Source organism: Sorangium sp. So ce117, from assembly GCF_051524395.1.
In the GTDB taxonomy this organism is placed as follows: domain Bacteria; phylum Myxococcota_A; class Polyangia; order Polyangiales; family Polyangiaceae; genus Sorangium; species Sorangium cellulosum_B.
Map to the genome: position 1 here is coordinate 7,302,094 of NZ_CP150309.1, position 57,671 is coordinate 7,359,764.

Annotated in this window: 37 protein-coding genes (2 of these 37 only partly in view); 15 read left to right on the top strand and 22 right to left on the bottom strand. The window is 73.4% G+C overall.

Going from position 1 to position 57,671, the window contains the following annotated elements:
- Positions 1-710, top strand: partial view of a phosphatase domain-containing protein gene (locus WMF46_RS27330; protein ID WP_437979878.1) — the 3' portion only. Its footprint begins 331 nt before the window's first position; only the last 710 of its 1,041 coding nucleotides appear in the window; its start codon lies off the left edge, out of view; it ends in the stop codon at positions 708-710.
- A 66-nt stretch (positions 711-776) separates the two neighbouring features.
- On the opposite strand, the gene WMF46_RS27335 is transcribed toward WMF46_RS27330, so the two are convergent.
- From WMF46_RS27335 to WMF46_RS27370, 8 genes are all read right to left on the bottom strand, one after another.
- The gene (locus WMF46_RS27335) at positions 777-1,619 is read right to left on the bottom strand and encodes a glutathione S-transferase family protein (RefSeq protein ID WP_437979879.1); all 843 of its coding nucleotides are present in this window, start codon (positions 1,617-1,619) and stop codon (positions 777-779) included.
- A gap of 42 nt (positions 1,620-1,661) precedes the next feature.
- On the bottom strand, positions 1,662-3,131 hold the full coding sequence (locus tag WMF46_RS27340) for an alpha-amylase family glycosyl hydrolase (RefSeq protein WP_437541611.1): 1,470 nt from the start codon (positions 3,129-3,131) through the stop codon (positions 1,662-1,664).
- Positions 3,132-3,329: 198 nt separating this feature from the next.
- Positions 3,330-4,250 carry an MYXO-CTERM sorting domain-containing protein gene (locus WMF46_RS27345; protein WP_437979880.1) on the bottom strand — a complete coding sequence of 307 codons (921 nt, stop codon included), beginning with the start codon at positions 4,248-4,250 and terminating at the stop codon, positions 3,330-3,332.
- 136 nt (positions 4,251-4,386) lie between these two features.
- Positions 4,387-4,989 carry a hypothetical protein gene (locus WMF46_RS27350; RefSeq protein WP_437979881.1) on the bottom strand — a complete coding sequence of 201 codons (603 nt, stop codon included), beginning with the start codon at positions 4,987-4,989 and terminating at the stop codon, positions 4,387-4,389.
- 70 nt (positions 4,990-5,059) lie between these two features.
- The gene (locus WMF46_RS27355) at positions 5,060-8,401 is read right to left on the bottom strand and encodes a hypothetical protein (RefSeq protein ID WP_437979882.1); all 3,342 of its coding nucleotides are present in this window, start codon (positions 8,399-8,401) and stop codon (positions 5,060-5,062) included.
- A 155-nt stretch (positions 8,402-8,556) separates the two neighbouring features.
- The gene (locus tag WMF46_RS27360; RefSeq protein WP_437979883.1) at positions 8,557-11,748 is read right to left on the bottom strand and encodes a hypothetical protein; all 3,192 of its coding nucleotides are present in this window, start codon (positions 11,746-11,748) and stop codon (positions 8,557-8,559) included.
- Positions 11,749-11,876: 128 nt separating this feature from the next.
- Complete coding sequence (locus WMF46_RS27365) at positions 11,877-13,319, bottom strand: sigma 54-interacting transcriptional regulator (protein ID WP_437979884.1); 1,443 nt, start codon at positions 13,317-13,319, stop codon at positions 11,877-11,879.
- 162 nt (positions 13,320-13,481) lie between these two features.
- The gene (locus tag WMF46_RS27370; RefSeq protein WP_437979885.1) at positions 13,482-16,673 is read right to left on the bottom strand and encodes a hypothetical protein; all 3,192 of its coding nucleotides are present in this window, start codon (positions 16,671-16,673) and stop codon (positions 13,482-13,484) included.
- A 248-nt stretch (positions 16,674-16,921) separates the two neighbouring features.
- Here WMF46_RS27370 and mug point away from each other — a divergent pair, with 248 nt between their 5' ends.
- Complete coding sequence (gene mug, locus WMF46_RS27375) at positions 16,922-17,434, top strand: G/U mismatch-specific DNA glycosylase (protein WP_437987943.1); 513 nt, start codon at positions 16,922-16,924, stop codon at positions 17,432-17,434.
- 199 nt (positions 17,435-17,633) lie between these two features.
- Here mug and WMF46_RS27380 read toward each other — a convergent pair whose 3' ends face one another.
- On the bottom strand, positions 17,634-18,140 hold the full coding sequence (locus tag WMF46_RS27380; RefSeq protein ID WP_437979886.1) for a hypothetical protein: 507 nt from the start codon (positions 18,138-18,140) through the stop codon (positions 17,634-17,636).
- Positions 18,141-18,420: 280 nt separating this feature from the next.
- Here WMF46_RS27380 and WMF46_RS27385 point away from each other — a divergent pair, with 280 nt between their 5' ends.
- From WMF46_RS27385 to WMF46_RS27400, 4 genes are all read left to right on the top strand, one after another.
- The gene (locus WMF46_RS27385; protein WP_437979887.1) at positions 18,421-20,964 is read left to right on the top strand and encodes a PAS domain S-box protein; all 2,544 of its coding nucleotides are present in this window, start codon (positions 18,421-18,423) and stop codon (positions 20,962-20,964) included.
- A gap of 129 nt (positions 20,965-21,093) precedes the next feature.
- Positions 21,094-21,666 (top strand): OmpA family protein, encoded by a 573-nt coding sequence (locus WMF46_RS27390; protein ID WP_437979888.1) that lies wholly within the window; start codon positions 21,094-21,096, stop codon positions 21,664-21,666.
- 358 nt (positions 21,667-22,024) lie between these two features.
- Positions 22,025-22,519: a YtxH domain-containing protein gene (locus WMF46_RS27395; protein WP_437979889.1), complete on the top strand. Its 495-nt coding sequence runs from the start codon at positions 22,025-22,027 to the stop codon at positions 22,517-22,519.
- A 10-nt stretch (positions 22,520-22,529) separates the two neighbouring features.
- Positions 22,530-23,078 (top strand): hypothetical protein, encoded by a 549-nt coding sequence (locus WMF46_RS27400; RefSeq protein ID WP_437979890.1) that lies wholly within the window; start codon positions 22,530-22,532, stop codon positions 23,076-23,078.
- 318 nt (positions 23,079-23,396) lie between these two features.
- Here the strand turns inward: WMF46_RS27400 and WMF46_RS27405 are convergent, their stop codons facing one another.
- Complete coding sequence (locus WMF46_RS27405) at positions 23,397-24,521, bottom strand: CBS domain-containing protein (RefSeq protein ID WP_437979891.1); 1,125 nt, start codon at positions 24,519-24,521, stop codon at positions 23,397-23,399.
- A 428-nt stretch (positions 24,522-24,949) separates the two neighbouring features.
- Positions 24,950-26,131: a mechanosensitive ion channel family protein gene (locus WMF46_RS27410; RefSeq protein WP_437979892.1), complete on the bottom strand. Its 1,182-nt coding sequence runs from the start codon at positions 26,129-26,131 to the stop codon at positions 24,950-24,952.
- Positions 26,132-26,558: 427 nt separating this feature from the next.
- On the opposite strand from WMF46_RS27410, the gene WMF46_RS27415 reads away from it, so the two are divergent.
- The 4 genes from WMF46_RS27415 to WMF46_RS27430 all read left to right on the top strand — a co-directional run bounded on the left by WMF46_RS27415 (position 26,559) and on the right by WMF46_RS27430 (position 35,602).
- Positions 26,559-27,155: a hypothetical protein gene (locus WMF46_RS27415; protein ID WP_437979893.1), complete on the top strand. Its 597-nt coding sequence runs from the start codon at positions 26,559-26,561 to the stop codon at positions 27,153-27,155.
- A 532-nt stretch (positions 27,156-27,687) separates the two neighbouring features.
- On the top strand, positions 27,688-32,718 hold the full coding sequence (locus WMF46_RS27420) for a HAMP domain-containing protein (RefSeq protein WP_437979894.1): 5,031 nt from the start codon (positions 27,688-27,690) through the stop codon (positions 32,716-32,718).
- A gap of 384 nt (positions 32,719-33,102) precedes the next feature.
- On the top strand, positions 33,103-33,510 hold the full coding sequence (locus WMF46_RS27425) for a hypothetical protein (protein ID WP_437979895.1): 408 nt from the start codon (positions 33,103-33,105) through the stop codon (positions 33,508-33,510).
- A gap of 184 nt (positions 33,511-33,694) precedes the next feature.
- Positions 33,695-35,602, top strand: a complete 1,908-nt coding sequence (locus WMF46_RS27430) for a protein kinase domain-containing protein (RefSeq protein ID WP_437979896.1) — start codon at positions 33,695-33,697, stop codon at positions 35,600-35,602.
- Positions 35,603-35,893: 291 nt separating this feature from the next.
- On the opposite strand, the gene WMF46_RS27435 is transcribed toward WMF46_RS27430, so the two are convergent.
- Positions 35,894-37,114 carry a phospholipase D-like domain-containing protein gene (locus WMF46_RS27435; protein WP_437979897.1) on the bottom strand — a complete coding sequence of 407 codons (1,221 nt, stop codon included), beginning with the start codon at positions 37,112-37,114 and terminating at the stop codon, positions 35,894-35,896.
- A 374-nt stretch (positions 37,115-37,488) separates the two neighbouring features.
- On the opposite strand from WMF46_RS27435, the gene WMF46_RS27440 reads away from it, so the two are divergent.
- On the top strand, positions 37,489-37,968 hold the full coding sequence (locus WMF46_RS27440; RefSeq protein ID WP_437979898.1) for a hypothetical protein: 480 nt from the start codon (positions 37,489-37,491) through the stop codon (positions 37,966-37,968).
- A 7-nt stretch (positions 37,969-37,975) separates the two neighbouring features.
- Entirely contained in the window at positions 37,976-38,461 is a 486-nt protein-coding gene (locus WMF46_RS27445) for a DUF421 domain-containing protein (RefSeq protein ID WP_437979899.1), read from the top strand.
- Between the two features lie 7 nt (positions 38,462-38,468).
- Here the strand turns inward: WMF46_RS27445 and WMF46_RS27450 are convergent, their stop codons facing one another.
- The 5 genes from WMF46_RS27450 to WMF46_RS27470 form a co-directional block, all read right to left on the bottom strand.
- The gene (locus WMF46_RS27450) at positions 38,469-39,959 is read right to left on the bottom strand and encodes a DUF2330 domain-containing protein (RefSeq protein WP_437979900.1); all 1,491 of its coding nucleotides are present in this window, start codon (positions 39,957-39,959) and stop codon (positions 38,469-38,471) included.
- A 157-nt stretch (positions 39,960-40,116) separates the two neighbouring features.
- Positions 40,117-41,550 carry a methylenetetrahydrofolate--tRNA-(uracil(54)-C(5))-methyltransferase (FADH(2)-oxidizing) TrmFO gene (gene trmFO / locus WMF46_RS27455; RefSeq protein ID WP_437979901.1) on the bottom strand — a complete coding sequence of 478 codons (1,434 nt, stop codon included), beginning with the start codon at positions 41,548-41,550 and terminating at the stop codon, positions 40,117-40,119.
- A gap of 34 nt (positions 41,551-41,584) precedes the next feature.
- On the bottom strand, positions 41,585-44,179 hold the full coding sequence (gene topA / locus WMF46_RS27460) for a type I DNA topoisomerase (RefSeq protein WP_437979902.1): 2,595 nt from the start codon (positions 44,177-44,179) through the stop codon (positions 41,585-41,587).
- Positions 44,180-44,307: 128 nt separating this feature from the next.
- Positions 44,308-45,279 carry a DNA-processing protein DprA gene (locus WMF46_RS27465; protein WP_437979903.1) on the bottom strand — a complete coding sequence of 324 codons (972 nt, stop codon included), beginning with the start codon at positions 45,277-45,279 and terminating at the stop codon, positions 44,308-44,310.
- Between the two features lie 96 nt (positions 45,280-45,375).
- Positions 45,376-46,140 carry a hypothetical protein gene (locus tag WMF46_RS27470; protein ID WP_437979904.1) on the bottom strand — a complete coding sequence of 255 codons (765 nt, stop codon included), beginning with the start codon at positions 46,138-46,140 and terminating at the stop codon, positions 45,376-45,378.
- Between the two features lie 79 nt (positions 46,141-46,219).
- Here WMF46_RS27470 and WMF46_RS27475 point away from each other — a divergent pair, with 79 nt between their 5' ends.
- Together WMF46_RS27475 and WMF46_RS27480 are read left to right on the top strand one after the other, a co-directional pair.
- Positions 46,220-47,224 carry a hypothetical protein gene (locus tag WMF46_RS27475; RefSeq protein WP_437979905.1) on the top strand — a complete coding sequence of 335 codons (1,005 nt, stop codon included), beginning with the start codon at positions 46,220-46,222 and terminating at the stop codon, positions 47,222-47,224.
- A complete protein-coding gene (locus WMF46_RS27480) occupies positions 47,221-48,015 on the top strand; it encodes a glycerophosphodiester phosphodiesterase (RefSeq protein WP_437979906.1) in 795 nt (264 codons plus the stop codon). The genes WMF46_RS27475 and WMF46_RS27480 overlap by 4 nt, the downstream gene beginning before the upstream one ends.
- Positions 48,016-48,045: 30 nt before the next feature.
- Here the strand turns inward: WMF46_RS27480 and WMF46_RS27485 are convergent, their stop codons facing one another.
- The 3 genes from WMF46_RS27485 to WMF46_RS27495 form a co-directional block, all read right to left on the bottom strand.
- The gene (locus WMF46_RS27485; protein ID WP_437979907.1) at positions 48,046-49,530 is read right to left on the bottom strand and encodes a serine/threonine-protein kinase; all 1,485 of its coding nucleotides are present in this window, start codon (positions 49,528-49,530) and stop codon (positions 48,046-48,048) included.
- 161 nt (positions 49,531-49,691) lie between these two features.
- The gene (locus WMF46_RS27490; RefSeq protein WP_437979908.1) at positions 49,692-50,579 is read right to left on the bottom strand and encodes a LolA family protein; all 888 of its coding nucleotides are present in this window, start codon (positions 50,577-50,579) and stop codon (positions 49,692-49,694) included.
- A gap of 197 nt (positions 50,580-50,776) precedes the next feature.
- Positions 50,777-52,678 carry an HTH domain-containing protein gene (locus tag WMF46_RS27495; RefSeq protein ID WP_437979909.1) on the bottom strand — a complete coding sequence of 634 codons (1,902 nt, stop codon included), beginning with the start codon at positions 52,676-52,678 and terminating at the stop codon, positions 50,777-50,779.
- Between the two features lie 850 nt (positions 52,679-53,528).
- On the opposite strand from WMF46_RS27495, the gene WMF46_RS27500 reads away from it, so the two are divergent.
- Positions 53,529-53,921 (top strand): hypothetical protein, encoded by a 393-nt coding sequence (locus WMF46_RS27500; protein WP_012237754.1) that lies wholly within the window; start codon positions 53,529-53,531, stop codon positions 53,919-53,921.
- Positions 53,922-53,954: 33 nt separating this feature from the next.
- On the opposite strand, the gene alaS is transcribed toward WMF46_RS27500, so the two are convergent.
- Together alaS and WMF46_RS27510 are read right to left on the bottom strand one after the other, a co-directional pair.
- Positions 53,955-56,708 (bottom strand): alanine--tRNA ligase, encoded by a 2,754-nt coding sequence (alaS, locus tag WMF46_RS27505; protein WP_437979910.1) that lies wholly within the window; start codon positions 56,706-56,708, stop codon positions 53,955-53,957.
- A gap of 178 nt (positions 56,709-56,886) precedes the next feature.
- Positions 56,887-57,671: the 3' portion of a HEAT repeat domain-containing protein gene (locus WMF46_RS27510; protein WP_437979911.1), read on the bottom strand. Its footprint extends 55 nt past the window's final position; 785 of the gene's 840 nt are visible here — the last part of the coding sequence; its start codon lies off the right edge, out of view; it ends in the stop codon at positions 56,887-56,889.

The window sequence follows — 57,671 nt, forward strand, 5'->3', positions numbered from 1 at the left end:
CGGCGGCCGAGGCCATCGCCGAGGTGCGGCGCGTGCGGCCAGGCTCCATCGACGACCCCGAGCTCGAGGCGTCGGTCGCGGAGTTCGAGCTGTTCTACCGGAGCGCGCACGAGCAGGCGACGCCGGCCCCCTTCAACTTCGCGCCCGCGTCGCCGCTCGACCGGATCGTCCACGGCGCGGAGCGGCCCGGCTTCGGGATGGCGAACTGGTCGGCTTCCGGGATCCGCTCGTCCGTTGTCGCCCCGCCGAGCTCGGCAGCGCACCCGGATCCGAGCGACGCGCCCGTCGAGGCGTGGCTCGCCTTCATGGCGCGGCACGGGATCCGCGAGGTGCTCTGCCTGCTCGACGAGGGAGAGCTGGCGCTCCACCGGATCCCGCTCCTCGGCCGCTACCAGCGCGAGTTCCTCCGGGTGACGCACGTGCCGCTCGACGGAGGCGCGCTCCCCTCGCCCGACGCGCTGGAGCGCGCGCTCGACGCGCTCAGGCGCGCCGAGTCCAGCGGCGCGCCCGCCGTCGTGCACTGCGCGTCCGGCGCGGGCCGCGCGGGCGTCGTGCTCGCAGCGTGGCTGCGCGCCCGGCACGGCCTCGCCCCCGAGGCGGCGATCGGCGCGGTCCGGGATCACGCGCGGCACTTCGGCGCGCACCGCGACCCGCTGAAGGCAGGGCCTGCGGCGCGGGATCTCATCGCGGGCGTGCCGGCGCTCGCGTGAGCGCGCCGCTCGCGTGAGCGCGCCGGCCGACGCCGGCGCCGGCCCGCGGCCGGGCAGCGTCGAGCGTCACCCGCCGGCGCTTCGCCCGGGCCTCGCGCGCCGCTGCTCGCGGTACATGCGCAAGGCGAACGCGCCGGCCGGCTCGGCGCGGAGCCCTTCGACGAGCGCGCGGAGCTCGGACGGCAGCTCGGAGGGCGGCGGGAGCGGCGACGGGTGGTGCTCGGGCACGAGCAGCGGCGCGGCGAGCGCGGCGAACGTGAGATCGGCGGCCGAAAAGCGGTCGCCGACGAGGAACGGGCGCCCATCGCGCAGGCGTTCGTTCACCGCGTCGAAGACCGCGCGGATCTTGCCTCGCGAGCGCTCGGCGGCGGCGGGGTCGATGCGCATGACGCGCTTCATGACCGCTCGCGCGACCGGGTAGTAAGCGCGGAAGATGCCACGCCCGAACCACCAGGGCGGCGCCGCGCCGGGGCCTTCGAGCCCGCGGAACGACCCGCCCATCAAGGCGAACGCGCCCTCCTCGTCGGGCAGGAGGTGAAAGTACGCGACGCGGCGGGTCGCGGGGCCGAGGTCGGCGTCGAAGCGCTCCTCGAGCGCCTCGACCTCGGCGCGGCCCGCGTCGGGCTCGCGGGAACCTTGGAAGAAGAGCGCGCGCTCCGGCGGCACGAGCGTGTCGGCGTAGCGCAGGATGTCGGTCGAGTCGGCGAGCACGCCCGCCGGCGAGACGAGCACCGGGACGGAGCGGCGCCCGCCGGCCCTCAGTGAAGGGAGCGCGTGGGCGAGCGGGAGGTAAGCGTCCTCCCGGTACCGCGCGCCGGCGCGATCGAGCGCCCACCGCGCCTTCTCGCAGAAGTGGCTCCAGGGAATGGTGATGAGGCGGAGGGGCGCGTCCGCGCCAGGATCAGACATCAGCATCTCCAAGGGCCCTGGACGACCAGGGCGCGACGCGTATCAGCGCCGGATCTCGAAGAGGTGGATGCCGTACGCGGGGAGCTCGACGCCGAGGCCGCGCGACAGATCGACGAGCTCGTCGCCGTCGCGCGGGTGCTCGTTGCCGGTCATGAGGTCGGCGAGCAGGACCTTGCGGCCGGCGATGCCGGCGATGTCGAGCGGGATGCGGCACCCGCTGCGCGACGGGGCGAAGTTGATCACCGCCACGAGGGGCGCCGCGCTCCGGGGCGCGCCGCAGGCCGGGAGCGGCTCCCACCGGTAGGCGACGAACGCGTCGGCGCCCGGCCCGCGCGCGGTGAGCGTGGCGAAGCTCCCGGTGCGCAGGATGGGGCGGCGCACGGCCGCGAGCAGCCGCTCGTGGAAGGCGAGGCAGGCCTGATCGACCGGCTCCTCGGGGGCGCGGGCGAGGTGCAATGAGGCGCGCACCGTCCGCCCCTCGAGCTGGCCGTGGTGGATGAACCGCATCCCGGGCACCGTCGCCGCGATGAACTCGGCGGCCCGGCGCCGATCCGGGGGGAGCACGGCGGCGATGCGCGGCTCGTCGTGGTGCTCGATGAAGCGGACGCTCCGCCGCTGGTAATCGGGCGTCGCCGCGAGGTGGCCGCGGACCGACGACGCGGAGGCGTGGCTCAGCCGATCGTAAAGACTCTTGTCGAAGGTGTAGTCGAACCCGAGCATCTGCAGGCGCCACTCGAGGTCCCAGAAGGCCTCGGCGATGAAGACGAAGCTCGGGTGGTCACGGCGGACAGCGTCGATGGCCTCGGCCCAGAACTCGCCGGTGGCCTCGGCCTTTCGCTCGGCCGGCGGGCGCTTGGACCACGTGCGCCGGAAGACGTCGTCGAGCACCAGCATCGCCATGTCGCAGCGGACACCGTCGCACCGCGACGCGACGCTGCGGAGCGCCTCGACGGACGCGGCGCGCGTCGCCGCGAGGCGGTAATCGAGCTGGGCCGTGTCGGGCCACGGCGGGATGTAGGGGTCGCGCCCGCTGAGCGGGGCGCCGTCGTCGCCGGCGATGAAGAGCTCGGGCTTCTCCTTCACCCAGTGGTGATCGCGCGCGACGTGGTTGGGCACGAAGTCGAGGATGACCCCGATGCCCCGCGCCGCGAGGCGCCGGCGCAGATCCGCGAGGCCGGCGTCGCCGCCGAACGCGGGGTTCACCTCGTAGCGCGCGACCGCGAACGGGGAGCCAGCCACGTCGGCCTCGGTCCAGTCCGGCAGCACGCGGTCGTACTCGGCGCGCAGGTCGGGATCCGTGAGCGAGCGGCGCGGGCCCTCCTCGCCGAGCGTCCAGACGCCCATCAGGTGCACGTAGTCGACCCCGAGCGCGGCGAGCCGGTCGAGCGCCGCGTCGGGCACGCTGGCGAGCGTCACCCTGGCCTTGGCGGCCCGCGAGAGCTCGTGGAGCCAGACACGCACGAAGATCGCGTACAGCAGGGGGTGCTGGTGGGCAGGGACTAGGGAGCTCATCGATTGGATTGGGGACGGCGGGCCCGCGAGGGAGTCGCGGACAGCGGACGTCGGCCCGGGATTGTCTGCGGGCTCGGGTGGTCCCTGCAAGCGCGATCACGATGTGCTGCTGCAGGCGCGGCCGGTCGAGACCGCGCGCGCAACGTCCAGCACAGAGGCCGCCTCGCTCGATCCCGGGCGCTCGCGGCGCGGGCGCTGTCAGGCGCGGCGCGCGCGGCGCTCGCCGCGCCTTCGCGCGAGCGCGGCGGCCGCGCCGAGGGCGACGAGCGGCAGGGCGAAGGGCGTCGCGGCCTCGTCGGGCGAGAGCCGGCAGCCGCAGCCGCCCTGCTTGGGCTCCACCGGCGGCGGCGCCTCGGCCGGCGGCGCGTCGTCGACGGGCGCCTCCGCCTCGGCGGCGTCCTCCGCGGGCTCGCCCTCGGGCGCCTCTCCCTTGGCGGGCTCGTCGCTCTTCTCGGCCTCGGCCTTGTCCGTCTTGCCGTCCTTCTTTTTCTTCTCGCCGCTGAAGACGATCGCGCGGCGATCCATGATGGGGTTGTCGCCCTGCAGGGTGATCTTCTGCTTCTGCCCCATCTGCACGCCGTCGCTCGCGCGCTTGATCACGAGCTCGTACTCGCCGGCCTCGAAGAGCCGATCGCGCCGGAGGATGAAGTCGAACTTCGTGATCGCGAAGATCTTGCCGCTGCCGTCGGAGAAGCCGACGTCCATGCTCTCGTTGATCGACTGCTGGTTCTGGAGCGGGATGCGGACAAGGACCGGGGTATCGGGCGACTTGTCGGTGAGCGCTCGCTCGTAGTGCACCGTCGGCGTGAACGAGAACAGCATCGGGATGTGCCCGAGGTGCGGGGTCCCTCCGTAGTTGATCGTCATCTTGAGCTTCCATCGGCCGTTGTCCTCCTTGGGCGAGCGGTCGACGATGGTGACAGTGCCCGCCGCGTGAGCGGCGCTCGCGGGCAGCCACGCCCCGATCAGCGCGAGCGCGATGGCGACGACGCGCGCGAGGAAAAGGCGGCGCGCTGCTCCGGGCTGGGTCGCGCCGGGGAGGGCGTGAGGACGCTCGGCGCGCTGACGCCGCGCGCCGAGCTGAGACAGGGGACCGGTTCGAGATCGGGCGGTTCGCATACGCGGCACGCTACCAGGGATCTCGCGGCAACGAGGCGCGGAGGAGGGGGCCGCGGCGCGGACGAAGAGGACCGGCGGCGTGGACGAGAAGATCACCGCCAGCGTGGACGAGGCGACGACCGCCAGCGCGCGGGGCTCAGTCGGGGAACCAGAGCAGCGCGTCGGAGGTGGGCTTGTAACAGGCCTGGCGGCCCGCCTCCTCGTTGTCGGTGCAGCTCGCGTTCTCGAGGCAGTCGATGATCTCGTAGCGGCCGGCGGCGTTGTAGATGGTGGTGAACATCGCGCGCTGGGCCGCCTCGAGCTTGCTGAACGCGCTCTTGCACGCGGGGACGGGCACCCTCTCGCAGCGGGCCATGCGCGCGCAGCGGGACTCGATGACCGGCGCCGCCGTGGGCTCGTCCGGGTTGAGCTTGACGGCCACCTCGTCGTTGCACTCCAGGATGATCTGGCTCCGGTCCGGCGAGCTCTCGGCGGCGGCCTCCATGCGGCGCGAGAAGCAGCTCGTCATCGCGCGGAGGTACGTGGGCGACGAGGTCGGGTAGGCGGCCTTGCACGCGTTGAGGTGCTCCCAGGAGGCGCCGGCGCGCTGGAGCTTGGCGAGCGCGGCGCACCACTCGGCCTGAGCGGCGATGACACCGTCGCGATCGGGGAAGTTGGTGGGCCGCTCAGAGCATGCGTTCAGCGCGAGCATCGACGCGGCCGCCGCGATCGGCAGGGCCAAGGATCGAAGGGCGGGCATTGGCGGACCCTAGCACGATAGGTCCGCCGACGCGGAATCTCCGGATGCTCGTCGCCCGTCATGGCGGGTTTCACATCAGCTCGCAGCGGAGTCTCACGCCGCCGCCGCCCCCGCCGTCGCGGAGCGCGGCGGCGCCGTCGGGGCCGAAGACCACGCCGAGGTCCAGCCCGCCCCGGGCCGCGGCGCGGATCTCGATCGCCTCGACGCACAGGGCGCCGCGGCCGCCGGAGAGCAGCGCGGACGCGGGGGCGTCCCCCTCGAACAGCGGCGCCCCGTTCCTCGAAGCCACCCGCAGCGTGGCGGGCAGCTCGGCGATGAACCGGTGCGACGGTCGCGCGCCGCCGCAGCCGCCGGCGCCCATCGCCGCGAGCGACGCGAGGGTCCCGAGCGGCTCGATCGGACCGACCTGGCCACGGGCGACGTCGATCGGCCCCGCGACCACCTCCCCGGAAGCGACGGAGTAGCCGATGAGGGCCACGCCAGGGGCGTCGAGCCGGCGGCCCAGGGTGAGGCGGGCGCCCGCGAGCTCGGGGACACGCGCGAGCCCGAAGGCCGGGAAGGTGCCCTGCCGCACGGCGACGACGAAGCTGCGCCTCCCGGCGTCGAGGGCGAGCAGCTCGCCGCCCGGCAGCTCGACCGCGGCGGCGATCGTGCCGGCGTTGTCGAACGGCAGGAGCGCCGGGGGCTCGGCGCCCGCGCGCACGCGGAGGCCGCGCCGCCCGTGCGGGCCGCTCGCGTCGAACAGGAGCAGCAGATCCGCGGGCGCCCTGGCGCCGGGCGCGAGCAGCACGGGGACGATGTCGCCGGACGCCGCGCCGAGCGAGCCGTCGCGGAGCGACAGGCGGCGCGGCGCTCCGGCGCGCGCGAACGGCAGGAGCACGCTCGCGGTGAAGGTGCCGTCGCGGAGCGAGCCCAGGGGCGAGGACGGGGCGGTCGACAGCGAGACGACAGGGGGCGCGCCGCCGGTCGGGCGGGCCGTCGCGGGCCCCCCTGCCGCGGGCGTGCCCCGGGGAGCGCGGCGAGCGGGGAGGCGATCCGAGGAGGGCGGCGCCGGGGCGGCCGACGGCGGCGGGAAGGACGAGGGGTCGTCGTCGAGGCGACAGGAGACGAGCGGCGGAGGAGCGGCGCGGAGCGCTGGGTTCACCGCAGGAGCGAAGGGCGGCGGCGCGCTGCGCGGCGAGGGCGGAGGACCGCCCCAGCCGAGGCGGACGAGGCCGTGCTCACCCATCGCGCAGCCGATCGGGGAGCAGGCGAAGGGGGCGCCCTCGTCGAAGGGAGGCTCGATCTGGCGTGCGGGCGGGCCCTCGACCGGGCGCCACGAGCGGCCGCCGTCGGTCGACTCGAAGAAGGCCGGCGGGGCGTCGCCGGTGGCGGCGAGCGCGAACCGCCCGCCGACGACGACGTTCTGGACGCCGGCCGGGAGGGGAAAGACGGTGACGCCGCCGCGCGCGTCGATGCGCAGGCCGGCGATGCGGCCGCCGCGGCGGCCCGAGAGCAGCCGCTCCGCTCGACGGGCGCGCGCGGGAGAGCCCGCCTCCGGCAGCGCCTCGTGGGCGGGCGAGACGCCGCCGGCCTCCTCGGGCAGGTGCAGCCAGCCGCGCACGAGGCCGTCCTCGTCCTCCCAGAAATCGGTGTCGATGAGGCGCGGCGGCGATACGGCGTCGGCGGACCCCGGGAAGATGCCGCCCACGAGCGCCGGGAAGGCGCCGCCCGTGAGCGCCGGGTCGCGATCGCGTACGCGGATCACGCGGACGCCCTCGGGCGGGCCCGCAGGACGACGTTCGCGCCCGCGCACGGGGGGGCCGGGAGGCGATCTCCGCGGCGCGCCGTCCTCCTTCTCGCCCTCGGAGGTCCCGCGCACTTCCTCGTCAGATTCCTCGTCCTCCTCGGAGGGCCGCGGCCCCTCCGGCGCCTCCAGCACGAGGGCGGTGACGTTCCCGCGCTCGCCGACGATCCAGCGGTAGAGGCGGTCGGCGTCCTCGCCCTCGATCCGGCGCTCGACCCAGCGGCCGCCGCCGACGCGCACGCACACGCGCGCAACGCCCTCCTCTACAGGATCGCGGCTCGCGGCGTCCCCTTGCGGCTCGTCGGGCGCCAGCCGCGCGAAGCGCCGGGGCCATGGCGCCTCGTCGTCCGTAGGGCCGGCGTCTCCCGGGCTCTCCGGAAAGTCGTGGAGCCCAGGGGGGACGCTGCCGCACCGGCCGAGGAAGGCGAGGCGACCGCGATCGTCGCCGACGAACGCGCCCTGCGAGCTCGCGATCGGGTCGGGGCCGAGGCCGCGGGGCGGGAACGTGGCCTCCAGCCGCGGCGCGGAGAGCGTCGTCTCGAGCCGGAGCACCTGGGCGGCCTCGTGCGCGCACGCGAGCAAGACGTCGTCGCCCGACCGGAACGGCTGGCAGCGCGCATAGCTCGGATCGAGGCTCTCGATCCCCGCCTCCGCGAGGGGCTGGGCGGTCGCCGCCGCGAACACGGCGAGGCCACCGTCGCGAGTGACGAGCCACCGGCCGCCAGGGAGGAGCGCGCCGGTGGCCGCGGCAAGCGCGACCCCCGCTGGAGCGAGCGCGCGGACCGAGGTGGTGCCGAGCGTGGGGTCCCGCGCGGGCGGGAGAGAGAGCGAGGCGCTCGGCCCGGCCCGCGGCGGCGCGGGCACCACGGGTACGAGGCCGGCGGCGCTCACGTGGAGCGTGGCGCCGCCCTGCGGACCGAGGAGCGCGACCGCTCTGCCGCCGTCCTGCTCCTCGAGGAGCGACGTGGCGAGCCCGCGCGTCTCGAGCACGTCGATCCAGGTGCCGCCCCCGTCGAGGGTGACCGAGGCGCGGCCGAGCAGGTCGAGGCGCGCCGCGCGGCGCGCGTCGACGGCCACCGCGTCGACAACGCCCGCGGCGCCGAAGCGGCGAACGGCGAGCGTGGAGGGATCGATCTCGAGGAGCCCCCGATCGCTGCGCAGGAGGATCGCGTCGAGGTACGGCCGCGCGCCGCCGGGAGCGCCGACGTCGGCGATGGGCGCGAGCTCGCCGAGGAAGTCGACGGCGCGGTAAACGCGGCCCTCGGACCACAGGAGGAACCCGCCCCCGAGGCGCGCGGGGATCGACCGGAACCCGCGGAGCGGCTCGGCCGCGGGGGCGTCGGCGAGCACGACGCCGCCCTCGAGGCGCACGCGGCGCCCTTCGAAGAGCGCGGGCTCCGGGCCGGGCGCGGGCGCGCGTTCGTCGGCCCCGACAGCGGCGTCGAGGAGGACGCCGATGTCCTCGGTGAGCACGTAGCGCGCAGGAGAGAGCGGGAGCGGGTCGGCGAGCGCGGCGACCCGCGGCTGTGCAGGCCGCGGAGGGCGCTCCGGGGCGGCGCTGCACGCGGCGGCCAGGGAGAGCACGAGCAGCACGCCTGCGCGGGAGGGCATCGCGGCGGCGCTCACGCGGCCCATCCTAGACCATCTGGAAATCCGCCGCAGCGTGCTGCTGGACGGTCAGACGGGCAGACGGTGCGCCGCGAACGCCGCGCCATCCGCGGCGCACCGCGCGATCCGGGGCCGCGCGGCGCGGTCGAGAGGTCCGCGAGCGCGCGCTCGGCTCAGCGCACGCCCACGACCGCCTTGCACTGCACCGGCTGCCGGCTCTCCTGGCCGTACAGGACGAGCGCGAGCGTGCCGCCGCCGGCGCCCTGCGCCGGCTCGCTCCGCCGCGCCGCCGCGGGGCCAAGCCCGCCGCGCCCGCGCCGATCAACGAGCCCGCCGTGCGCGCCGAGCGGCGCCGCGGGGGATGGCCCCGCGAAGCGCGCGATGAGCTTCTTCACGACGCCGGGCGGCTCGTAGAAGCCGAGGCCGCCGTCGTAGCGCTCGTCGCGCACGACGAGCTCCACGGCGTCGAGGCACGCGCGCTCGCGCGACCACCGGATCACCGCGGCGCCTGCCGTCCCGGCCGCGGTGATCCCCGGCAGCGCGCCGGGCACGAGGCCGATCTCCGTATCGAACGACAGGACCACGCGCGCCTCTCCGCCACGCGGCGCGCAGGCGGGGTCGCCGCCCGCGCCGAGCGCGCCGAGCGGGGCGAGGGCCTCCTCGGGCCCCAGGGTGCCGAGCACGGGGTCGACCACCGAGAGCACCGCGCCGCCGTCTCCTGCCACCGCCACGAAGACGGGCGCGCCCGCGCGCGCGCCTGCGCCGAAGGCGAAGCGCGCCCGATCCGCCCCCGTCGCGCGCGCGGTGCGCTGCACGTGGAGCTCCCGGATCGCCGGAGGCGGCCCGCCGCCCGCGGGCCGCGCGAGAGGAGCCTCGCCGCGCGCGCCGCGGAGGTCGACCGAGCTCACCGCGAGGCCGTCGTTCCGCGGGCTCAGGAACACCGCGCGATCGCCGAGATCGACGCCGATCGCGGGCTGGGGGGCGCAGCCGCCGACCGGCCGCGTGACGCCCGCGGCGTCCAGCAGGCCGGCGAGGCACGCCTCCGCCGGGCCGGCCGCGACAGGGGCCACGCGACCGTCGCGATCGATGACGAGCCCGATCGGCGCCTCGTAGGGCCGGTACGCGAGCTGGAGCGGCCCGGCGCTCGCGAGCGGCACGGTGGCGCGGTGGATCTCGGCGCGCAGGTCGAGCGGCGCGATCCACGCGAGCTCCGCGTCGGCAAACGAGGCGCCCGGCAGGCCGCCGCTGCCCGACTGGCCAACGCTGCCCGACTGGCCAGCGCTGAACGACGGCAGCGTCAGCATCCCGAGGGTGCCGAGCCACAGCGTGCCCCCCATGCGCGAGGGCGGCGCGGCGACGGCGCCGAACCCGGACGACTCCGGCACGCGCGCGGCGTCGAGTGGCCCCGCAAAGCTGCAGGCGAGCCGCGCGAGGGGCGGCGGCGGCGGAGGCCGCACCCTGTCGCGATCGGGCGCGAGCCGCGCAGGGGGCGGCTCCGCCAGGGCCGCGCCGGGCGGCGACGCGGCGCGGCCTCCGCCGCCGCCGCCGGAGCGCGGGGCCGACGCCCACCCGAGCCGGAGGAACGTGCCGAGGCTGCAGCCCACCGCCGAGCAGGCGTTGAGGTGCGCGGCCCCGCCGCCCGGCGGCGGCGCGACGGGCGTCCATCGCTGCCCTCGATCGATCGTCTCGAAGAGCCCGCCGTCCTCGGTCTCGGCGAGCGCGAAGGGGCCCGACGCCGCGATCGAGCGCGCGCGCGCCGGCACGGCATGGCGGCGCAGCCGGCCGGCGGGATCGATCGTGATCGGCGCGGGATCGGCCGCGTAGCCGTGCAAGGGGAGCCAGCCCTCGATCGCGCCGTCCGCGCGCGCGGCGAGCGCGCGCGAGAGCAGCTCCGCCCGCTCCTCGCCGTACGGAGGCCAGACGAGCGGCGGCTCGCCCCGCGCGAGCCGCACGACGCGCAGCGCGCCGCGCACCTCGACGCGCTCGCCGTCCGGCAGGAACGTGCCGGGGCGCGCAATGAGCGCGACCGCGCCCCCGCCGCGGCGCGGTATCCAGGCGAGGGCGTCGGTCGCGTCCGCCGCGTCGAGGCGGTGCTCGACCCAGTCTCCCGGCCCGCGCCGCGCGCAGAACACCGCGCTCTGTTGCGTCGCGTCGCCGCCGAGCGCCCCTTGCGAGAGCTCGCGGAGATCGATCCGCGGCCTCGGCCGCCCCTCGCATGGCCCCACGTAACCGAGCGCCTCGCCGTCGACGCCGACGAAGCGATCGGTCTCCCGCCCCGGCTCGGGCAGGAGCTCGAACGAGCGCTCGACGCGGAGCGCGCGCGCGTCGCTGGAGAGGTCGACGACGCTCGCGCGCTCCGGACCCGCGCAGACGGCGAGCAGCGCGTCGCCCGCGCGGAACGGCGCGCACTCGCCGCTGCCCGGCGGGAGCGGAGCGACGGACGAGGCGCGGCCGGTGGCGAGATCGACGCGGCCGATGAGGCCGTCCACGGCGAGCGCGGCCCCGCCGTCGGGGAGCGGCAGGCCCGAGGCTACGGCGTCCGCGAGCTGCTCGAAGGGCGCGCGGCCGAGCCACCCGGGATCGACGCCGGCCGCCGGCGGCGCGCGCCGCGCGCGGGGCTCGCCGAGGCGACCGCTCGGCTCGACGGCGCGCTCGAGGCCGAAGGCCAGCGAGGCGACGATCTCCTCGCCGCGGACGTCGAGCGCGATCGCATCGCCGAGCTCCGCCGTGACGTCGCGGTACGACGCGCCCGCGTCCCGCGTGAGGAGCGCGCGCCCGAAGACGGTCAGGACGAGCGCGCGGCGCTCGCTGGCCGCCGCGGCCGCGACGAGGGACGGCGAGCCGAGCGGCCGCAGCGCGCCGCTCGCGCCCTGGACGACGAAGCTCCCGGCCGCGGTGAGCAGCCCGATGCCGTCGAGCCACGGGAACGCGCTCGCGACGTCCCCCGGCAGGGTCGCGAGCTTGCGGAGCTCCCCGCCGAAGCTCTCGGCGGCGTAGATGTCGCCGCCGCTCCAGAACAGGTAGCGCGCGGCGCGCGTGACGCCGATAACGCGCGCGCCGGGTTGGGCCCACGCGGGGAACGCCGCGCCGCCGGCGAGCACCACGCCGTCCGCGCCCAGCGGCTCGAGCCGATCGAGGCCGTGCAGCTCGGCGCGCTGGCCGTTGACGATCGCCCTGTCGACCTCCCGGCCGTCGATGACCACGCGTTCGACAAGGCCGAGGTAGGGCTGCGCGACGTACCGAGCCGGGCCGAGCGCGACGGTCGAGGGGGCGCGGGGAGGCGGATCGAGCGCGCCGTGCGGCGCGACCGAGGGCTCGGCCGCGCCGCACGCCGCGAGCGCGAGCGCGGCGAGGAGAGGAGCCACGACATCCAGTCTCAGGCGGGCAGGATCCATCCCGTGCGGTGCTCGGCGCGATCGAGGGCAGGCCGCTCAGCGCCTGTCCTTCTCGTCCGGCGCGAGTGTAGCCGCTCTGCGCGGCGCCGAGCGCGATGCTACCCGCGAAACGTGTCGGCCTTGAGGTTGTACCGCCTCATCCAGCGGTGCACCTGCACGCGATCCCTCCCCAGCACGCGCGCCACGGCGGCGACGTTCCCCTGGTGCCTCGCCAGGAGCTCCCGGAGCACGCTCTCCTCCGGGGTGGTCCTCGGCGGCAGCGGCCCGCCCGGCGCGGACGCTCCGTCCTCCGAGGGCTCCTCGTCGTACTGCGGGTAGACCGTGGCGCGGGAGTCCTCCGCGAGCGGGCTCGCGAGGGCGGCGCCCCGGGCCCCGTACGTCTTCATCCGATCGCGGATGCTGTCGCTGAGATCCTGGATGCCGAACTCGGCGCCGCGATCCGCGGCGGCCCAGCGCTTCAGGAGCGCCTCGAGCTCCCGCACATTGTAGGGGAAATCGTGGTGGAGCAGGGCCGCCATGGAGACCATGCTGGGCCGGATCTCGGACCGGCCGTGGCGCGCCGCGAGCGCGGTGCAGAGCAAGAACATGTCTTCCTTGCGTTCGCGGAGGGGGGGCAGGGTCACGCTGTGCTCGTTCAGACGACCGAACAGATCGGCGCGGAAGGCGCCCGTCTGCTGGAGCTTGTCGAGATCGCGGTGCGTGGCGGCGACGATCCGCACGTCGATCCGCTCGGCCTGCGTCGCGCCGAGCGGCGTGAACTCCTTCGACTGGATCACCCGGAGGAGCTTCGCCTGGGCTTCCACCGGCATGTCCCCGATCTCGTCGAGGAAGAGCGTGCCCTCGTGGGCCGCGCGGAGGATGCCCGCCCTGTCGCGGTCGGCGCCCGAGAACGCGCCGCGCCGGTGCCCGAAGAGCTCCCCCTCGACGAGGGCGGCGGGGATGGCGGCGCAGTTGACGGCCAGGAACGGGCCGCGCCGGCCGCTCCAGTCGTGGAGCTGCTGGGCGAAGATCTCCTTTCCCGTCCCGCTCTCACCGCGGATCAGCACCGAGAGCTCGCTGCGCGCGATCTCGTGCAGGCTGCGGGCGAGGCTCCGGGTCTGGTAGCCGCCCACGATCCGCCCCATCGAGAAGCTCGGCGGCCCCTCCTGCGAGCCCGGCGGCTCGACGTAGGCCCCGTCGATGCGGTAGCGGGCGTAGCTCTCGACGTCGCGCTCGACGAACTTGAAGATGGCGTCGCCGACCCGGACCTGATCGAGGTGCGCGATGGACGCCTCCGTGACGAACTCGCCGTTGCAGAGCGTGCCGTTGCGGCCGCCGAGGTCGGTCAGCCGCCAGACGCCGCCCCGCCGCTCGATCCGGGCATGATGGCGCGAAGCGCTCCGCGTCGGCACGGACACATCCGCGGTCGGATCGCGGCCGAGGACCGAGCCTTGCTCGAGCACGGGGTACGCAGGACGGAATTGCTCGTAGTTGTCGGCGTAGAGCAACACGAGCCCCGCCCCGGCGCTGGTCTGCCGAGAGAACGGAGCACGAAATTGCATTGACGCTGTACTATCGATGTCCTTCGACCGTTCTGTCCCGTCGCCGTGCATTGGGAATGGTGATGGTACCAACCTATCCGTCCGCCCGGCGCATCATTCGTCCGAGCCGATCGTGCTCGCGGAGGGGTCTTCGGAGCGGCTGGCCCACATCCACACCGCGCCTCAGCCGTCCTCGGGCCGCGCGCCAACGGAGCACACGAGGCGCTGCATCGTCGCCTGCGCTCGCAGCGCGCCTTGTCCTGTGCCGGCGCCGGCGCTGCTCCCCTGCCCCCGCGCAGCAATCCACCGCGCGATCAGCGCCGCGCCCTCCGCGCGCTCACCGCGCCGCCTCGAGTCGGAGGCCGCGAGGTGCAGCGCCTCGAGGCAGACGCGCTCGCGCCCCCAGCGCACTTGCGCGAGGCCCTGGTTCCCGAGCGCGATAGCGGGCAGCGCCCTCCTGTCGAGGCGCAGCGTGCGCTCCGGATCGAGCGCCACGAGCGCGCGCCACGCGCCCCGCTGGGCGCGGCAGCGCGCGTCGCTGGCGGCGGTCAGCGTCGTCCAGGGCGCGAGCGCGACCACCTCGCCCGCGGTCCCCCCCATGCGGTCCAGCACCGCCGCGCCCGCGATCTCGAAGGCCGAGCCGTCGAGCACCAGCACGCCGGCCTCCCCATCGTCGCGCCACGCGAGGGTCATCGGCCGGCCCCGGAGCTCCTCGCGGTCGAGCGCCACGAGGCGCGCAGGCCGCCGGGGCTCCGGCGTGTGCTCCTCGACGGCCACGCGGCGCCGGAGCTCGCCGAGCACGAGCGCGCGGCCAGGACCGAGCAGGAGACCCGGGGCCCGCCCCGGCGCGGTGTCCTCGTAACCTCGGCGCGGCTCGAACGCCGGGAGCGCCCGCGCGCCCTGCGGGCCGAGCAGCAGCTCGCCCGCCTCGGCGAGGACGAGCAGCCCGACCTCGCCGCTCGCAGCGAGCAGCGGCATCGACGCGCTGCGCTTCCCGCCGTGCCCGCCGCTCGGCGCGAGCCCGGTCGCGTTCAGCCGCAGCGCCTCGCCGCGCAGATCGAACGGCGGGAGGTAGAGCACGCTGTGCGTCCGGACCGCCGCGACCTTCGGACCTCCCTTTCCCGGCGCCGCGCCGCCCTTGCCCGACGCCGCGACGTTGGGCGGCGCCTCCTCGGGCGCGGCGTCCTCGGCGGGCGGCGCCTCCTCGGCGGGCCGCGCCGCACGCCCAGGCGGCGGCGCGTCGGCGACGACATCGAGCGTCTCGCCATACGACGTCGGCACGGTCCATCGCTCCGAGCCAGCCTCGGGCGCGGCGCGCGGGCGCAGCGCCGGCAGCTCGATCGGCGCACAGGAGAGCGACGGCAGCGCCGCCGGCGGCTCGTCGATCCGACCGACGCCGCCCACGCAAGCCGCCGCGTCGGCCCCGGCGGCGCCCGCGCGGCTGGCCTCCGCCGCCCCGCAGCCGGGGCCCCGCGCGGCGGCGGCGGCCGGCGACGGCTCGCCCGCGCCCCAGCCGAGCCGCACCACGCCGCTCAACGCACAGCCGAGCGCGGAGCACCCGCCCTGGAACGACGGTGGCGGCACCGGCGAGCGCCCGGCGGCGCGCCACGTGCGGCCGTGATCGAGCGTCTCGTAGAGCTCCGCGCCGGTCGTGACGAGCACGCCGTGGTCGCCGGTCACCACCATCCCCGCCGGATCCGGCGGCAGGGCGTGCGGCGAGACCGTCCCGTCGTCCGCGATCGTGACGCCCAGGCTCGCCTGCCCGACGGGATCGGACCACTCGACCGACGACAGCCACCCGTCGACCCCGCCGTCCTCGCGCGCGCGGAAGCGCCTGTCGACGAGCGCCCGTGCCCCGTCGCGCGGGGGCGGCGTCCAGTACCAGCCGGCGAGGTGCCCGCGGAGCTGCACGACCCGCACGCCCCCCTCGTCGCGGCCCCGCGGCGCCCCGGCGGGCGCTGGCAGGCGCGCGTCGCGCTCGCCCCTCAGCAGCGCGATCGCGCTCCCGTCGCGGCGCGGCGCCCAGCCGACCAGCGTCTGCGACTCGCCGAGCTCGACCGCATGCTCGACCCAGTCGTCCGGGCCGCGCCGCACGCAGATCCTCGGGTGGATCACGACCTCGCCGTAGCGGCGCTCTCGCTCCTCGTCGCTGGCGACCCGCGGAGACGCCGCGCAGCCGCCGACGTAGCCGAGCGCGCCGCCGTCGTCGGCCACGAAGAACCCCTCGTCGCTGAAGGCGCGCTCCATCCGCGGCGCCTCGCCGCGCTCGGAGCGCAGGACGTAGCTGCCGTAGTTGTCGTAATCGTCCCACACGCAGAGGAAGAGCGGCCCGTCGCTCGCGGGCACCGGCGCGCAGCCCAGCCCGTCCGGGAGCCAGCCGGAGAACCGCTCGCGCACCGCGCCCGTGCTCACGTCGATGCGCGCGACGCCGCCCTCGAACGCCCCGAGCGCGGTCCCGTCGGGCAAGAGCGCGCCCGCGGAGACGGCCGCCGCGAGCGGCGCGAGATCCTCGAGGACGGGGGCGTCGCGCGAGGCGGCCTGGGCGCCCGCGAAGAGCAGCTGGAACGACCCGCTCGGCTGCCAGATCGCGCGGAGATCGCCGTCGGGCCGGCCGAGCGATCCGTCCGGGAGGACGGGCACGCGCCCGAGCGCCGTGTCGAGCGAGAGCGCGTCCGGAGCGACGCTCACGCGCACGGCGAGCCCGAGCCGCTGGCCGACATCGATCCACGTCCTGCCGCCGTCCGCCGTCGTCGCGGCGCGGCCGAAGACGTCGAGGCGCGCCGCGCGCGCGGCGTCCAGCGCGGCCAGATCGTGGATGGCCGGCGTATCGAGCGCCCGGCCCCGATCCTCGCCCGGCAGGAGCTCCCGCGGCCCCTGCTCCGTGAAGACCACGACGCCTCGCAGGCCGTTGCGGGCGCCCCGCACCGTGCCGCCGCCGCCGAGCGCCACCTCCGCGAGCGGCCCCGTGAAGCCGCGCGAGCGGAACGCCCTGCGCCGGGTCCAGTGCAGGAAGCCCCCGCCGAGGTGGGGCGCGATCGCGAGCGATCCGACGACGGGCTCGCCGGACGCCCACAGATCGGCCTCCCAGGCCGCCGCGGCGACGCGCCCGTCTCCGCCGAGCTCGAGCCGCGCGCCCTCCGTGACGACGCGCGCCGCGACGGCCGCGGCCGGTCCGTCGTGCGTTGCCCGGAACACGCCCTCGGAGAGCGCCTGGAAATAGCGCGCCCCCGCCGGGGCAGCGCTGGCGGAGCCGGCCGCGCCCGACGCACGCGCCGCCCGAGCAGCCCCCGCGCCGCTCGCCGGGCTCGGCTCGGGCGCACGCGCGCAGGCGGCCGCGAGGAGAGCCGAGATCAGACCGAGCGAGCGCACCAGCATCCGGGGAAAGCACGACGGTATCCGTTGCCGCGCCCCCGTCCAGCGTCGATCCACGTCCTCGCCCCCGGCGGCCGCGCCCGTCGTCCCCGGCGCCCGCGCCCGTCGTCCCCGGCGCCCGCGCTCCTTCGCGCGGCGGCGTCGTAAGCTGCAGCCGCGGCGCCCTGCGCCCGCCCGGAAAGCCTGTGCACTCCCCTCCCCGACCCCGACGACCCACCCGCGACGAGCTCCTCGCCGCCGCCGGCAAGACGGTGCCGGACGTCATCGCCCCCGACCTCGACGTCCTCTTCTGCGGCATCAACCCGGGCCTCTACACCGCCGCCGTCGGGCACAACTTCGCCCGCCCCGGCAACCGGTTCTGGCCGGCGCTGCACGCCGGCGGATTCACCGATCGCGTGCTCTCCCCGTCCGAGGAGCGCGAGCTGCTCGAGCTGGGGTACGGGATCACCAACGTGGTCGAGCGCGCGACCGCGTCGGCGGACGAGCTGTCCGCCGAGGAGCTCGCCGCAGGCGGGCGGCGGCTCGAGACCACGGTGCGGCGCTACCGCCCTCGATTCCTCGCCGTGCTCGGGATCGGCGCCTATCGAGGCGCCTTCGGCAGGCCCCGCGCCGTGCCCGGCCCCCAGACAGAGACGCTCGGCGCAACGCGGCTCTGGGTGCTTCCGAACCCCAGCGGGCTCAACGCCAGCTACCAGGCGGACAGGCTCGCGGCGATGTTCCGCGCCCTCCACGAGGCGGTCACGTCGACCCGGGCTTCGCGGTGAGAGGCGAACACGCGCCGACGCCGATCCCCCCAGAGGAAGGTCCAGCCTACCGCCGCCGCCCCGCGCGACATTCGTCCTGCGCCGACTCGGCTCCTCCGCTTCAGGCCAGCTCAGCGGCGGATACGGCGGACACGGTGGACAGGTCGGGACAGACAGGCGGTCTCCTGGCGCGCCCCCGCGGCGTGACTCGCCGCCGCGCCTACTCGGGCAGCGCGCTCGCCTCCTCCTGAGGCACCTTCGCGCGCGCGCGGCGGGCCTCTTCGCGGACGGCCGCGAGGCCGGGCGGCCCCTCGGGCGATCGCCCGCCGCGGTTGGTCACCGCGGCGAGCCACGCGAACGGCGAGTCGGGCGCGCTCTGCGCGACGAGCAAGACGGCGCGGGACGCGTAACGCGAACAGCCGTCCTCGCACACGGGCAGGACGAGGCGGAGCCCTCCGCCCCCACCTCGGCCCATGAGGGGCGCCACGCGGAGCTCCGACGGAGGCGGCGACAGCACGGCCATCACCGCGCGCGCCATCAGATCGACGAACGTCGCTCCGGACATCGCAGGCGGCTCGGAGGTCGGCATCCCCGCGACGTCCGCCGCGTCGAGCCGGCTCGGCGGGAGCGCGAAGAGCCCCGCTCCGTCGTCCGCCGCCGCCGGCGACGGCAGCAGCGCGCCCGCGAGCGCTCCCACGAATGAAGCCAGCTTGAGTCCGAATCGCATACGCGCTCCCTCTGCGGCACGTCCAGCAGGCCCCATGCCAGCCGCGCGCTGCCGGCCGCGGCGTCGCGGCGCCGCATCCACGACGGTCCGCTCCGTTCGGCGCGCGTGACGGATCGCCACAGCGTGGCGCGCGGAGCCCGATCCCGCGCGGCCTCGTCGCTGCGCGCTGGAGGCGCCGCGGCGAGCCGGAGATGCCCGCTTCGAGCAGGAGAATGGCCCTCGCCGCGCGAGCGCCGCTTTCGCTTGCCAGAAGGTCCGGGCGCCGTTAACCGTCTTCGTCATGCCCGACCGAAAGCCAGGGCTGAGCCCGCTTCAGGTGAAGTCCTCGGTCCAGCCGGGCGCTCCCCTCCCCTCCGCTCCGTCCGAGCCGGTGGCGAGCATCCTGCTCGTCGACGATCACCGCGCGAACCTCCTCGCCCTCGAGGCCGTGCTCGATCCGCTGCGCCAGCGGCTCGTCACCGCGCAATCCGGCGAGGAGGCGCTGGAACACCTCAACCGCGAGGAGTTCGCGCTGATCCTCATGGACGTGAAGATGCGCGGAATCGACGGCTTCGAGACGGCCGCCCGCGTGAGGGGGCTCGATCGGGCGAGGCACACGCCGATTATCTTCATCTCGGGGCTGCCGGAGGACGAGGACCGACGGTATCGCGGCTACCGCGAGGGCGCGGTCGACTACGTACTCAAGCCGTTCAATCCCGACATCCTCCGCGCCAAGGTGGCGGTCTTCGTCGAGCTGCACCGGAGGGCTGAGCAGATCAAGCGGCAGGAGGCCGCGCTCCGCCAGCTGGAGCGCCAGGCGAGCGACGAGGTGTTCCGGCGCATCATGGACACCAGCATGATGGGCCTGCTCTTCAGCGACTACGAGGGGCGCGTCATCGAGGCGAACGACTGCTTCCTCTCGATGATCGGCTACACCCGCGAGGACCTGAAGGCGGGCCTGCTCAGCTGGCAGGAGCTCTCCCCGCCGGAGTACGAGCACGTCCACCACGACGCGGTCAACGAGCTGAGCCTCCACGGCGTCACGAGGCAGTTCGAGAAGGAGTACATCCGCAAGGACGGCAAGCGCGTGGCGGTCCTCGTCGGGTCCGCCCGCATCGAGACGCAGCGGCGCAACCTCACCTATGTGCTCGACATCAGCGAGCGCAAGCGCGCCGAGGCCAACGTCAGCCTCCTCGCCGGCGCGGGCGAGATCCTCTCTTCCTCGCTCGATTTCCGCGAGACGCTCGGGCAGCTCGCCCGGCTCGTCGTCCCGCTGCTCGCCGACTGGTGCGCCGTGGACATCCAGGCCCAGGACGGCGCGATCCAGCGCGTCGCCGTCCAGCACACCGATCCGCAGAAGGTGGAGCTCGTCCGCCAGATCGAGCAGAGCTATCCTGTCGATCCTGCGGCGAGCCGCGGTGTGCCGAAGGTGCTCCGGACGGGCGAGGTCGAGTGGGCCTCCGAGATCCCGGACTCCCTGCTCGTCGAGAACGCGCGGGACGAGCAGCACCTCCGGATGGCGCGCGAGCTCGGCCTCCGGTCGTACCTCGTCGTGCCGCTGGCGGCGCGCGGCCGCGTCCTCGGCGCGATCACGCTCGCGCACGCCGAGTCGGGCCGGCACTACACGAAGGTCGACGTGCAGTTCGCCGAGGAGCTCGCCCGGCGCGCCGCCCTCAGCGTCGACAACGCCCTCCTCTTCGAGCGCGAGGTCACCGTGCGCAAGGAGGTCGAGACGCTCGCGGAGGAGCTGAAGCACAGCGAGGCGCAGTTCCGGCTGCTCGCCGAGACGATGCCTCAGCTCGTGTGGACGAACCGCCCGGACGGCCACCACGAGTACTTCAACCGGCGCTGGTACGACTACACGGGGCTCGCCGCGGAGGACACCGGCGGCGAGGGCTGGAGCCGGATCATCCACGCCGACGAGCACGAGCGGGCGATCGAGGCCTTCCGTGAGGCGCTCCGCACGGGCGAGCCGTACGAGAGCCAGTGCCGGCTCCGGCGCGCGGACGGCGTGTACCGCTGGTTCATCGGCCGGGCGGTCGCCGCGCGCGACGGGTCGGGCCGCATCGTCCGCTGGTTCGGCACGTACACGGACATCGACGATCAGAAGCGCGCCGAGGAGGAGCGGCAGCGGCTCGTCCAGGCGCTGGAGCGCAGCAACAAGGAGCTCGATCAGTTCGCGTACGTGACGAGCCACGACCTCAAGGCGCCGCTCAGGGGCATCGCCAACCTCTCGCAGTGGATCGAGGAGGACCTGAACGACAAGATGACGGCCGAGAGCCGCAAGCAGCTCGATCTGCTGCGCGGGCGCGTCCACCGGCTCGAGAACCTCATCGACGGGATCCTGAGCTACTCGCGGGCGGGCCGCGCCCGCGAGAAGCCCGAGGCGATCGACGTCGGCAAGCTCCTCCGGGAGATCATCGAGCTGCTCGCGCCCCCGCCGGAGACGCTCGTGGAGATCGCCCCCGACATGCCCGTCCTCGTCACGGAGCGCGCTCCGCTCCAGCAGACGTTCCTGAACCTGATCGGCAACGCGCTGAAGCACGCCGGGGGCACCGCTCCGGAGGTCCGGATCAGCGCGCGCGACGCCGGGCCGTTCTGGGAGTTCTCGGTCTCCGACAACGGGGCGGGCATCGCGCCCGAGTACCACGACCGCATCTGGGGCATCTTTCAGACGCTGAAGGCGCGCGACAAGGTCGAGGGCACCGGCATCGGCCTGTCGGTCGTGCAGAAGATCGTCCAGAACAAGGGCGGGCGCGCCTGGGTCGAGTCCGCCGTCGGCGCCGGCGCCACCTTCCGGTTCACCTGGCCCAAGCTCGAGGCCAGAGAGCCGTCATCCCCCTGATGAGCCCGCCTTGAGCGCGGGGCGTGGCGCGTGGCGACACGCCTCGATCGCCGGACAGGCACGGAGCTTGAACGACCTCCTCGGAACACGAGGCGGCTCATCGCGGCCGACCTCGAAAGGAGGGTTCTCATGCTGTCGATGTCCAACCTGCCCAGGCTCTGCCTGGGCGCGCTTGCGCTCTCGCTGTTCACCGCGTGCGCCGCGGCGCCCCCCCCGCAGCAGGCTCGGCCTGAGCCGAGGTTGCCGAACCCGGGCCCGGATGGAGTCTACAAGGTCGAATGGCCCGATCTCAGGGAAGGCGAAGATCGGTTCATCGGCCTCACCCTCGGGGCCGACATCGCCGATGTCTGCCGCCTTCCCAAGACGAGCTTCGCCTTCGACTCCTCCGAGCCGCTCCCGCAAGAGCACGTGGAGCTCCGGGCGCTCGTCGACTGCCTGCGCTCATCGAGCCTGAAGGGCGCGAGGATAGAGCTCGTCGGCCGCGCCGATCCGCGCGGTACCCAGGCGTACAACCAGGATCTCTCGCTCCGCCGCGCCGCGCGGGTGAAGGAGATCCTCGTGAAGGAGGGCATCCCCGCGGATCACATCACGACGCGCGCGACGGGCGCCGACGGGGCGGTCGGAGCTCAACCGATGTACTCCTATGGCTATGATCGCAGGGTCGACGTCGCGCTGATCGGCGTCGCCCATGCCCCCCGGTGACGCGCGAGCTCGCCCGCCCGCCCGCTCGGCGGACGCGTCTCGGAGCCCTGCCGGAGCGGCGCTGCAGCTGGCGCTCTCCCTCTCGGCAGGGCGGCTCTCCTCCCCCGATCCCACCTCTTCCGTTGGCGACGGCGCCGCGCGCCGCGGCCCTTGGTTCACCGGCGCGCGTGTCACGGCGCGTGTTGCGCCCGAGGCGCGTCACGACAGCTGTGGCGTTTCGTCACGCGAGCGCCACGGCGGCGCTCCGCGGCGCCGGGGACAGGCGCTCCGGGCGCAAGCTCTCGGTTGGTCCGGGCCCTGCAATGGTTTCCTGACACGAACCGGCGGATGTCGTGTCCGTCACGAGGAGACAAGAGCCATGACGAACCGAATGAACAACGCGGTGGGGACTGCGAAGGGTGTGGTTGAGTCGGCGGCTACCGGCGCGGGCGTCGCCGCGACGGCGGCCAGGACGACGGCGTTCGACGTCGCGAAGGCGGTCGCCGGCGTCGCCGCCACGGTCGGGGCGCTCGGCTTCGACGACGTGCTCGGCTGGGTCGGGCTCTCGCGCAAGCGGAGCCCGCTCACGGCGCTCGGCCTCTTCGGCGCCGGCCTCGCGGTGGGCGCGGGCGTGGCCCTGCTGCTCTCGCCGACGTCGGGCGAGGCGCTGCGCCGCGAGCTCCTGACCCGCCTCGACGGCCTGAAGCGCCAGGCGACGCAGGCCGAGCGCAAGGTCCAGGACAAGGTCGGCAGCGCGGTCGACGCGGTGAAGGGCGCGGTCACGCCGTCCGACGCGAGCTCTGCGAACTCGCATTACGGCATCGAGGGAGCTGGGCGGTCCCACGGCGGCGAGAGCGGCCATCACCTGAGCTGAGGCGCTGGCCGTGTGGCTCGAAGCCATCATCACGCGGGAGGATCTCGCGCAGATCCTGGGCGAGTTCCTCCCGGTCAAGATCCACCTGGACGACGACGAGACGACCGATCGCTGGCTGTACCTGGGCAAGGCGACCGAGATTGCCCTGACCGACGACCTGGGCTTGCGGGTCACGTGCCCGGCGGAGCTCCAGTGGTCCATCGCGGGCGTCAACCCCACCATCCGGCTCGATGAGCTCAAGGTGCTGATTTGCCCCGAGATCATCGAGAGGAACAAGGGGAGTGTCCTGGCGTTCAACGTCGAGCTCGAGGAGGCGGACATCCGCGGCATCCCCTCGATCCTCGACCACACCGTCATGAAGGCGGTCAACGCGGCGCTCGCGAACAAGCGGCCTGAGTGGAACTTCACGAAGACGCTCACGCACACCGTGGGGCTCCCCTCCAACCTCGATCCGATCGAGGGGCTGCACATCGGGGTCGCCTGGGGCAAGCGCCGCATCAGTCAGGACGCGCTCGTGCTCGTGGTCTCCTTCAAGCTCAATTTCGTTCGAGGCGATTGAGCTTCGCGGTTCCCGACAAGCGCCCCGCCCCCCTCTCCGGGTTGGCGGGGCGCTTCGCTCGAGCGTCGTTGGGTCCGGAACCACGCTCGCCCCTTACCTCCCGATTTCGGAGAGGGCCGGGCATCCCGCCGATCCCCCCACCATCGGTCACCAACGTAAACGTAAACGTTTACGTGGTCGTGAACGTGGTCGTGGTCGTGGTCGTGGTCGTCAACGATAGGCCGTCAACGACCACGACCACGACCACGACCACGACCACGACCACGACCACGTAAACGTTCGGATGTGGGAGGACGCGGCGCGTATTGGTTAACGCTGTTATGCCGAGCCGACCTGAGGAGCCAGGTGGATCCTCCCGAGCCGACCCCCTCGCCCGCGCGTGAGCGCCCCCGCGATGTCCGAATGCTTGACGAGCCCGAGGTAGCTCTCTCCGTCGAAGACGGCGACCACCGGCGTGTTCTTCTCGATCATCTGCCGCCCCACCTCGTCGAGCGACACGTCCGCCGCCACCCGGGGCACGTCGCAGCGCATGATCCATGCGACGAACGACCCCTCCCGGCCGGCGGCCAGCGCGCGCATGACGTCCGTGCGCGTCACGACCCCGATCACGCGGTCCTCGTAGACGACCGGGAAGTCCGGCTCCTGGCTCGCGAGGATCCGCCGCGCGGCGTCGCCCACGAGCTCGCCAGGCCACAGCTGGATCGCCCTGCCCTCGCTCGGAGGCTCTTCGGGCGGCCCCGCGGGCGCCATCACCGCCTGCGCCGCGCTCCACTCCCGCCGCGCCTCCACGAAGAGGAGCGCCGAGAGCGCGGCCACGACGAGCTGACCGCCGAACAGGCCCATGAAGAACAGCACCGCCGCCGCCCCTTGCCCGAGCGCCGCCGTCATCGACGTCGCGAGCCAGGCGCCGGTGAGCGGCGAGAGCGCCTCGCGCAGCGCGCGCCCCCCCTCGAGCGGCAACGCCGGCAGCAGGCCGAGCAGGGCGATCCCCAGGTTCGCGCTGGCGATCCACACGCTCGCGGCCTCGCGCGAGGGCGCTTCGGCGGCCTGAAGGACCGAGATCCACCCGAGCTCGCCCACCCCGCGCCGGGCCTCGACGGCCAGAACAAAGAGCACCGCGAGAGCCACGTTCGCCGCGAGGCCGAGCGCGCGGCCCTGCGCCCCTCCCACAGCAGGACGCGAGCGGCTGACCACCGGGCCGAGCGGCGAGAGCAGGATCTCCCGCAGCCTCAGCCCGAGCTGCCTCGCCACGATCCCACGCACGAGCGCCTGCAGCGCCACGCACCCGAGCAGCGCCGCGCCCAGCGCGCAGCCGAAGAGCACGCCGCTCCAGCCATGCCGCGCTCCCCACTGGAGCGCCCCGATCGGGAGCAGCAGGCCGAACGCCGCATGCGCGAATACATCAACACCGCCGAGCCGCGTGATCCTGATGACCGACTTCATGGTGTCTTGCTCCTGGGTTCCCGCAGGCGCCTGCACATGGCGGGAGGCGCAGTTCCGACGTGCCACTGCCTCCTCCCCGGGGCGTGGCGAACACCTCGTCGCGCGATCGACCGCTCGGCTGACGGGCACTTGTCCCAGATCTTTCTGATTTTACTGCAAATCATGTGCCGTTTTCCTGCGCCTCGCTTGCGAGGGGGCGGCGCGCGGAGCCATTCCTGGCGATCAGGAGGGCGCGACTGGCCTGAAGGGCTATTCCGCGGCGCTGGTCGTCATCGCGTCGTCATCGCGTCGTCATCGCGCCGGAGCGCCTACGGCAGGACCTGGACCGGTCTCCGACACTCCCGAGGGACGCAGCGGATGCGCCGGGCTCATCGCACGTCGCCTGAATGCCGCCGTGTGGCGTTCCGCTACATGGTGGGCGCACGCCGTCACGGCGCCACATCGGGCAGCCTGTCGCCCGCTCCAGCCCGGCGCGCGCGGCCCGAGGCCGGACCACGACCCTCTGCCGCTTCCGAGAGAGAGGCGCTCCGGGTCAAACGCTCCTGCGGCAGGTACGCGCCGCCCTCCTGCTCCTGGACCCAGCGGAGCATCTCCTCGCGAAGCCAGCACCGCAGATCGAACAGCTGCCCAGGATCGCGCGCCGAGACGAGCAAACGCACCTCGATCGTGCGCTCTGTCACCTTCGTGACCTGAACGGCCTTCGCGCGCTCGTCCCAGAGCTCGCTGCTCGGGAGGATCGACTCGAAATGCCGCCTCAGGGCGTCGACCGGGGTCCGGTAATCCACGTAGATCTCGACGGTGCCCAGCTTCTCCGCCCCGTGCTTCGTCCAGTTCTGAAACGACTGGTCAAGGAGCCTCGCCGTCGGGACGATGAGCCGCCGCTCGTCCCAGATCTTCACGACCACGTGGGTCAGCCGGATCTCCTCGATCGTCCCGAACTCGCCGTCCACCACGACCTTGTCGCCGAGGTCGATGGGGCGGGTGAACAGGATGTGGAGGCCCGACAGGATCGCGCCGACCGGCTTCTGCGCCGCGAGGCCGAGCACGACGCCCGCGATGCCGGCCGACGCCAGCAACGAGACGCCGACGTTCCTCACCGCCTCGAAGTTCAGGAGCACGAGCGCGCTCGCCACGATCACGATGAGCACCCGCGCGACCCGCTCGAGCACGCGCGCCTGGGTGCGGAGCCCGCGGGACGACTCGCTCCCCTCCTCGAGGTGACGCAGGGCGCGCGCGTCCAGCACCTCCGTGAGGATCCCCACGATGCGCAGAAGGAGCCACGCCACCCCGCCGATGAACAGCGCCGAGAGGAGCGACCGCAGATCGGTCACGAGGCCCTGGCCGAGCCGCGTTAGCTTGGCGAGGCCCGCTGTCAGGACGACCCCGAGACAAAGGGTCACGGGGCCGATTGCCGCGTCGAGTGTCTTTTCGTCCCACGGCGTCGCGGTCCGTCGCGCGACGACCAAACCGGCGCGCCGGAAGACGCTGGCGGCGATCCGAGCGAGCCCGAAACCGACCGGAACGCTCGCCGCGACGATCACCCACGGCCACACGCCATCCCCCGGGATCCCCAGCCGGGCGCCGAGCGATTCAAAGTTCGAGTTCTGCATGCGTCCACTCCTTCACCAGCGCACCAGCGCACCAGCGCACCAGCGCCGCGCGCGCCTCCGTGGCCTGGAGCCCCAGGGACACGGGCCTCCCCGCCGCGCTCTGGAGAGCGGCGGAGAGGGCTGTGACCGGGCGAGGCGCGCCGGGCTCATCTATCGTGTGTGCGGCGTCCCCACGGCACAGGGCGTGCCGCTGAACCCTCCCCCGCGTGTCCAGCCAGATCCCCGCCGCTCGCCGACAAGAGATCGCGAGGACGGATGGAGGCAGGCGCGCCCCGTTGGGGCGAACCGCGCCAGCGTCGCTCGACCCCCGCCGGGTGCGTGCGACCGACCCGAGCGGCGCGGCATGCGGCGTGCAGACGTATCCGGAGGTGCAGCGGAGCCGACGGGGCGTCGAGATCGGCTGACGAGACGCGGCAAAGGATCGTTTATGTCAGAGCGCAGAAGCCAGGTCGATGATTTCACTCGGCTCACCGAGGAGGATTTCACGCGGCTCACGCAGGAGACCGAGCGGCTCGCGAAGCACGTCGAGGATCTCCGGCACCGGATCGCCGCGACGACCGCGAAGCGGCGCGCGTCCTCCGGCACGCTCCCTGCGCAGAGCGCCGCCCCGTTCGCACCGCCGCACGGGTCCCCCTCGGAGCGGACGCACAGCGCGACCCCGGAGCGGCCGTGCGACGCCGCCGCGGAGCGGCCGTACGACACCGCCGTGGAGCGGCCGTATGACGGGCCACCGGAGCGGCCGCATGACGCCGCCGAAGAGCGGACGCACGACGCGGCTTCGGAGCGGCCGCTGCGCGGAGCGACGGAGAGGCCGCCCCCCCGTCACTCTCCCTTTCCCGAGCGCACCTCGTGCCTCGCGAACGTGTCGCGATGGCTGCCGCCGCTCAGGACCGCGAGAGATGCCATGGAGTCGGGCGTCCACGAGAGGGTGGCAGAGGCAGGGCGTTACAGCATCATCACGCCGCGCAACAAGCCGAGCGATCTCCCGACGAGGCGCCGCTCGCCCAAATCCGACGTCGCCTGAGGCGCCGGCTCGGAGGGCCGCCGCGCCGGCGCAGCGGCCCCTTCCCGCGGTGTCCCGCCGCGGTTTCATGCGCACGCACGGCCGACCGCGCGCCGCGGACACGCGCGCCTTGCGCGCCATACGCGCGCGCTGCGTGCTGCGCGTGGCGCGAAGCTTGCCCGGCTGAGCGCCTGCTAGTAAGACGAGCCCATGCTGCTGCGCGGTGGGAGCAGAAGCGCATGGCCGACGTGCCATGAAGCCTGAACCCGAGGGGACCCCGACGGCCGCCTCGCGGCCTTTCAGCGAGGGCCCCGCTCCTCGGCGGCGGGGAGCGTCGCGCGGAGCCCCAGCGCAGCCTCGACCGATGAGACCGCCATGCAGGCGAGAGGGCCTGTCCTCCTGCCGTCCTCTCGCGCGGCTCCCTGGGATCGCGCCGGGGCACCGGGTCCGACGGCCTCCAGCCCCCCTGGGCCCCTCCGCGCCCGGGGGGCGCGCTCATTTTCCTTAGTGACCGATCGGTCCTGCCCGCACGCGGGACCAGGAGAACAGCGGCATGGAGCAGCGAAGCGACCTCGACAAGGCGGCCCGCAAGGCGAGAGCCGGCAATGGCAAGAGCAAGAAGGCCGCGTCCGGGGATGGGCTGCAGCACGGCGCCGCGCGCGCGAGGAAGGCCCGCCCGGCCGAGCGCCCCCAGGCCGCCGCGCCGCTCGAGAGCGACGAGCTCGACCGGCGGACGCTGCTGATGTCGCTGACGGGCCTGAAGAAGGGCGATTTCTCGGTGCGGCTGCCCGTCCACTGGCTCGGGCTCGACGGGAAGATCGCCGATACGTTCAACGACGTCGTCGAGCGCAACGAGAAGCTCGCGAAGGAGCTCGACCGCCTGAGCCGCGCGGTGGGCAAGGAGGGCAAGCTCTCCCAGCGCGCCTTCATCGGCGAGGTGAGCGGCGCGTGGGCCGACGAGATCGCGTGCATCAACGCGCTGATCGGCGATCTCGTCCACCCCACCGCCGAGACGGCGCGCGTCATCGGCGCCGTGGCCAAGGGCGATCTCTCGCAGACGATGGCCCTCGAGGTGGACGGCAGGCCGCTCGACGGCGAGTTCCTCCGGACCGCCAAGACCGTCAACACGATGGTCGAGCAGCTCGGCTCCTTCGCCTCCGAGGTCATCCGCGTCGCCCGCGAGGTCGGCACCGAGGGCAAGCTCGGCGGGCAGGCCGACGTCCGCGGCGTCGCCGGCAGCTGGAAGGACCTCACCGACTCCGTCAACTCGATGGCCGGCAACCTCACCTCCCAGGTGCGCAACATCGCCGCCGTCACCACCGCCGTCGCCACGGGCGATCTCTCGAAGAAGATCACCGTCGACGTGAAGGGCGAGATCCTCGAGCTCAAGGACACCATCAACACGATGGTCGATCAGCTCCGCTCCTTCGCCTCCGAGGTCACCCGCGTCGCCCGCGAGGTCGGCACCGAGGGCAAGCTCGGCGGGCAGGCCGACGTCCGCGGCGTCGCAGGCACCTGGAAGGATCTCACCGACTCCGTCAACTCGATGGCAGGCAACCTCACCTCCCAGGTGCGCAACATCGCCGCCGTCACAACCGCCGTCGCCAACGGCGATCTCTCGAAGAAGATCACCGTCGACGTCAAGGGCGAGATCCTGGAGCTCAAGAACACCATCAACACGATGGTCGACCAGCTCAACTCCTTCGCCTCCGAGGTCACCCGCGTCGCCCGCGAGGTCGGCACCGAGGGCAAGCTCGGCGGGCAGGCCGACGTCCGCGGCGTCGCAGGCACCTGGAAGGACCTCACCGACTCCGTCAACTCGATGGCGTCGAACCTCACGGCCCAGGTGCGCAACATCGCGACCGTCACCACCGCCGTCGCCAAGGGCGATCTCTCGAAGAAGATCACCGTCGACGTCAAGGGCGAGATCCTGGAGCTCAAGAACACCATCAACACGATGGTCGATCAGCTCAACTCCTTCGCCTCCGAGGTCACCCGCGTCGCCCGCGAGGTCGGCACCGAGGGCAAGCTCGGCGGGCAGGCCGACGTCCGCGGCGTCGCAGGCACCTGGAAGGACCTCACCGACTCCGTCAACTCGATGGCCGGCAACCTCACCTCCCAGGTGCGCAACATCGCCGCCGTCACAACCGCCGTCGCCAACGGCGATCTCTCCGAGAAGATCACGGTCGACGTGAAGGGCGAGATCCTGGAGCTCAAGAACACCATCAACACGATGGTCGATCAGCTCCGCTCCTTCGCCTCCGAGGTCACCCGCGTCGCCCGCGAGGTCGGCACCGAGGGCAAGCTCGGCGGGCAGGCCGACGTCCGCGGCGTCGCAGGCACCTGGAAGGACCTCACCGACAACGTGAACTCGATGGCCGGCAACCTGACGAACCAGGTGCGCGGCATCGCCAAGGTCGTGACCGCGGTCGCCAACGGCGATCTCAAGCGCAAGCTGGTCGTCGACGCCAAGGGGGAGATCGCCGCGCTCGCGGACACGATCAACGGCATGATCGAGACGCTCGCGACGTTCGCGGATCAGGTGACGACGGTGGCGCGCGAGGTCGGCGTCGAGGGCAAGCTCGGCGGGCAGGCGAGCGTGCCCGGCGCGGCCGGCACGTGGAAGGACCTCACCGACAACGTGAACCAGCTCGCGGCGAACCTCACCACGCAGGTGCGCGCGATCGCCGAGGTCGCCACCGCCGTGACCAAGGGCGATCTCACCCGGTCCATCAAGGTCGAGGCGCAGGGCGAGGTCGCCGCGCTGAAGGACAACATCAATGAGATGATCCGGAACCTCAAGGACACGACGCTGAAGAACAGCGAGACGGACTGGCTCAAGAGCAACCTCGCCAAGTTCTCCCGCATGCTCCAGGGGCAGAAGGATCTGCTCACCGTCGGCCGGAGGATCCTGTCCGAGCTCGCCACCGTCGTCACGGCGCAGCAGGGCGTCTTTTACATCATGGATGCCTCCCGCGAGGAGCCCGTCCTGAAGCTGCTCGCGAGCTACGCGTTCAAGGAGCGCAAGCACGTCGACAACCAGTTCAAGCTGGGCGAGGGGCTCGTCGGGCAGTGCGCCCTCGAGAAGGAGAAGATCCTCCTCGTCAACGCGCCCCACGACTACATCACGATCACGAGCGGCCTCGGCGACGCGCCCCCGGTCAACATCATCGTGATGCCCGTGCTCTTCGAGGGGCAGGTGAAGGCCGTCATCGAGCTCGCGTCGCTCGAGCGCTTCAGCCCGACCCACCAGGCGTTCCTCGACCAGCTCACCGAGTCGATCGGCATCGTGCTGAACACGATCGAGGCCAACATGCGCACCGAGGACCTGCTCAAGCAGTCCCAGTCGCTGGCGCGCGAGCTCCAGAGCCAGCAGGAGGAGCTCCAGGAGACGAACGCCGCGCTCGGCGAGAAGGCGCGCCTCCTGGCGGAGCAGAACGTGGAGGTCGAGCGGAAGAACCACGAGGTCGAGCAGGCCCGCCAGGCCCTCGAGGAGAAGGCGCGCCAGCTCGCCCTCACCTCCAAGTACAAGTCGGAGTTCATGGCGAACATGTCCCATGAGCTCAGGACCCCGCTGAACAGCCTCCTCATCCTGTCGGACCAGCTCTCCAGGAACAACGACCAGAACCTCACGGCGAGGCAGGTCGAGTACGCGAAGACGATCCACGCGTCAGGCACCGATCTCCTGGGGCTCATCAACGACATCCTCGATCTCACGAAGATCGAGTCGGGCACCGTCGTCGTCGACGTCGGAGAGATCAGCTTCACGGACCTCTCGGACTACGTGCGTCGCACGTTCCGGCACGTCGCCGAGGCCAAGAAGCTCGATTTCGAGCTCTCCTTCTCGTCGACGCTGCCGACGTCGATGTTCACCGACGCGAAGCGGCTGCAGCAGGTGCTCAAGAACCTGCTCTCCAACGCCTTCAAGTTCACCGAGCGCGGCAAGGTGGTCCTGGAGGTGACAGTGGCCCGCAGCGGCTGGAGCCGTGAGAACGAAGTGCTCAGCCGGGCCGATGGGGTGATCGCGCTCTCCGTCCATGACACAGGGATCGGGATCGCGCCGGACAAGCAGCAGATCGTCTTCGAGGCGTTCCAGCAGGCGGACGGCAGCACGAGCCGCAAGTACGGCGGCACAGGGCTCGGGCTCGCGATCAGCCGGGAGATCGCGGGGATGCTCGGCGGCGATCTCACGCTGGTCAGCGCGCCGGGCCGCGGCAGCACGTTCACGCTCTACCTGCCGCGCACCTTCCGGCCCGTGCGGGCGGCGCGGCGGCAGCCGACTCACGTCCTCGACGCGCCCCCGTCCATCGATGATGCCGTCCACAGCAGCCGGCCGTCGGATCGCACGTCCGCGAGCGCGGACGTCCAGATCATCGACGACAGCGAGAGCGTCCGCCCCGGCGACCGCGCGATCCTGATCGTGGAGAACGACACCGTGTTCGCCCGCTTCCTCGTGGATGTCGCGCGGGAGCACGGCTTCAAGGCGGTCGTCGCGCTCCGCAGCGCGACCGCGCTCTCGGTGGTGCGAGAGATCCAGCCCGCGGCGATCACGCTGGACATCAACATGCCCGACGTCGACGGGTGGCGCGTGCTCGACTGCCTGAAGCGCGACCTCTCGGCGCGGCACATCCCGGTCCAGGTGATCACGACAGAGACGGAGGAGGAGCGGAGCCGCGCGCGGCGGATGGGCGCGGTGGGCCTGCTCAACAAGCCGCTCAGCAGCAGGACGGCGCTCGACGAGGCGTTCGCGCGGCTCGCCGGGCTGATCGGCTCGCCGCGGCGCCGGCTGCTCGTGGTCGCGCCGGACGAGGCCTCCTTCGCCCCGGTGACCGAGCTGCTCGGGGACGAGGAGGTCACGGTCGCCAGCGCGACGACGGCCCAGGAGGCGCTCGACGCGCTCGATCGCGAGGCGTTCGACGCGATCGTGATCGACCTGCACCTGCCGGACCTGCCCGGCCTCGAGCTCATCGAGCGCCTCGATCGCGCAGGGCGCTTCGCCGATCTCACGGCCATCGTGTACGCGCCGGCCGGCGTCGCCGGGGACGACGAGGCGCAGCTCTCCCGGCTGGCGCAGAAGTTGCCCGTGAAGCATGTCCAGTCGAGAGAGCGCCTGCTCGACGAGGTTACGCTCGCGCTGCACCGCCAGGTCTCGGATCTGCCGGAGCCGACGCGGCTCATCGTGGAGCAGCTCCACGAGTCGGCCGCCGCGCTCTCCGGCAAGTGTGCGCTGATCGTCGACGACGATTTCCGCAACATCTATGCGCTGAAGACCGTCCTCGAGAGCTACGGGATGACCACCCTCACCGCCGACACGGGGAAGGCCGCCATCGAGCGCCTGGCGAGCACGAGCGGGATCGACGTCGTGCTCATGGACATCATGATGCCGGAGATGGACGGATACGACACGATCCGCGCAATCCGCAAACAGCCTGCATTCCAGACGCTGCCGATCATCGCCGTCACGGCGAGGGCGATGAAAGGCGACCGGGAGAAGTGCCTGGAGGCGGGCGCGACCGACTACACCTCGAAGCCGGTCGACACGGAGCAGCTGCTGGCGCAGCTCCGCATCTGGCTGCATCGCTGAGCTCGCTTCATCTCCCGTGACCGCCGCTCTCCACACAACACCCGCGATCGCCCCCGAGCACGCCCGGCGGTTTCGTCTGCGCTGCAACGACGCCTCAGTGTGGCGCACCTGCGCAAGCTCTTGCGCGACACACGGACGATCGACTGCGCAGAGCACCGAGCATTTCCCGCATTTTCCTTTGGCATGACGCCTGCTGTCGCCAGCTGTGACGATGTGGGTTTCCAGAATACAGGCAGGGCGCGCGCGAGAGGACGTTCATCGGGAAAGGAGCTGTAGGTGAGGCCAAAGCTGGTGACCGGTCTCGTCAGGACACGGTCGGACGCCGAGAGGTCGGTTGAGCGCGTGATGAGCTGTGGATACACGCGTGACGCCATCAGCCTTGTCATGAGCGATGCGGGGTCCGACCAGCGCGCCGTGGACGGAACCGCGGGCGCGGCGGCGGACGTCGGCGGGGCGGCGGGGGCAGCCTCGACTTCGCTCGTGGTGCTCGGCGCGAGCGTGGCGTTCCCTGGCCTGGGGCTCGTGGCGGCGGGGCCCATCGAGGCCGCGCTCGCCGGAGCTGGCGCGGGCGGCGCGGCCGGCGGGCTCGTCGACGCGCTCGTCAGCGCCGGCATTCCCGAGCACCGGGCGAGCATCTACGACAGCGGCCTACGACAAGGCGCGATCCTCGTGGGCGTAAATGCTTCCTCCGAGCGAGACGCAGAGATCCTGGAATTGATCCTCGAGTACGCCGGCGCCGAGGACGTCCGGAGCGAGAGCTCGCAGCGGCGTCCTTACGACAGCTTCATCTGAGCGGTCGCGGGAAGGCGGAAGGCACGTGGCAACTTGCCTCGCTGAGGCGCGCTGCCGCTGACGCGCCCGTGCAGGCGTTCAGGAGCTCCCCGAGCGGATCGCCTGGCACACGCGATGCTCCAGACTCGGCGCGTGCCGTCGCGTGGCGAGCGGCGGATGGCCGGAGCAGACGGCAGGAGAGCGCATGTCGAGCAACATGACCCAGGCGTTCGAGCACACCTCAGGGGAATGCTTCGAGGTCGACACGGTGGTGGGCGAGAAGTACCAGCTCCTCCGCAAAGCGGGAGAGGGCGCGATGGGGTCTGTCTGGGTCGCCACGAACACGGCGCTCGAGGCCAATGTGGCCATCAAGGTGCTGCGGCCGGAGATGCGCTCTCCCGCGATCGCCGAGCGCCTGCTGCGTGAGGCGCGGGCCGCGGCGAAGCTCAGCCACCCCGGGATCGTGCGAGTCTTCGATCTCGGCAAGACCGCGGGCGGCACCCCGTACATCGTGATGGAGCTCCTGGAGGGTGAGGCCCTCCGGGACGTGCTCTGCCGCGAGCGCCGGCTCGCTCCCGAGGTGGCGCTGGCGATCCTGCTGCCGGTCGCGAGCGCGATGCACGCGGCCCACGAGCGGGGCGTCGTTCACCGGGATCTCAAGCCGGACAACGTGATGCTCGCGAATCAGGGCGACGGGCGGATAAGGCCCAAGGTCGTCGATTTCGGGATCGCGAAGGTGACGTGGACCGAGCCCGAGTCCGGATCGACGGGCGCGGCCGTGATCGGGACTCCGCAGTACATGCCGCCGGAGCAGGCGCTCGGGCAAGGCCACATCGATCATCGCGCGGACATCTGGGCGCTCTGCACGATGCTGTACGAGGCGATCGCGGGCGAGACCCCGTATGCTGGGGAGCACGGGTTCGGGACGCTGCGCGCGATCGTCCAGGATCCGGTGCGCTCGCTCGTCGAGCGGTGCGGCTCGGATCCGGCGCTGTGGTCGATCATCGAGCGCGGGCTGCGCAAGGATCCGGCGGATCGCTGGGGGAGCATGCGCGAGCTGGGCAGCGCGCTCGCGACGTGGCTTGTCTCGAGGGGAGTCTCGGAGGACGTGTGCGGCGCGTCGCTCCGCGCGCAATGGCTGGACGAGCGGGCCAGCCAGATCCCGTCGCCGTCGCCGCGGCTGAACGCGGTGAGCTCCGCGCCGACGCTGCACTCGCGCCGCGCGGACGACTCCCTGGAGCTGCAGGTGCCCATGACGGCCGCGCCGAGGGCGCCGGGGGCGGCGGCTGCGGTGGGTCACGGCGCGCCGGGGGCGGTGGAGCGCAAGGGGATCGAGGAGAGCGGGGAGCGCGCGTGGTCCGAGGCGACCGCGATGGTGAATCTGCCGGGGGCGGCGTCTCCGTCGCCGCGATCGTCGTGGCGGGAGCGCTTTCCGCTCCGCGCCGTCGCGGCGGCCGGGCTCGTGGCCCTGGCGGGAGCGGCGGTGTGGAGCGTCGCGCTGGGCACGGCGGGTCGCGCGGGCGAGTCGACGCCGGCGCCGCTTGTCCAGCCCGTGGCGATGGTCGCCGCGGCGCCGTCTCCGGCGCAGCCACCGCTCGTGGCGAGCTCCCTTCCGGCCGGCGTGGCGCAGGGGAGCGCAGCGCCGCCGGTCGGACCCACGACATCGCGCCCAACGCGCGCGGTGAAGGCCGCGGTCTCCGCGCCTCAGGCGCCGGCCGCGGCCGCCGCCCGGGCTGCGATCGCGGCGCCGGCGGCGAACGCGCCAGCCGCGACCGGGAAGCCGCCGGCGCCAGCGGCGAGCCCGCCGCCCGGCTCGTCCGGGCCCAGCGCGGGCGCGGAGGCGCCGGCCTCGCCTGCGCAGCCGGCGTCCGCCGGCTCGGCGCAGGAGCCAGGGAGCGCCGCCTGTCCTGCCGGCGGCCAGGAAGGCGGGGAAGCTGCCTGCCCTCCGGCTCCAGCCGCTGACGCATCGACGAGCGCCGTGGGGATCTACGATGACGCCGGGACGGCCGAGAAGGAGCCCGGCGTCCACCGGCCGGCGACCACCGAGGAGGCGCCGCCGTCCGCGGATGCCGGCGCAGCGGAGGGCTCTTCGAGCGCTCCAGCGGCGCCGTAGCGCCTCGGATACCGATTGAAACTGCCTGAATAGGGCAGAATTTCGAACCGCCAAGGACGCCAAGATTTTTATCCTCTTCTTGGCGCGCTTGGCGGTTCATCTCTCGGTTGATCGATGAGATGGGCGCTCTACAGCGGTTTCCGCCCACCTCAGCACCATGCCGAGCAGAGCGGCGGTCACCCGCACAGGAGACGGGCCCAGATCGGCGTTTTCGGCGCGCAAGCGCACTCCGGTGCGCTGAGCACCGAAAACGTCGAGGTGGGCCCGTATCCGAAGCGGGTGACCGCCGCTCTAGACGCCGAGCGCCTGCAGGAACCCGCCCTCACGCTCGGCCTCGGGGAGCGCGCCCGCATGGCGAGGCTCCACCAGGTCGAGGCCGAAGCTCCACAGCGCGTTGCGCGCCTGCGCGAAGGGGCCCTGCCTGGGCAGGTTGTCGAGGCGCACAGCCTCGCTCCGACCGAGGTCCTGCTCGAACAGGCGGGCCGCGTCCCTCACGAAGGCGGGTTGCTTGACGATGAGGTTCGCCTCGCTCACCCACCTCAGGCTCGTCGCGTTCGCGTTGAAGGTCCCCACCGTCGCCCAGTCGTCGTCGATCACCGCGAACTTCGCGTGGAGCATCGACGGGAGGAACTCGTGGATCTGGAGCCCGTTCTCCAGCCATGACGGGTACCGCGCGAGGCTCGCGTGGCGGATGGCCGGAAGGTCGGAGTCGCGCGGCACGATGATCTTCACGTCGATCCCGCGGCGCGCGGCGTCGATGAGCTCGCGCTCGAGCCCGCGCGGAGGGCAGAAGTACGCGTTCTCGATCCACACCCGCCGCCTCGCCGCGCGCACCCGCGCGAGGTGGCGCTCGTAGATGACCGCGGGCGGCGTGGGCGCGTCGGTGATGAACTCCACGTCGTCGTAGACGCCGCCCGTCCAGTAATCGAAGGAGCGCCCCGCGGCCTCGTTGGCGAGCATCCAGCGGCACTCGAACGCCCGCGCCATGTCGGTCACGCAGGGCCCCATCACCCGGCTACAGACCTCGTGCCAGCCGTCGCCGCCCTCGTCGCGCGGCAGCCACTCGTCGGCCCACGCAGCGCCGCCCACGTATCCGGCGCCGTCGATCACCACGATGCGCGAGTGCTCCCGCGGGAACAGGGCGCCCCCGCGGAGCACGGCGCCCAGCGGCCTGTAGGCGCGGGCGCGGATGCCGCGAGCCCGCATGTCCTCGAAGAACGCCGCCGGCGTCGTGTGGCTGCCGAGCGCGTCGTACAGGAGCCGGACATCCACGCCGCGCCGCGCGGCGCTCGCGAAGGCGTCGGCGAAGCGACGACCCATGAGATCGTTGCGGTAGATGTACGTGGAGATCCATATCCGCTCCCGGGCGAGCGCGATGTCATCGAGGAGCGACTCGAGCACCCATTTCATCCCGGGGAGGAGGCGCGTCGTGTGGAGAGCGCCCCCTGCCGCAGCGCGACCGGTGCTGGAGTCCGCCCTGGAGCCTGGAAACGTCGGCGCCGAGCAGGTCATGTCGAGTCCCGAACGCCGGGCGGATGCAGCTCGATTGCCACAGCGGCCCGCGCGCTCACCGCCGTGGCTCAAGCAGCCCGTGTGCCACATCGCCAAGGCGCGATCGCGCAGGGATGTCAGCAACGGGAGGCTCACCACGTGGCAAAGCGCCACGCTCACGGCGCCGTCCGCGGCGCCTGCGGGGCAAGCGGCCTCTCCGGCGCAGCGGCCGCCCTCGCGAGCGGGCCGCGCGTGCGCTAGCGGGCCGCGCGCGCGAGCGGGCCGCGGCACCAGTCTTGAACGGCGTGGGCGCGATGATCCCCGCCACCCGCGAGCTCTCCGCTCCTCGGCCCGCCCGGACGCGCACCAGGTCGCGCCGGGCGCCGTCCGAACCCGTGCCCACACCGCCGTCCGCGCCGCCCCTGCGGCGCCGGCTCGCCCTGGATCCCCTGCACGCGATCGGCGCGCTCGCGCTCGCCTGCGTGGCCGCGAGCGCCTTGTTCATGCACGCGCTGCAGACGCGCGAGGCGACGGCGCAGGGGCTCACCCTCCGCGTCGCCTACCCCGAGCGGATGCGCTTCCGCGACATGGAACGGGTCACGCTCGACGTGGAGAACACGGCGGGCGAGCCCTGCCGGGGGGCTGCGCTCACGATCGACGAGGCTTACCTGGACAGCTTCGAGGAGCACCACACCACGCCTGCAGAGGCGGCGTTCGGGCGCTTCGCGCTGGGCGACCTCGCGCCCGGCGAGCGCCGCCGGATCGACATCGAGCTCCGCGGCGAGCGCAGCTGGCTCGCGTCGGGCAACGCGACCCTGGCGTGCGGTGGGGAGCGCGGCGTCCACGTGCCGCTCCGCACGTTCATCTTCCCCTGAGATCACCATGGAGACCGTCGCCCGCGTCGCCTTCGTTTATGTGTTCCTCGCCGCCGCGTTCCGCGTGCTCGGCAAGCGCGAGCTCAGCTCGATGTCGCCGTTCGAGCTCGTCACGCTCATGCTGATCCCCGAGATCGTCTCGCAGGCCCTCGTCCGCGAGGCGTCGCTCGCGAACGCGCTCGCGGGCGTGTCCACCGTCCTCGTGCTCGTGTTCCTGACGTCCGTCCTGACGCACCTCTTCCCGAAGGCGTCCGAGGTCATCGACGGCTCGCCCACGGTGCTGGTCGCGAAGGGCCGTATCCTGGAGGAGGCGTGCAATCGCGAGCGGATCCAGCCGGAGGAGATCCTGTCCGAGATGCACAAGAGCGGGCTGGAGCGCCTCTCCCAGGTGCGATGGGCCATCCTGGAGGCGGACGGCGCCCTCACCATCGTCCCGGAGCAGGGCCACGCCCTGCCCGTCGCCCGGGCCAGGACGCGGGACGAAGGCGTCTGAGCGCCGGTCAGGCCGGGCGGGAGGCGAGGCGGCGTGCGCCGCGACGGGCGAGCGCCGCCGCGACGGCGAGGGCGCCGAGCGTCATGCCCACGAGCGTGCCCTGCCCGCGGGTCCGCGAGGGGCGGTCGCCGTCGAGGACCGGGGTCGCCGCGCCGCAGAGCACGTCGGCGTGGACGCTGACGCGGGCGCGCAGCCAGTTGTCGACCCGCTCCTGCGGCGCGGGGCTCAGCACGAGGTCCGTGTCGAGCGCGGCGCGCGGCAGGTTCGCCTCCAGACGCGTCAGCCAGACGTCCTTCGGGTGCAGGCCGACCATCGCGATGGCGAGGTCGTCGAGCGCCCCGCACGCGAGGTCGCGCGCGTCGATCTGGTCGGAGGCGACCTCCCCGCAGCTCGGATCGGACAGCGGGACGCCGGCCGGGCACGGGTTCGCCACGGCGCGGCTCTCGGTCGCGATCTCGGCGAAGCGCACGGCGCACGCGGAGTCCTGGACCTCGCCGGTCTCGCCGTTGGCGAGCCCCTGCTGGGCGAACGCGGCGGCGATCGTGTCGACCGGGGTGGTCGAGCCGCTCGTCGTGTAGCGCACGCCGAACGGCGCCGCGGGGCTCGACACGGGCGAGAACAGCGAGCCCTGCTGCGCGTAGGGGGTGAGGAACGCGCGGCCGCCGTCGGCCGCCGCGATCGCCTTCTCGCGGAGCACGCCGTAGTTCGACTCCTGCGGGGCGAAGTCCCACGCGAGGAGGTCGATGGGGACGGCAGCGGCCGCGAACCCCTCGGGGGCGAGCCGCGCCTCGCTGATGGTGAACAGGGTGATCGCGACGTTCGCGCCCGTCCCGGCGGCGACCATCCGGAGCGGGAGCGCGGGGTTCGCCCCCGGCGTGACGACCCGCACCGGCGTCATCTCCTTCACGTCCTTGCCCGGCTGGAGCCTGATGGCGATGAAGTCGAAGCCCTCGTCGACATAGGCGTCGATGATCGGCTGTGTCGACTCGTCGACGTTGAAGCCGTTCGTCTCCAGCCACGTGTTCAACGCGCCGGGCGTGTCCGTCGCGAGCGTCACCGTCTCGTACGGACCGACGGTGCCGCGGTGGAGCACGGTGACCTGATCGCCGCCGCCGAACGCCTCCCCCGCCGCGTCCGCGGAGCCGAGGGTCGCGCCGCAGCCCCCGCCGCTCCGGGCGCAGGTGGAGCTCGGCGCGGTGATGCGCACCGACGTGGCCGCGTCGAGCGTCTCGAACCAGGCATCCGAGCCTTCCTCGAGGATCGCTCCGCGCTTCACCGGGAGCACCCACCCGAACGCGCTCGGATCGCCGGAGTACTGGATCTGATCCCAGAGCACCGACTGGACGGGCGACACGGAGAGCACCATCCGGTGCGCGTTGACGACCGTCGTCTCGGTGGGCGGGGCGAAGCACCCGCCGCAGGCGAGCGCCTCGCGCGGCGACAGGAGCGTCGCGGAAGGAACGGCGAGCGCAAGGAGCGCAAACAAGCGAAGTTTCATCGGCTACCTCCATGGGCGCGGGTCCGCGCGGGCGGGCTCTCGAAGCGCGCGGACAGCGCGCGGCGCACCACCGCCAGGCTATCCAAGCCTGCGCGCGGCGGGCAGCCCGCGCACGATTGGCGCGCCGCTCGCCATGCGAGAGCGCGGCGAGCCGCCGTCAGCCCGCGGCCCACCACGCGTCGAGGTCGCGGAGGGCGCGCTCGGCCATCACCTCGTAGCGGGCGCGCTTGCGCAGCTTGCCGTGCGCTGGATCGAGCGGCGCGATGTGCGCCCAGGTGATGTTGGACGGCTGATACGTGGGCTGCTTCCGGCCGAGGTGCGTGAGGATGCCGCCGAGCGCCGTCGTGGGCGGCGGCGGCCGGAGCGGCTCGTTCCGCAGCTGCTGCGCGAGGAGGATCGCGCACACGAACCCCGCCGCGGCGCTCTCCACGTAGCCCTCGACGCCCGAAATCTGGCCGGCCAGGTGCACGCCCGGCAGCGCGCGGAGCTCCATCGCGGGGCCGAGGAGCGCCGGAGCGTCGACGAAGGTGTTGCGGTGCACGGAGCCCGTGCGGAGGAACTCGGCCTCCTCGAGGCCGGGCACCATCCGGAACACCCGCAGCTGCTCGGCGTACTTCATGCGCGTCTGGAAGCCGACCAGGTTGTACGCCGTCGCCGCCTCGTCCTCCGGGCGCAGCTGGAGCACCGCGTAGGGGCGCCGGCCGGTGCGCGGATCGGTGAGCCCCACCGGCTTCATCGGCCCGAACGCGAGCGTCTGCTCGCCGCGCGCCGCCATCACCTCGCAGGGCAGGCACCCCTCGAAGTAGCGCACCTCCTCGAAGGCGCGGGCCTCCACCTTCTCCGACGCGACGAGGGCCTGGACGAACGCCTTGTACTGCGCCTCGTCGAAGGGGCAGTTCACGTACGCCTCGTCGCCGGCCTCGGCGTCGTCGCGGCGCTCGGCCGCGTCCTCTGGCGGCGCGGCCCGCTCCGGCTGCGCGGTTTGCTCCCGCTGCGCGGCCCGGTCGCCGCGGACCGCGCCCCCCTTGCCGTAGCGCGACTGCTTCCACACGCGCGACCAGTCGATCGAGTCGGCGCTGACGATCGGCGCGATCGCGTCGTAGTAGGCGAGGTGCTCGGCGCCGACGGCCGCGGCGAGGCTCGCCGCGAGGGCGTCGGAGGTGAGCGGCCCCGTCGCGAGGATCACGGGCCGCTCGGCGGGGATCTCCGTCACCTCCCGGTGCTCGACGGTGATCCGGGGGTGGGCCTCGATCGCCCGCGTCATCGCCTCGGCGAACCGCTCGCGGTCGACCGCCAGCGCGCCTCCGGCCGGCACCGAGGTCTCGTCGGCGCACCGCAAGGCGAGCGAGCCCACGCGCCGGAGCTCCTCCTTGAGGAGCCCCACCGCGTTGCTCAGCGCGGCGCCGCGCAGCGAGTTCGAGCACACGAGCTCGGCCAGCCGATCGCTCGTCTGCGCAGGCGTGCGCCGGTGAGGTTTCATCTCGACGAGGCGCACGCGCAGCCCGCGCTGCGCGAGCTGGTACGCCGCCTCGCAACCGGCCAGGCCGCCTCCGACGACGACGACGTCGTGCGGGCTCTCCGCTCCGTTCATACAGCTCACCAGGGTGGGGGGTCTCGCGGGCTTCTTAGCTCGCCGTGCGGCGGGCGCGCACGGCCCGTGCAGGCTTTTCGGCGGCCCCCGGGGCCGCGCCAGCGCCCTGCGGCGCGGCCTCGGGCCGGCCGGCCGGCGTGGGCTCCGCCGGCGCGGGCTGGGCGGCCGGCGCCGGGGCGGCGCTCGCGACGACCGCCGCGGCGTCCGGGGTGGCGGTGCCGTCGGCGGCCCCGTCCTCCCCTTCCCCCTCGACGATCTCCTGCTTGAAGCCGCAGTCCTTCGTCGCGCAGACGAGCATCGCCTTCTTGCCGCCGGTGCGGGTGACGAACTTCGCGCCGCACTGCGGGCACGGGACCGGCACCGGCTTCTGCCAGAGCTTGAACTCGCACTTCTGCTCGGCGTTCCAGTTGGAGCAGCCGTAGAAGGTGCGCCCGCCCTTCTTGCGCGGCCGGATCTCGATGAGATCGCCGCCGCAGCTCGGGCACGCGACGCCGAGCGGAACCGGGCGCGTGTTCTTGCAGGCCGGGTACCCCGTGCACGACAGGAAGTCGCCGAAGCGGCCCGTCTTGATGATCATCGGCTTCCCGCACTTGTCGCACGAGATGTCGGTCTCGCGGACGGCGGCGGTCCCCCGCGCGTCGGACAGGTCGCGCGTCGCCTTGCACTTCGGGTAGCGCTCGCAGCTCAAGAACCAGCCGTTCTTGCCCCACTTCTTGAGCATCATCGACCCGCACTCGTCGCAGACGATGTCGGTCTTCTCGGCCTCGGGCTTCCACGGCGCGAGCTTCTTCGACTTGTCGAGCTGCTCCCTGAACTTCTTGTAGAAGGTCTTGAGCAGCTGCTCGCGCTTCAGGTTGCCGGCGCCGACGGCGTCGAGCTCCTCCTCCATCTGCGCCGTGAAGTTCGGGTCCATGATGTCGAGGTTCGACCGGACGAGGCCGTCGACCACGAACTTCCCGAGGAGCGTCGGCTGGAACGCGCCGCCGTCCCGCTTCTCGACGTACGCGCGCTGCTGCACCTTGCTGATGATCTCGGCGTACGTCGACGGGCGGCCGATGCCGCGCTTCTCCAGCTCGCGCACGAGCGAGCCCTCGTTGTAGCGGGGCGGCGGCTGCGTGAACTTCTGGTCGGTGATGACGCCCGGGGGCGACACGGCGAGCGCCTCGCCCTCCTTCATGTCGGGCAGCAGCGCCTCCGAGTCCTCCTCGGCCGACGGCCCCGGCGCCGCCCGCTCCGCCTCGGCGGCGGTCGCCTCGGGCGCCGGCGCGGCGGCGCCGCCCTCCGCGGCTGCGCCTGCGCTCTCCTCCTCGCCGGCGAACTCCTGCTGGCCCTCGGTCACCTGCAGCCAGCCGGCGAACTTGAGGATCCGCCCCGTCGCCCGGGCGAGGTAGCTCCGGTACGCGGGCGCCGCGACCGTCGGCGCGACGTCGATCTCGACCGTCGTGCGGTCGTACACCGCCGGGGTCATCTGCGAGGCGACGAAGCGGTTCCAGATGAGCTTGTACAGCTTGTACTGCTCGTCCTTGAGGTGCTTCTTGATCGAGTCCGGGTGGATCTCGACGCTCGTCGGCCGGATCGCCTCGTGCGCGTCCTGCGCGTTCTTCTTCGACTTGTAGACGTTCGGGCGCTCGGGGACGAACTCCTTGCCGTACCGCTTCGCGACCACGCCGCGCACCTCGGCCACCGCGTCGTCGCTGACGCGCGTCGAGTCGGTACGCATGTACGTGATGAGGCCGACCGGGCCGCCGTCGCGCTTGAGGTCAATGCCCTCGTAGAGCGCCTGGGCGATCTGCATCGTCCGCTTGGCGCCGAAGTGCAGGTAGTTCGTCGCGTCCTGCTGGAGCTTCGAGGTGGTGTACGGAGCGGGCGGGTTGCGCTTCTGCTCGCGCCGCACGACCTTCGCTACCTTGTAGCGGGCGGTCTCGAGGTCGGCGCGCACCTTCCCGGCGACCTCGCCGTTCGTCACCTCGAGCTTCTTTCCGTCGGCGGAGGCGAGCTTCGCGACGAACGGGGCGCGCTGGGGCGGGCTCGCCGCGCCGAGGCCGACCGCGATGTTCCAGTACTCCTCCGGGACGAACGCCTCGACCTCGCGCTCGCGGTCCACGATGAGCCGCAGCGCGACCGACTGCACCCGCCCCGCCGAGAGGCCGAACGCGAGCTTCGACCAGACGAGCGCCGAGACGTCGTAGCCGACGATGCGGTCGAGCACGCGCCGCGCCCGCTGCGCGTCGTACAGGTTCTCGTCGAGCTTGCGGGGGTTGTGGACCCCGTGGTCGACCCCCTTCTTCGTGATCTCGTGGAACTCGACCCGCGCCACCTTCAGCCTCGGGTTCTTGATCTCCTCCGAGATGTGGAACGCGATCGCCTCCCCTTCGCGATCGGGGTCGGTCGCCAGGAGCACCTCGTCCGCCCTCTTCGCGGCGGACTTCAGCTCCTCCAGGACCTTCTCCTTGCCCTCGATGACCTCGTAGGTCTCGGCAAAATCGTTCTGCACGTCGACGGCGTTCTGCTTCTTGGGCAGGTCCTTGACGTGCCCCTTCGAGGCGAACACCTCGTACCCGTTGCCGAGATATTTCTTGATGGTCTTCGCCTTCGCCGGCGACTCCACGATGACGAGCGTCTTGGCCATCACCACCTTCTGAGCAACGAGATAGGGCTTGTGAGGATTGAAGGGCGCCCTTCGGTGCGAGGGAGGCCCCCCCGCGAGGAGGCGGCCACCCGGAAACCGCACTGGGCAGGGTGAGCCGGCGCGCCCCTTCAACGAAGAGCCCGCCGAAACAACCCGGCGGGCCCCTCTACTACTACGGCGTGGAGCGTCAACGTCAAGAGTGCCTCCACGGCGCGTCTGGGCGGAAGCCCCGTCCTCTCGCAGACCTCATCCACGTGCGCCGGCCGGGCGTCCAGGGCGTCGAGGACCGCGCGTTCGGCCGCGCTCATCGACGGAGGTGGCCCATTTTCCTCGGGCAAAACGCCCGTCCGCGCCCCGAAGGCGGCCTCCGGGAGCGGCAGCGTGCCCCCGCCGGGCGACCTGTTGCGCGCCGAGCGCCGCGCCCGCCGGCGGGGCGGAGGCGCCTGCCCGCCGAGGACGTCGATGACGTCGGCCGCGCGCGTGATGGGGCGCGCGCCGGAGACGAGCTCCAGCGCGCAGCCCACGCCGCGCGGGCTCCACGGGGCGTGGGGGACGACGCAGAGGTGGCGGCCGAGGCGGCGGGCCGCCGCGGCAGCGGAGCGGGCGCCGCTCTCGACCCCCGCCTCGACCACGACGGTCGCGAGCGTGAGCGCGGCGAGGACCGCGTTGCGCTGGAGGAACAGCGCCGGCAGCGGCGGCGTGTCGTCGGGGACGCGCGCGAGCAGCGCGCCGCCCGCGGCGAGGACGCGCGCGAACAGCGCCGCGTGCTCGCGCGGGTACGGGTGCGCGTGGCCTCCGCCGCCGACGACGACCGTCGGCGCGCGCGCGTCGAGCGCGCCCTCGTGCGCGGCCGCGTCGACGCCGCGCGCCCCGCCCGACCAGATCGAGAAGCCCGCCTCGCCGAGCGCCGCGGCGAGCGCGCGGGTGAACCGGAGCGCCTCGTCGCTCGCGGCGCGCGTCCCGACGATCGCGACGCCCGGGCACGCCGGGAGCGCGCCGCGGAGGTAGAGCGTCGGCGGCGCGGCCTCGCTCTCCGTAACGAGGGCCCAGAGCTGCGCGGGGTAGGAGGGATCTGCGGGCTGGATCTCGATCGACGCCATACGCGGCGTGTCGACCGACGCCCGGGACGAGTTGCGCGAAATGAGGACCGCGACACGAGGAGCGGGCGGCCGCCAGCTCCCGGCGCGGTCGCCGCGCTACCGGGGCGGTACGCGAGGCGCGACGCTCGGCGGCGCCGTGTCAGGCGGGGTCGCGCCGGGCGGCGCGGCGCCGGGCGGCGCGGCGCCGGGCGGCGGGGCCGGGCGCGCGCCCCGGAAGCCCTGGACGAGCACGACGCCCGCGCCGCGCCGCACCTGCGCGTGGAGCTCCACGGCGAGCGGCGCGGCGCCGGGCGCCGGGAGGCACGCTCCCCGGCCGCCGATCACCGCGACCGGCCCGCGGTCCGCGTCCTGGGCGACGATCTCGAGCGCGGGCGGCGCGCCCTTCGTGACGAAGAGATCGACCTCGATCACGCCGAGCCCGCCCTGCGCGATGAACACCGCGCACTCGTCAACACCGCGCGGGACGCGCACGGGGATCGCGGCGCTCTCCCCCTCCGCGATCGCGAGCGACACGACGTCGCCGAGGGGCGCCATGCCCCTCGCCTCACCGCGCGCGGTGTTGGCGAGCGCGAGCGCCGTCACGCGCGGCACCGGCGCGCTCGCCGCGGGCCGCTGCTCTGCCGCGCGGCTCAGGAACAGGCGCGACGCCTCCGGGTCCAGCTCGGGCGCGTCGCGCGGAGGCGGCGGGTTCCGCGGCGTGTCGGGTGGGGGCGAGGAGGCCAGCGGAGGCGGCGGGCTAGGGCGCAGGACCTCGGCGCGGCCTCCGCCGCACGCCGACACGGCGAGCGCGAGCGACGTAGCGAGCAGGCGGCGCGCCGGCCCGAACGGATGCAGTTCGACGAGAGCGAGGGCGCGCCGCACCGCGCGGAGCCTACCAGAACCGCCGCGCCGCGCTCGGCCTGCGAGCGGCCGGCCGTGGGCCGTGCTACCCACTCGCCCGATGAAACCCAGGGACATCGTCGTCGCGACGCATGGTCACTGCTTCGACGGCATGGCGAGCGCGGCGCTGTTCACTCGCCTTATGCAGGCGCTCCGCCCCGGCGAGCCGCTCGCGCTGCGGTACCGCTCCTGCGGGTACGGCCCGGGCATGACGATGATCCCGCCTTCGTGGCTCGACGGCGACGAGAACGCGATCCTCGACTTCCGCTACACGCCGACGAAGAAGCTGACGTGGTACTTCGACCACCACATCACCGGGTTCGGCTCGGACGAGGAGCGCGACGCGGCGCTCGCCGGGGCGTCGCGCGCGAAGGCCGCGGGCGACGCGCCTCAGGTCTTCTACGACGCCGCCTACGGCTCGTGCACGAAGCTCATCGCGGACGTCGCCCGCGATCACTTCGGCGTCGAGATGTCCGGCGCCGATGAGCTCATCCGGTGGGCCGACCTCATCGACACCGCGCGCTTCCCCTCGGCCGAGGCCGCCGTGAGCCGGGAGGAGCCGATCATGCAGCTCGCCTCCGTGGTGGAGCACCACGGGGACGGGCCGTTCCTCGCCTCCGTGGTGCCCCGGCTCGTCGAGCGGCCGGTGAGCGAGGTGGCGCGCGAGGCGGACATCCAGGATCTCTGGCGTCCCCTCTCCGTCTCGCGGCAGACGTTCGTCACGCGCATCGAGCGCGGCGCGCGGAAGCTCGGCCGCGTGGTGCTCGTCGACCTCTCCGACGCGCCGCTCGAGGCGGTCGGCAAGTTCATGACGTACGCGATGTACCCGGACTGCGTGTACTCGGTCACGCTCTCCCGGCAGAAGCAGCACTACAAGCTCTCGGTCGGCTACAACCCGTGGTGCGGCGTCCCCCGCGATCGCGACATCGCCCCCATCTGCCGCCGCTACGAGGGGGGCGGGCACCCGGCGGTCGGCGCGGCGTCCTTCCCGCTCTCCGCGCTCGATCGCGCGCGCGAGGCGGCCCGCGCCGTCGCCGAGGAGCTCGACGGGGAGCCCGCGCGGTGACCTGGGCCGAGCAGCGCTTCCGCAGGAGCGCGCGCGAGACGGGGCGGGCAGCGTCATCACGCGCGGCGGCGACGCGCGCGCCGCTCCTCTTCGGGCACCGAGGCGTGCGCGGCGAGGGCGCCCCGGCGGAGAACACCCTCGCCGCCTTCGAGGAAGCCGCGGCGCAGGGGGCCGACGGGATCGAGCTCGACGTGCGGGTGTGCGGCTCGGGCGAGCTCGTGGCGCTGCACGACCCGGACCTCGCGCGGGTGACCGAGGGCGCGGACCCGCGCGCCGCCGCGGAGCTCCCCTGGGACGAGCTCCGGCGGGTCGACCTCCGCGGCGACCGGGTGCCGCTCCTGTCCGAGGTGCTCGCGTTCGCGCGCGGCCGGCGGCTCGCCGTCAACATCGAGATGAAGCGGGACGTGCCCGATCGCACCGCCGTCGTGCTCGCGACCGCGCGGCTCGTGCGCGCCTGGGATCCGCGCCACGCCTTGCTCGTCTCGTCGTTCGATCCGGTCATGATCGCCTCCTTCGGCGCCCTGGTGCCGGCCGTCCCGCGCGCGCTCCTCGTGCACCGGAGCCGCTACCACGACGCGGCCGTGCGCCTCGCGCCGGCGCTCGGTGCGCTCGCCGCGCACATCGAGCGGACGATCGCGTCCCCCGAGCGCATCGCGCTCCTGAAGCGGCAGGGCCGCGTGATCAACGTGTGGACCGTGAACGACCCGCGGGAAGCGCAGGACCTCGCGGCGCTCGGCGTCGACGGGCTCATCACGGACGCGCCGCGCCGCATCCGCGACGCGCTCGCGTAGCCGGCTTCGTCGGACCGGCGCGACCGCGCGCTACCTTCGCTGCCAGGGATCGATGATCTCGCGCGACCGGCGCGGGCTCCGGCGCGGGGCCGACGGAGCCGGCGGGGCTTTTCGCTCGGCGGACGCCGCCGGCTCCGCCGTGGCCGCGAGCAGCGCGGTGTCCGCGGCGGGCACGTCCTCGGCCAGGGGCAAGCGTGCCATCACAGGGGTCGATGCGCGGACCACCTGCAGAGTCGGCGCAGCCGAGCTCACGCTCTCGGGCTCGATCGGCGCGGCCACGTGGTAGGGCGCGGCGCCCTCCACGCCGACGGGCCGCAGCGCCGTGACCGCGACCGTCGCGCTGAGCGCGGACAGCGCGCCGCACGCCACGAGCCAGCGGAGCGTCGCGCTCGCGTGAGGCCTGCGGTCCGCGCGCACCTCGCCGGTCGCTGCCGCCGTCAGCGTGCCGGGCTGGGACGGATCGGCCAGCGAGGCGAGCGTGTCCTGCCGCGGGCGCGGGCCCTGGTCCCCGGGTCGGGAGAGCGGGTCGAGCTCCCCCGAGCCCTCCAGCGCGCCGGTGCCGCCTGGCGACAGCCCGAGCAGCGTCCCCGTGCGCGACGTCACAGGCGCCGGCCGCGACGTCACGGGCGCCGGCGCCGAGGGCACGGGCAGCGGGATGCCCGGATCGCCCATCGCGACGACGAAGGCGTGCACCATCTCCTGCGCCGACTGGAACCGTTGAGCCCTGTCGCGCGAGAGGGCGCGCAGGAAGAAGACGTCGAGATCGGCCGGCACGTCGGGCGCGAGGTGCGTCGCGAGCGGGATCGGCTCGCAGAGGATGCGCGACAGGACCGCGCCGAGCACGTCGCCCTCGAACGGGAGCTTGCCCGTGACCGCGCGGAAGAGGATCACCCCGAGCGACCACAGGTCGCTCCGCGCGTCGAGGTTCCTGTCGCCGCGCGCCTGCTCCGGGCTCATGTAGAACGGCGAGCCCAAGAGCTCGCCGGTCCTCGTGGTCTCGTCGGTGAGGAGCTTGCCGGTGAGCTGCTTGGCGATGCCGAAGTCGAGGACCTTGACGATCTCCTCGTCCTCGTCGACGCGCGAGAGGAACAGGTTGCCGGGCTTGAGATCGCGGTGGACGAGCCCGGACTCGTGCGCGCGGCGCAGCGCCTTGCCGGTCTGGATCGCGATGCGCGCCGCCTCGGCGAGGGAGATGCGGCGGACGCGCCTCAGGCGACGGCTGAGATCCTCGCCCCGGAGCAGCTCCATGACCAGGTACGGGACAGCCCCCCAGATCCCGTAGTCCTGCACGCTCACGACGTGCGGGCTACCGAGGTTCGCCGCGGTCCGCGCCTCGCGGTAGAAGCGCGCGCGGAACTCCGGCGAGGCCGCGTGCTCCGGATCCATGAACTTGATCGCCGCCGGCGCCCCCAGCTGGAGGTGCCGGGCCAGCCACACCGAGCCCATCCCGCCCCGCGAGAGCGGCCCCTCCAGGCGGTATTTGTCGCCGACGATCGTTCCCGGCTCAGCGTCCATCGCCGACTCCTCCCGCCACGGCGAGGTGGATTGCGTCTGTCTAGACGTTCGAGCGAGCGGCGTCCACGCCATCAGGCGAGCGCTGCCGTACGCCAGCGGGCGCCAGCCGTGATGGTCTTTGTCCTTTCAGGAGCCGCCTGAACGCGCCTGCTCAGAGCACCTTAGTCCTGGCAATCGACATGACGGCGGACGACGCCGCCCGGGACCGGCTGCGTGAACGCCCCCGAGATGAGGGGCGGATTCCACTTCGCCTCCTTGTACTGAAAGATCACGTCGTCCTCGGTGTTGGGCACCCGCATGCGGATCGAGCGGGGGATCTCGGCCAGGCAGGCGCCGCCGCTCGGCGGGATCGGATCGTCGATCCCCTCCGGATCGACGCGCGGCGACGCGGTGCGGATGGCCTCGTGATGGCTCAGCTCCACGTGATAGAGGTCTGTCCCGCGCTGGGCGACACGGACCTCGCGGACGCGGAGGCGCTGCTGGCTCCACGGCGCGAGAAAGTCGCGGGGGTGCGGCTCGAGGTGGATCTCCTCCACGGCGTCGCGGGAGCCCTGGATCAGCACACGGTAGAACCCGTCGCCGTCCCAGGCGATCGAGGCGCCGCGCGGCTCGTGAGCGAGCACCGGCGCCTCGCCGCGGAGCAGCGAGACGAGGGCGTGCCCGGGGATGGGCACCCGGGTGAGCCGCGCCAGGTTGCACGCGCTCGCGGGCCCGTGCAGGAACTGCTTCTCCCCGACATCGAGCATCTGGAACTGGGTGCCATTCGACGTGAGCGTGAAGAGCGTCGCGCCGAACGGGCTCACCACGTCGAAGCGCACCCGATCCGGATTGACCGCGAGGATGTACATGTCCCCGCGGAGCCGCCCCTGGCGCGAGAAATGGTCGACCTTGGCGGTGCCCTGGACGCCGTTCACGCAGGCATAGGAGGCCTTCATCCGGTCGAGCGCCGCGTCGGCGGTCGGGAACCGGGACGCGGGCGGATCCACGGAGGCACAGCCGGTCACGAGCACGGCGAGGGACGCGGCCCAGGCGATCGCGCGATGGCGCATGGGCGCGGACGCTGGCAAGGATCGCCGAGCCCGTCAACCGCGGAAGCGGCGCCGAGCCCGTCAACCGCCGGAGCGGCACGAGCGGCGCGGCCGTGGAGGAGGGTTTTCGAGAGAGGGCCGAGGGCCCAGGAGAGGGCGGCGGGAGAGCCGCGCGTCCGGCCCGGAGCGAGCCCCCGGCCGGACGCGCGCGAGCGGGATCAGGACGCCCGGAGCGCCTCGAGCAGATCGACGTCGGGGATCGCGACCGGGAGGCGGGCGCGGAGGACGGCGACGTCGTTGTCCTCGCAGAGGCGAGCCACCGCGAGCCCATCGAAGAGGGAGATGGGCGCGGTCCCCACGATCGCGGCCTCTTCGCGCGCGCCGGAGAGCATCTGACCGGCGGTCAGGATCCAGCCGGCGGTCGCGGGGCCGTAGTGGTGGAGCGAGCCGCGCAGCTCGGTGACCCGCTCGCGGCCGACCTCGCGGCCGTCCCGCCGGATGACCAGCGCGATCTTGATCTCGTCACCCGCCGTGCGGAGCGCGCCGGAGAAGTGGCTCTCGCCGCCCGGCGCCCCGGCGCGGCGCACCGCGCGCAGCTGGCCGATGCCGATGCGCTCGAGGGCGAGGACGCAGATCTCGACGAAGGCATGGCCCGGGAGCTCGGAGAGCTTGCGCACGAAGGCGCGCCGCGCGGCGTCGCGGTAGCGCTCCACCGCGGCGAGCGCCTCCTGCTCCAGCCGCGCCAGGTCGCCCGGCAGCAGCCAGTCCGTCAGCGCGATCCTGCCGCCGGCGAAGCGGAAGCGGGGCCGCTGCCCCGCGGCGGTGCGGCGCGCGTTGTCGGCGCGCACGGCGGCCGCGACCTGGGACTGCACGAGTTGCACGTCGCCGGCGAGGCGGCCGCGGCGCTGCGCCGTCTCGGCGATCTGCCGGAGCGAGACCGCGCCCGCGTTCCGATCGAAGGTCGAGAGGATGCCGGCGACCGCATCGGCGAGATCACGGCCGGCGAGGTCGTCGAGCGCGTGCCCTTCGCCGCCCGTGAGCTCGATGACCTGCGGACCGCGGTAGACGGGCTCGGCGCCGAAGCTGTCGGGGCGGTCCGCTCGGTCGGTGCGCTCGACCCGGTCGGTGCGCTCGACCCGGTCGGTGCGCTCGGGCCGGTCGGTGCGCTCGACCCGGTCGGTGCGCTCGCCTCGCTCGGGACGGTCGAAGCGCTCGGTCCGGTCGGAGCGCGGCGGCTCGCGGCCGTTCTCGCGCCGCGCCTCGAACACCGGCGTCGCGACGTAGGAAGGCAGCCCCCCGGTGCTCGGGTTGGCCTCCGCGGTCCCGCGGCCGCGGCGGCGACGGCGGCGGCGACGACGGCCCTCGCCCTGCTCGCCCGACGAGCCGGGCGTCGCGCGGTCGTCGCCGCCGAGGATCGGCTGATCGTCGTCGTCCTCTTCGTCGAAGAGCTCCGCGGCGCCGGCGACGGCCTCGGCCCGCATCGCCTCGTCCGGGCCCGGCGGCTCCGCGTCGTCGAGCTCGCCCTCTTCCTCGTCGATGTACGTGCTCGCGGCGCGCGGGGACGACGGCGTCGGGGGCGGCACGGGCTCGCGCGCTGCCGCGATCTCCACGCCGTTCAGCCCGGCCGCGCTCGTCGCGCCGGCCGCGACCTTCTCGTCGTCCTCGTCCTCATCGTCGATCGCAGGCGCGGCCTGCGCCGCCGCGTCCGCGGCTCCGCCGCCGCTCGCCGCCTCGAGCTCCACGGGAGCGCCAAGATCGCTCTCCTCCACCGCGTCGTCGTCGGCGCCCGCGTCGAACAGGGTCGGCTGCTCCTCGTCCTTGCGCGCCTTGGCCGCCTCGGGCTTTCCGCCGCGCTTCGCCTTCTTGCCGTCGAGCCCGGACTTGATGGTCTTCTCGTCCCACTCGCGGAGCGCGAACACGCCCGGCTTCACGCGCACCAGGGGGTTGTCCGCCGTGTCCTTCTTCAACGTCGCCGCCAGGCGGGCGCCCATCGTCACCTCTGGGCTCTTTCCAACGTGGCTAAGGAGGTTCTTCTCGATCGCGATATCGGTAATCTCTTTATAGTGAAGCGGTCTACCGATGAGGCGAAGCACCTCGGCGGCTGCATCCGTGAACGTCATCTTTGTTCGCCCTTCGGGCGCGCCGCCCGGCGGGCGCCCTCGTCGTCCCCATCGCGGCCGCCCCGTCCAAAGTGGCTGACGAAGCGCGCGGGATACCCCACCGCAGCCGGGAAACGCACATTCGCTCCCACTCGACCACGACGCGCGGAACGGCCTGCTCGTAGCACGCTCGGAAACGGCGGTCAACGGGACGCGCGATCCGGCTCAGGAGAAGCCGCTGACCGACCTCTAGGGCACGGAACCTGGGGGCGGGCGGCGCGAGGCCCGGATCGACCGGGCGCCGCGCCGAGGCGAGCGCGCGGCGGCCGGAAGCGGCAGGCTGGATGAACGATGAACGCTCGGCCACGGCGCGCGGGCCCCTGGACGAGCATCGATGTGGCTCGTGAGCGGATGTCGGCCAGTCCGGAGCACGGGAGAAGACCGAGGGAGAAGAGGAGTTGATGCGTCGATCTGTTGAGGTGTCGAGTGCGTCGAGATGTCCGGGAGTCCAGGAGTCGAAGGCTCTCCCTCAACTCAACCCATCGCCGCACGACCGCACCACCACCGCGCGGCCGAGGAGCGCTATGCGATGATGGCGGAAGCGATTGACCGGAGCGCGCCGGACGGACCGGGCCTCACCGTACATGACCACGCGTAACCACGCGTAATCATGCGTAACCGCGCGTAATCATGCACAACGACAGGTAACCGCGTGTAACCGGGCGCGGACGGGCGCTCCCGGACGGCGAGCCGCGATCGTCACGCGGTCGTCACGGCCGCGGCTCGCCCGGCCAGCGGTGGCGCGGCGCGGCGCGGGCGACAGCGCTTTTGCGCTTTGCCATCTGCCGGACAGGAGGGTTACGCTAGGTGGGTGGAGCTTTCGCGGTTGCTCGACGAGCTCACCCTGGCGGCGGACAAGGTCGGCATCGCCGTCAGGATGGAAGCGTTCGATCCGCACCTGTCGGACGCGCGCAATCCGCGGGGCGGGCTCTGCACGGTGCTCGGCCGGCGGATCATCCTGGTCGACGCCAACGCGTCGCTGCCGGATCGCATCGCCACGGTCGCGGCCGCGCTCGCGCGCGTCGATCTGGAGTCCGTGTTCCTGCCGCCGATCGTGCGCGCGACCATCGGCGCCCACGCCCGCGGCGCGCGGCCCCGGGCGGCCGCGCCGGGCGAGCCAGCGCGGCTGCCGGCGCGCCCGGCGCGGGGCGGGAAAGCCCCGAAGCTGCTCCCGCTCGCCCGCACCAAGTGGCGTGACGCCTGAACGACTGTCCCGGCAGGGCGCAGCCAGCGCGCGCTACGACGCGAGCGCCCGCTCGACCTCGGCGTAGAGCGCCGCGATCGCCGCGTCGAGCTGCGCCACGTCGGTCCCGCCGGCCTGCGCCATGTCCGGGCGGCCGCCGCCGGAGCCGCCCACGATGCGGGCGATCGGCTTGATGAGCTCGCCGGCCTTGAGCCGCTCGGTGGCCGACTTCGAGAGCATCACGGCGAGCTGCGCCTTGTCGCCCACGGCCGCGCCGAGCAGCACCACCGAGCGATCGCCGAGCTTGTCGCGCAGCTTCTCCGCGAGATCGCGCAGCGCGCCCGGGTTGGTGCCGTCCGGCACCCGGCGCGCGAGCACCTTGATCCCGCCGATGTCCCGGGCGCCGTCCAGCATCGCGTCGATGCCGCCGCCGCCGCCGCCCTGCGCGGGGCCCGCCCCCTCCAGGATCCGCCGCTCGAGCTCGGCGACCTTCTTCTCGAGCTCCCGCTCGTGCGCCACGATCTTCCCGATCTTCTCGGCGAGATCGCCGCCCTGCGCCTTCGCGACCTGGCGCGCCCGGGCGAGCTCGGCCTCGACGCCCCGCGCGTACGCGAGCGCGTTCAGGCCCGTCGACGCGAGGATCCGCCGCACGCCCGCGGCCACGCCGCCCTCGCTCGTGATCTTGAACAGCCCGATGTCCCCCAGCGCGCACGCGTGTGTGCCGCCGCAGAGCTCCACCACCTCGGGCGTCATCGTGAGCATCCGCACCGTGTCGCCGTACTTCTCCTCGAAGATCGCCATCGCGCCCCGCCGCCGCGCCTCGTCCATCTGCAGGATCTCGGTCGTCACCTTCGCGTTCGTCAGGACCTTCTCGTTCACCAGATCCTCGATCCGCGAGATCTCCTCGCGGGTGAGGGGCCGGTTGTGCGTGAAGTCGAAGCGGAGGACGTCCGGGCCGACCCGCGAGCCCTTCTGCTGCGCGTGCTCGCCGAGCACCTTGCGCAGCGCCCAGTGCAGGACGTGCGTGGCCGAGTGGTTGCGCCGCGTCGCCGACCGCGCCGCGTGGTCCACCGCCAGGTGGACGCGCTGCCCCACGGCGAGCGCCCCCTCGCGGACCACGCCCTCGTGCACGACCAGCCCGGCGAGCGGCTTCTGCGTGTCCTTCACCTCGACGCGCGCCCCGTCCGCCGTCACCTCGCCGACGTCGCCGACCTGACCGCCCGACTCGGCGTAGAACGGCGTCTCGCGCACGACGATCTCGACCGTCGCCCCCGCCTCCGCGCGCTCGACCAGCGCACGGACCTTGCGCGCCCGGTCGCCTTCGCCCTGGACCTCGACCCGGACGATCGCGACGATCTCGCTGTCGCCCTCCTCGTGCTCGTAGCCCGTGAACACCACCGGCTGCGCGAGCTTGGCGCGGGCCTCGCGGTGCGCGGGGTCCACCGCGGCGGTCGGATCGATCGGGCCGTCCGCCTCGCCGGCGCCTTTGACGATCGCCTCGGCCCCCTGGACATCGACGTCGAAGTTCGACTCGGCGGAGATGACCTGGGTCAGATCGAGCGGGAAGCCGTAGGTGGTGTAGAGATCGGCCGCGGCGGCGGCCGGGAGCGTCCGCTCGCCGGACGAGCGCATCTCGTCGAAGCGCTCGTCGAGGATCTTCATCCCGCGCTTCAGCGTGGAGCGGAAGCGGACCTCCTCGTCCTCGGTGACGCGGGCGATGAGCTCTCGCCGGTCGCGGAGCTCGGAGTACGTCTCGCCCATCCGGCGGACCACCTCGAGCGCGACCTCGTGCAGGAACGGCCGCTCGATCCCGAGCCGGTGCCCGTGGCGGATCGCGCGGCGCATCACCCGGCGGAGCACGTACTCGCGCCGCTGCTTCTCGGGCATCACCCCCTCGGCCATCAGGAACGCGGCTGTCCGCGCGTGATCCGCGATGACCCGCATCGACACGTCGTCGTCGGCGCTGCCCCCCGTGTACGGCTTGCCGCTGAGCTCGGCGGCCTTGTCGACGAGCCCGCGGAGCAGGTCCGTGTCGTAGTTCGACGTCACGCCTTGGAGCACGCTCGCGAGCCGCTCCAGGCCCATTCCGGTGTCGATGCTCGGCGCCGGCAAGGGCACGAGCGGGCCGTCCTTCTCGGCGCGCTCGTACTGCATGAACACGTTGTTCCAGATCTCGGTCCAGCCGGTGCCGTCGATGCGCGGCTCCTCGCCGAAGCGCGCGACGTCGGGCTCCTTCCCGTGGAAGAAGTGGATCTCCGAGCAGGGGCCGCACGGGCCGACGTCACCCATCGTCCAGAAGTTGTCGGCCAGGCCGAGCCGGAGGATCCGGTCGTCGCCGAAGCCCGTGACCTTGCGCCAGATCGCCGCGGCCTCTTCGTCGGCCGGGAAGCCCCCCTCGCCGTTGTAGATGGTGACAACGAGCCGCGACGGCGAGATATCGTAGACCTTCGTCAGGAGCTCCCAGGCGAAGGCGATCGCGTCTTCCTTGAAGTAGTCGCCAAAGCTGAAATTGCCGAGCATCTCGAAGAACGTCTGGTGGCGCGCGGTGACGCCGACGTTCTCGAGATCGTTGTGCTTGCCGCTGATCCGGATGCACTTCTGGCTCGAGGCGGCGCGCTGGTACGGGCGCCTGTCCTTGCCCGTGAAGACGTCCTTGAACTGCACCATGCCCGCGTTCACGAACATCAGCGTCGGATCGTTCTGGGGCACGAGCGGCGCGCTCGGGACGATCTCGTGCCCGCGCTGGGCGAAGAACTCGAGGAATGTGCGGCGGAGCAGGTCGGAGCTGGCAGGCGTTGCGATGGACATAGGAGGACGCGCGGTCTAGCACGACCGGAGAGCGGCTTCCGCCTGCTCGACGCGCGCCCGCGGCGCCCGCCGCGGAAGACGCGCGCGCCGGGCCGGTTTGCGCCGGGCCGGTGTCCGATCCCGCTCGCGCCGGGCCGGTGCGCGCGCCGGCCCACGCCGGCGAGGCCGGACCGCCGGGTCAGCGGCCGGAGGCGACGACGCTGCTGCCGGAGGCGGCCTCGAGGGCGAGCGGCGCCCTCTGGAGCGCGCTCTCGATCGCGCCCGCGACAGCGTCGCTCTGCAGCTGGGCGAGCTCCCTCAAGCCCTGGGCGCGCTTCGCCTCGCCGAGCGCCTGGGCCGAGCCGGTCATCGAGCCCTTCAGCGTCTGGCTCGGCATCTCGCGGATCACGTACTCGACCTTTGCGGCAAAGCCGACCCCGTCCGCCCCATGGCGCTTGCTCAGGTGCGTGACCGAGCCGTCCAGCGTGAAGGCCGGCAGCTTGCGGCTCTTGCCTGCCGCAGCCAGGTCGGTGCCGTCGGCCACGATCTCGATGTCGGCGAACTGCGCCACGCGGTTGCGCGTCTGCTGCCTGAGCTGCGGTCCGAGCTTCGCGTCCTTCACGCCGGAGCGGTTCTCGAACTTGCCCAGGCTGACCAGGAAGCGCGCCTTGGACGACGAGCGCGACAGCTTCTCGATGGCGGCCTCGATCGGGCGCTTCAGGTTGGGGGCAGGCTCGAGGTTGAGCGCCGCCTTGAGCGCCGGGACCGCCGCGGGGTTGCCCAGCGCGCCGAGCGCCGCCGCGGCCGACGCGCGCACCGCCGGGTGCGGATCCCTGAGCGCCTTCTCGAGGGCAGGCCGCGCGCCGGGGCTCTTCGACCTGCTGAGCGACAGCGCTGCCGCGACACGGAGCCGATAGTCCTTGCCGACCGCGATGTCGCGGAAAGCGGACGTGTCTGCGTCCTGGGCGACGGACAGGGCGGTCG

Coding starts and splice junctions, on each gene's coding strand:
- WMF46_RS27335 (WP_437979879.1), bottom strand. CDS start 1,619: ATGTCTGATCCTGGCGCGGACGCGCCCCTCCGCCTCATCACCATTCCC.
- WMF46_RS27340 (WP_437541611.1), bottom strand. CDS start 3,131: ATGAGCTCCCTAGTCCCTGCCCACCAGCACCCCCTGCTGTACGCGATC.
- WMF46_RS27345 (WP_437979880.1), bottom strand. CDS start 4,250: ATGCGAACCGCCCGATCTCGAACCGGTCCCCTGTCTCAGCTCGGCGCG.
- WMF46_RS27350 (WP_437979881.1), bottom strand. CDS start 4,989: ATGCCCGCCCTTCGATCCTTGGCCCTGCCGATCGCGGCGGCCGCGTCG.
- WMF46_RS27365 (WP_437979884.1), bottom strand. CDS start 13,319: ATGCAATTTCGTGCTCCGTTCTCTCGGCAGACCAGCGCCGGGGCGGGG.
- WMF46_RS27370 (WP_437979885.1), bottom strand. CDS start 16,673: ATGCTGGTGCGCTCGCTCGGTCTGATCTCGGCTCTCCTCGCGGCCGCC.
- WMF46_RS27380 (WP_437979886.1), bottom strand. CDS start 18,140: ATGCGATTCGGACTCAAGCTGGCTTCATTCGTGGGAGCGCTCGCGGGC.
- WMF46_RS27385 (WP_437979887.1), top strand. CDS start 18,421: ATGCCCGACCGAAAGCCAGGGCTGAGCCCGCTTCAGGTGAAGTCCTCG.
- WMF46_RS27390 (WP_437979888.1), top strand. CDS start 21,094: ATGCTGTCGATGTCCAACCTGCCCAGGCTCTGCCTGGGCGCGCTTGCG.
- WMF46_RS27395 (WP_437979889.1), top strand. CDS start 22,025: ATGACGAACCGAATGAACAACGCGGTGGGGACTGCGAAGGGTGTGGTT.
- WMF46_RS27405 (WP_437979891.1), bottom strand. CDS start 24,521: ATGAAGTCGGTCATCAGGATCACGCGGCTCGGCGGTGTTGATGTATTC.
- WMF46_RS27410 (WP_437979892.1), bottom strand. CDS start 26,131: ATGCAGAACTCGAACTTTGAATCGCTCGGCGCCCGGCTGGGGATCCCG.
- WMF46_RS27415 (WP_437979893.1), top strand. CDS start 26,559: ATGTCAGAGCGCAGAAGCCAGGTCGATGATTTCACTCGGCTCACCGAG.
- WMF46_RS27420 (WP_437979894.1), top strand. CDS start 27,688: ATGGAGCAGCGAAGCGACCTCGACAAGGCGGCCCGCAAGGCGAGAGCC.
- WMF46_RS27425 (WP_437979895.1), top strand. CDS start 33,103: ATGAGCGATGCGGGGTCCGACCAGCGCGCCGTGGACGGAACCGCGGGC.
- WMF46_RS27430 (WP_437979896.1), top strand. CDS start 33,695: ATGTCGAGCAACATGACCCAGGCGTTCGAGCACACCTCAGGGGAATGC.
- WMF46_RS27435 (WP_437979897.1), bottom strand. CDS start 37,114: ATGACCTGCTCGGCGCCGACGTTTCCAGGCTCCAGGGCGGACTCCAGC.
- WMF46_RS27445 (WP_437979899.1), top strand. CDS start 37,976: ATGGAGACCGTCGCCCGCGTCGCCTTCGTTTATGTGTTCCTCGCCGCC.
- WMF46_RS27450 (WP_437979900.1), bottom strand. CDS start 39,959: ATGAAACTTCGCTTGTTTGCGCTCCTTGCGCTCGCCGTTCCTTCCGCG.
- trmFO (WP_437979901.1), bottom strand. CDS start 41,550: ATGAACGGAGCGGAGAGCCCGCACGACGTCGTCGTCGTCGGAGGCGGC.
- topA (WP_437979902.1), bottom strand. CDS start 44,179: ATGGCCAAGACGCTCGTCATCGTGGAGTCGCCGGCGAAGGCGAAGACC.
- WMF46_RS27465 (WP_437979903.1), bottom strand. CDS start 45,279: ATGGCGTCGATCGAGATCCAGCCCGCAGATCCCTCCTACCCCGCGCAG.
- WMF46_RS27475 (WP_437979905.1), top strand. CDS start 46,220: ATGAAACCCAGGGACATCGTCGTCGCGACGCATGGTCACTGCTTCGAC.
- WMF46_RS27485 (WP_437979907.1), bottom strand. CDS start 49,530: ATGGACGCTGAGCCGGGAACGATCGTCGGCGACAAATACCGCCTGGAG.
- WMF46_RS27490 (WP_437979908.1), bottom strand. CDS start 50,579: ATGCGCCATCGCGCGATCGCCTGGGCCGCGTCCCTCGCCGTGCTCGTG.
- WMF46_RS27495 (WP_437979909.1), bottom strand. CDS start 52,678: ATGACGTTCACGGATGCAGCCGCCGAGGTGCTTCGCCTCATCGGTAGA.
- alaS (WP_437979910.1), bottom strand. CDS start 56,708: ATGTCCATCGCAACGCCTGCCAGCTCCGACCTGCTCCGCCGCACATTC.